The 56,782-nt window shown below is 62.8% G+C and carries 51 protein-coding genes (2 of these 51 cut by a window edge); 34 read left to right on the top strand and 17 right to left on the bottom strand.

All coding sequences use genetic code 11. The features are described from left to right. The 4 genes from GV819_RS21455 to purT all read left to right on the top strand — a co-directional run. Positions 1-37, top strand: the end of a protein-coding gene (locus tag GV819_RS21455) for a gamma carbonic anhydrase family protein (protein WP_161758050.1). It extends 488 nt beyond the left edge of the window; the window shows 37 of its 525 coding nt (coding positions 489-525); its start codon lies off the left edge, out of view; its stop codon occupies positions 35-37. Beyond that, a complete protein-coding gene (locus GV819_RS21450; protein WP_161758049.1) occupies positions 34-249 on the top strand; it encodes a DUF1289 domain-containing protein in 216 nt (71 codons plus the stop codon). Before GV819_RS21455 ends, GV819_RS21450 begins: the two co-directional genes overlap by 4 nt. Before the next feature lie 144 nt (positions 250-393). Beyond that, entirely contained in the window at positions 394-861 is a 468-nt protein-coding gene (locus GV819_RS21445) for a preQ0 transporter (RefSeq protein WP_161758048.1), read from the top strand. A 101-nt stretch (positions 862-962) separates the two neighbouring features. Then, on the top strand, positions 963-2,144 hold the full coding sequence (purT, locus tag GV819_RS21440; RefSeq protein ID WP_161758047.1) for a formate-dependent phosphoribosylglycinamide formyltransferase: 1,182 nt from the start codon (positions 963-965) through the stop codon (positions 2,142-2,144). A gap of 60 nt (positions 2,145-2,204) precedes the next feature. On the opposite strand, the gene GV819_RS21435 is transcribed toward purT, so the two are convergent. From GV819_RS21435 to GV819_RS21425, 3 genes are all read right to left on the bottom strand, one after another. Then, positions 2,205-3,521 (bottom strand): MFS transporter, encoded by a 1,317-nt coding sequence (locus GV819_RS21435; protein ID WP_161758046.1) that lies wholly within the window; start codon positions 3,519-3,521, stop codon positions 2,205-2,207. A gap of 347 nt (positions 3,522-3,868) precedes the next feature. Continuing rightward, entirely contained in the window at positions 3,869-5,098 is a 1,230-nt protein-coding gene (locus GV819_RS21430; protein WP_161758045.1) for an HlyC/CorC family transporter, read from the bottom strand. A gap of 9 nt (positions 5,099-5,107) precedes the next feature. After that, complete coding sequence (locus GV819_RS21425; RefSeq protein WP_161758044.1) at positions 5,108-5,920, bottom strand: cytochrome C assembly family protein; 813 nt, start codon at positions 5,918-5,920, stop codon at positions 5,108-5,110. A gap of 208 nt (positions 5,921-6,128) precedes the next feature. Here GV819_RS21425 and ffh point away from each other — a divergent pair, with 208 nt between their 5' ends. From ffh to GV819_RS21395, 6 genes are all read left to right on the top strand, one after another. Beyond that, entirely contained in the window at positions 6,129-7,505 is a 1,377-nt protein-coding gene (gene ffh, locus GV819_RS21420) for a signal recognition particle protein (RefSeq protein WP_161758043.1), read from the top strand. A 249-nt stretch (positions 7,506-7,754) separates the two neighbouring features. Continuing rightward, positions 7,755-8,006, top strand: coding sequence for a 30S ribosomal protein S16 (rpsP, locus tag GV819_RS21415; RefSeq protein ID WP_161758042.1), 252 nt, complete (start codon positions 7,755-7,757; stop codon positions 8,004-8,006). 5 nt (positions 8,007-8,011) lie between these two features. Beyond that, entirely contained in the window at positions 8,012-8,548 is a 537-nt protein-coding gene (gene rimM, locus GV819_RS21410) for a ribosome maturation factor RimM (RefSeq protein ID WP_161758041.1), read from the top strand. Beyond that, a complete protein-coding gene (trmD, locus tag GV819_RS21405; protein WP_178124942.1) occupies positions 8,530-9,303 on the top strand; it encodes a tRNA (guanosine(37)-N1)-methyltransferase TrmD in 774 nt (257 codons plus the stop codon). The genes rimM and trmD overlap by 19 nt, the downstream gene beginning before the upstream one ends. A 45-nt stretch (positions 9,304-9,348) precedes the next feature. Then, complete coding sequence (rplS, locus tag GV819_RS21400) at positions 9,349-9,699, top strand: 50S ribosomal protein L19 (protein ID WP_009047143.1); 351 nt, start codon at positions 9,349-9,351, stop codon at positions 9,697-9,699. 91 nt (positions 9,700-9,790) lie between these two features. Then, entirely contained in the window at positions 9,791-10,204 is a 414-nt protein-coding gene (locus GV819_RS21395) for an acyl-CoA thioesterase (protein WP_161758040.1), read from the top strand. A 73-nt stretch (positions 10,205-10,277) separates the two neighbouring features. Here the strand turns inward: GV819_RS21395 and GV819_RS21390 are convergent, their stop codons facing one another. Next, positions 10,278-12,080, bottom strand: a complete 1,803-nt coding sequence (locus GV819_RS21390; protein ID WP_161758039.1) for a cation:proton antiporter — start codon at positions 12,078-12,080, stop codon at positions 10,278-10,280. A gap of 107 nt (positions 12,081-12,187) precedes the next feature. Here GV819_RS21390 and xerD point away from each other — a divergent pair, with 107 nt between their 5' ends. From xerD to GV819_RS21360, 6 genes are all read left to right on the top strand, one after another. Continuing rightward, positions 12,188-13,084 carry a site-specific tyrosine recombinase XerD gene (gene xerD, locus GV819_RS21385; protein WP_161758038.1) on the top strand — a complete coding sequence of 299 codons (897 nt, stop codon included), beginning with the start codon at positions 12,188-12,190 and terminating at the stop codon, positions 13,082-13,084. 149 nt (positions 13,085-13,233) lie between these two features. Next, positions 13,234-13,965 carry a thioredoxin fold domain-containing protein gene (locus GV819_RS21380; RefSeq protein WP_161758037.1) on the top strand — a complete coding sequence of 244 codons (732 nt, stop codon included), beginning with the start codon at positions 13,234-13,236 and terminating at the stop codon, positions 13,963-13,965. A gap of 135 nt (positions 13,966-14,100) precedes the next feature. Beyond that, positions 14,101-15,405, top strand: a complete 1,305-nt coding sequence (locus GV819_RS21375; RefSeq protein WP_161758036.1) for a homoserine dehydrogenase — start codon at positions 14,101-14,103, stop codon at positions 15,403-15,405. Between the two features lie 108 nt (positions 15,406-15,513). Continuing rightward, positions 15,514-16,923, top strand: a complete 1,410-nt coding sequence (gene thrC / locus GV819_RS21370; RefSeq protein WP_161758035.1) for a threonine synthase — start codon at positions 15,514-15,516, stop codon at positions 16,921-16,923. A gap of 92 nt (positions 16,924-17,015) precedes the next feature. Then, positions 17,016-20,630 carry an ATP-binding protein gene (locus GV819_RS21365; protein ID WP_161758034.1) on the top strand — a complete coding sequence of 1,205 codons (3,615 nt, stop codon included), beginning with the start codon at positions 17,016-17,018 and terminating at the stop codon, positions 20,628-20,630. A 91-nt stretch (positions 20,631-20,721) separates the two neighbouring features. Continuing rightward, positions 20,722-21,987, top strand: coding sequence for an EAL domain-containing response regulator (locus GV819_RS21360; protein ID WP_161758033.1), 1,266 nt, complete (start codon positions 20,722-20,724; stop codon positions 21,985-21,987). On the opposite strand, the gene GV819_RS21355 is transcribed toward GV819_RS21360, so the two are convergent. Continuing rightward, the gene (locus GV819_RS21355) at positions 21,984-22,637 is read right to left on the bottom strand and encodes a response regulator transcription factor (RefSeq protein ID WP_178124944.1); all 654 of its coding nucleotides are present in this window, start codon (positions 22,635-22,637) and stop codon (positions 21,984-21,986) included. The two genes, GV819_RS21360 and GV819_RS21355, sit on opposite strands and share 4 nt — an antisense overlap. A 218-nt stretch (positions 22,638-22,855) precedes the next feature. Here GV819_RS21355 and GV819_RS21350 point away from each other — a divergent pair, with 218 nt between their 5' ends. After that, positions 22,856-23,143, top strand: a complete 288-nt coding sequence (locus tag GV819_RS21350) for a DUF3509 domain-containing protein (RefSeq protein ID WP_161758031.1) — start codon at positions 22,856-22,858, stop codon at positions 23,141-23,143. A 167-nt stretch (positions 23,144-23,310) separates the two neighbouring features. Here GV819_RS21350 and GV819_RS21345 read toward each other — a convergent pair whose 3' ends face one another. Together GV819_RS21345 and GV819_RS21340 are read right to left on the bottom strand one after the other, a co-directional pair. After that, on the bottom strand, positions 23,311-24,162 hold the full coding sequence (locus GV819_RS21345; protein WP_161758030.1) for a TIGR02285 family protein: 852 nt from the start codon (positions 24,160-24,162) through the stop codon (positions 23,311-23,313). Positions 24,163-24,238: 76 nt separating this feature from the next. Then, positions 24,239-25,438: a CaiB/BaiF CoA transferase family protein gene (locus GV819_RS21340; protein ID WP_161758029.1), complete on the bottom strand. Its 1,200-nt coding sequence runs from the start codon at positions 25,436-25,438 to the stop codon at positions 24,239-24,241. 317 nt (positions 25,439-25,755) lie between these two features. Between GV819_RS21340 and bacA the strand changes: the two genes are divergently transcribed. From bacA to GV819_RS21310, 6 genes are all read left to right on the top strand, one after another. Beyond that, the gene (bacA, locus tag GV819_RS21335; protein ID WP_161758028.1) at positions 25,756-26,376 is read left to right on the top strand and encodes a biofilm formation regulator BacA; all 621 of its coding nucleotides are present in this window, start codon (positions 25,756-25,758) and stop codon (positions 26,374-26,376) included. Positions 26,377-26,391: 15 nt separating this feature from the next. Further along, positions 26,392-27,087 carry a PspA/IM30 family protein gene (locus GV819_RS21330; protein ID WP_161758027.1) on the top strand — a complete coding sequence of 232 codons (696 nt, stop codon included), beginning with the start codon at positions 26,392-26,394 and terminating at the stop codon, positions 27,085-27,087. 66 nt (positions 27,088-27,153) lie between these two features. Next, a complete protein-coding gene (locus tag GV819_RS21325; RefSeq protein ID WP_161758026.1) occupies positions 27,154-27,795 on the top strand; it encodes an OB-fold-containig protein in 642 nt (213 codons plus the stop codon). 36 nt (positions 27,796-27,831) lie between these two features. Then, positions 27,832-29,907 (top strand): flotillin family protein, encoded by a 2,076-nt coding sequence (locus GV819_RS21320; RefSeq protein ID WP_161758025.1) that lies wholly within the window; start codon positions 27,832-27,834, stop codon positions 29,905-29,907. 162 nt (positions 29,908-30,069) lie between these two features. Continuing rightward, a complete protein-coding gene (locus GV819_RS21315; RefSeq protein WP_161758024.1) occupies positions 30,070-35,319 on the top strand; it encodes a DNA repair ATPase in 5,250 nt (1,749 codons plus the stop codon). 36 nt (positions 35,320-35,355) lie between these two features. Further along, on the top strand, positions 35,356-36,045 hold the full coding sequence (locus GV819_RS21310; protein WP_161758023.1) for a phospholipase D-like domain-containing protein: 690 nt from the start codon (positions 35,356-35,358) through the stop codon (positions 36,043-36,045). A gap of 44 nt (positions 36,046-36,089) precedes the next feature. On the opposite strand, the gene GV819_RS21305 is transcribed toward GV819_RS21310, so the two are convergent. The 3 genes from GV819_RS21305 to GV819_RS21295 form a co-directional block, all read right to left on the bottom strand. Next, positions 36,090-37,196 carry a hypothetical protein gene (locus tag GV819_RS21305; RefSeq protein ID WP_161758022.1) on the bottom strand — a complete coding sequence of 369 codons (1,107 nt, stop codon included), beginning with the start codon at positions 37,194-37,196 and terminating at the stop codon, positions 36,090-36,092. After that, positions 37,186-37,827 carry a hypothetical protein gene (locus GV819_RS21300; RefSeq protein ID WP_161758021.1) on the bottom strand — a complete coding sequence of 214 codons (642 nt, stop codon included), beginning with the start codon at positions 37,825-37,827 and terminating at the stop codon, positions 37,186-37,188. Before GV819_RS21300 ends, GV819_RS21305 begins: the two co-directional genes overlap by 11 nt. Before the next feature lie 146 nt (positions 37,828-37,973). Then, entirely contained in the window at positions 37,974-39,707 is a 1,734-nt protein-coding gene (locus GV819_RS21295) for a hypothetical protein (protein WP_161758020.1), read from the bottom strand. 219 nt (positions 39,708-39,926) lie between these two features. Between GV819_RS21295 and GV819_RS21290 the strand changes: the two genes are divergently transcribed. The 4 genes from GV819_RS21290 to GV819_RS21275 all read left to right on the top strand — a co-directional run bounded on the left by GV819_RS21290 (position 39,927) and on the right by GV819_RS21275 (position 44,423). Continuing rightward, positions 39,927-40,469, top strand: coding sequence for a YaeQ family protein (locus GV819_RS21290; RefSeq protein ID WP_161758019.1), 543 nt, complete (start codon positions 39,927-39,929; stop codon positions 40,467-40,469). A gap of 57 nt (positions 40,470-40,526) precedes the next feature. After that, the gene (gene recJ, locus GV819_RS21285) at positions 40,527-42,236 is read left to right on the top strand and encodes a single-stranded-DNA-specific exonuclease RecJ (protein ID WP_161758018.1); all 1,710 of its coding nucleotides are present in this window, start codon (positions 40,527-40,529) and stop codon (positions 42,234-42,236) included. A gap of 463 nt (positions 42,237-42,699) precedes the next feature. Beyond that, on the top strand, positions 42,700-43,083 hold the full coding sequence (locus tag GV819_RS21280) for a DUF6124 family protein (protein WP_161758017.1): 384 nt from the start codon (positions 42,700-42,702) through the stop codon (positions 43,081-43,083). Positions 43,084-43,316: 233 nt separating this feature from the next. Continuing rightward, positions 43,317-44,423: an NADH:flavin oxidoreductase/NADH oxidase gene (locus GV819_RS21275; protein ID WP_161758016.1), complete on the top strand. Its 1,107-nt coding sequence runs from the start codon at positions 43,317-43,319 to the stop codon at positions 44,421-44,423. Positions 44,424-44,839: 416 nt separating this feature from the next. Here the strand turns inward: GV819_RS21275 and GV819_RS21270 are convergent, their stop codons facing one another. Next, positions 44,840-46,459, bottom strand: coding sequence for a glucan biosynthesis protein D (locus tag GV819_RS21270; protein ID WP_161758015.1), 1,620 nt, complete (start codon positions 46,457-46,459; stop codon positions 44,840-44,842). Between the two features lie 198 nt (positions 46,460-46,657). On the opposite strand from GV819_RS21270, the gene GV819_RS21265 reads away from it, so the two are divergent. Continuing rightward, positions 46,658-47,191: a GNAT family N-acetyltransferase gene (locus GV819_RS21265; RefSeq protein WP_161758014.1), complete on the top strand. Its 534-nt coding sequence runs from the start codon at positions 46,658-46,660 to the stop codon at positions 47,189-47,191. On the opposite strand, the gene GV819_RS21260 is transcribed toward GV819_RS21265, so the two are convergent. From GV819_RS21260 to GV819_RS21235, 6 genes are all read right to left on the bottom strand, one after another. Further along, complete coding sequence (locus tag GV819_RS21260) at positions 47,188-48,381, bottom strand: DUF418 domain-containing protein (RefSeq protein WP_161758013.1); 1,194 nt, start codon at positions 48,379-48,381, stop codon at positions 47,188-47,190. The two genes, GV819_RS21265 and GV819_RS21260, sit on opposite strands and share 4 nt — an antisense overlap. Further along, the gene (locus tag GV819_RS21255; protein ID WP_161758012.1) at positions 48,378-48,980 is read right to left on the bottom strand and encodes a TetR/AcrR family transcriptional regulator; all 603 of its coding nucleotides are present in this window, start codon (positions 48,978-48,980) and stop codon (positions 48,378-48,380) included. The genes GV819_RS21260 and GV819_RS21255 overlap by 4 nt, the downstream gene beginning before the upstream one ends. Before the next feature lie 134 nt (positions 48,981-49,114). Then, positions 49,115-50,137, bottom strand: a complete 1,023-nt coding sequence (locus GV819_RS21250) for a hypothetical protein (protein ID WP_256667556.1) — start codon at positions 50,135-50,137, stop codon at positions 49,115-49,117. Between the two features lie 50 nt (positions 50,138-50,187). Further along, positions 50,188-50,628: a hypothetical protein gene (locus GV819_RS21245; RefSeq protein WP_161758010.1), complete on the bottom strand. Its 441-nt coding sequence runs from the start codon at positions 50,626-50,628 to the stop codon at positions 50,188-50,190. Next, positions 50,618-51,028, bottom strand: a complete 411-nt coding sequence (locus tag GV819_RS21240; protein WP_161758009.1) for a hypothetical protein — start codon at positions 51,026-51,028, stop codon at positions 50,618-50,620. The genes GV819_RS21245 and GV819_RS21240 overlap by 11 nt, the downstream gene beginning before the upstream one ends. Further along, entirely contained in the window at positions 51,025-51,177 is a 153-nt protein-coding gene (locus GV819_RS21235) for a hypothetical protein (RefSeq protein ID WP_161758008.1), read from the bottom strand. Before GV819_RS21235 ends, GV819_RS21240 begins: the two co-directional genes overlap by 4 nt. Before the next feature lie 154 nt (positions 51,178-51,331). On the opposite strand from GV819_RS21235, the gene GV819_RS21230 reads away from it, so the two are divergent. From GV819_RS21230 to GV819_RS21205, 6 genes are all read left to right on the top strand, one after another. Then, positions 51,332-52,057, top strand: a complete 726-nt coding sequence (locus GV819_RS21230) for a tellurite resistance TerB family protein (protein WP_161758007.1) — start codon at positions 51,332-51,334, stop codon at positions 52,055-52,057. Positions 52,058-52,274: 217 nt separating this feature from the next. Continuing rightward, positions 52,275-53,897: a methyl-accepting chemotaxis protein gene (locus GV819_RS21225; protein ID WP_161758006.1), complete on the top strand. Its 1,623-nt coding sequence runs from the start codon at positions 52,275-52,277 to the stop codon at positions 53,895-53,897. Next, the gene (locus tag GV819_RS21220; protein WP_161758005.1) at positions 53,897-54,430 is read left to right on the top strand and encodes a chemotaxis protein CheW; all 534 of its coding nucleotides are present in this window, start codon (positions 53,897-53,899) and stop codon (positions 54,428-54,430) included. Before GV819_RS21225 ends, GV819_RS21220 begins: the two co-directional genes overlap by 1 nt. Then, positions 54,427-55,704 carry a CheR family methyltransferase gene (locus tag GV819_RS21215; RefSeq protein ID WP_161758004.1) on the top strand — a complete coding sequence of 426 codons (1,278 nt, stop codon included), beginning with the start codon at positions 54,427-54,429 and terminating at the stop codon, positions 55,702-55,704. The genes GV819_RS21220 and GV819_RS21215 overlap by 4 nt, the downstream gene beginning before the upstream one ends. Next, complete coding sequence (locus tag GV819_RS21210) at positions 55,701-56,387, top strand: chemotaxis protein CheW (RefSeq protein ID WP_161758003.1); 687 nt, start codon at positions 55,701-55,703, stop codon at positions 56,385-56,387. The genes GV819_RS21215 and GV819_RS21210 overlap by 4 nt, the downstream gene beginning before the upstream one ends. After that, positions 56,384-56,782 carry the start of a hybrid sensor histidine kinase/response regulator gene (locus GV819_RS21205; protein WP_161758002.1) on the top strand. Its footprint extends 1,908 nt past the window's final position, so 399 of the gene's 2,307 nt are visible here — the first part of the coding sequence; it begins with the start codon at positions 56,384-56,386; its stop codon lies beyond the right edge, outside the window. The genes GV819_RS21210 and GV819_RS21205 overlap by 4 nt, the downstream gene beginning before the upstream one ends.

The raw sequence follows: 56,782 nt of genomic DNA, 5'->3' as shown, positions 1-56,782 counted from the left end.
GCGTTATGCCCAAGACCTGGTTGAGCAAGAGCCATGATTACCCCTGAAAGACCCGTCGCCTCGCCCTGTGTGAACATCTGTGCCCTGGACGAGCAGGACATCTGCACCGGCTGCCAACGCACGGTGGATGAAATCACCCGTTGGAGTCGGATGGACAATAGTGAGCGGCGCACGGTCTTGGCCTTGTGCCATGAGCGCGCCAAGTCCAGCGGGTTGTTATGGATGATCGGGTCCAGCTCGGCTGGTTGATCCGGTCTTCTCGCTGGCCGGGCTGCTCCTGCAAGGCGTTTGTGCGGCGCTGGCTTGCCAGCGCAACGCACCTCAGGACTTTCTTGGTCCAACCCCCGCGCCTGAAGTAACCTGTGCGCCTTCCTGACAGGTACTTTCCAGCCCATGCTCTTCCTGATCGCCTATATCAGCAGTGTCGTGCTGACCAACTATGCCTTTTCCACAGCGCCGCACCTGGACATCATCTGGTCGGCCTGGGGCGGGTTGGTGTTTGTCTTGCGCGACATGGTGCAGACCCGTTTCGGACATGGCGCCATTGTCGCCATGCTGGCCGCCCTGGTGCTGTCCTACGTGACCTCTGACCCAGCTATTGCCCTGGCCAGTGCCAGCGCTTTCGCCGTTTCGGAATGCATTGACTGGCTGGTTTTCAGCATCACCAAGCGGCCCCTGCATGACCGCCTGTGGATCAGTTCTGCCCTGAGCATTCCCCTGGATACCTTTATCTTCTTTGGCATGATCGATGCGCTGACTCCAGGGGTGGTTCTCACCGCCCTGGGTTCGAAGTTCGCCGGGGTCACCGTCGTCTGGCTGGCCATGGCCTGGCGTTTGCGCAAAGCCGCGTGCGCTAGCTGAGCCAAGGCCTGCGGTTCATGTAAAATGCCGCGCTCTTTCTCCCCATGGGTCGCCCGCCTGGCGCTCGGCCCTCGATGATCCGCTCCTTTGAGGACCTTCAGATGACTCGTATCGGAACTCCATTGTCGCCAACCGCGACCCGCGTCTTGCTTTGTGGCTGTGGTGAGTTGGGCAAGGAAGTGGTGATCGAGCTGCAACGCCTGGGTGTTGAAGTGATTGCCGTGGACCGCTACGCCAACGCTCCGGCGATGCAAGTGGCCCATCGTAGCCACGTGATCAATATGCTCGACGGTGCAGCCCTGCGGGCGGTGATCGAAGCCGAGAAGCCGCACTTTATCGTGCCGGAAATCGAAGCCATCGCCACCGCGACCCTGGTGGAGCTAGAAGCCGAAGGCTTCACCGTGATCCCGACCGCACGGGCGACCTCGCTGACCATGAACCGCGAAGGCATTCGTCGCCTGGCCGCTGAAGAGCTGGATCTGCCGACCTCGCCGTATCACTTCGCCGACACCGTCGAAGACTATCGCAAGGCCGTGGAAGACCTGGGCTTCCCTTGCGTGGTCAAGCCAGTGATGAGCTCCTCGGGCAAAGGCCAAAGTCTGCTGCGCAGCGTCGACGACGTGCAGAAAGCCTGGGACTACGCCCAGGAAGGCGGGCGTGCTGGCAAGGGCCGGGTGATCATCGAAGGTTTTATCGACTTCGATTACGAAATCACCCTGCTGACTGTGCGTCATGTCGGTGGCACCACTTTCTGTGCTCCGGTCGGTCATCGTCAGGAGAAGGGTGATTATCAAGAGTCCTGGCAGCCCCAGGCCATGAGCCCAAAAGCCCTGGCTGAGTCCGAGCGTGTGGCCAAGGCAGTGACAGAGGCCTTGGGCGGCCGCGGTCTGTTTGGTGTGGAGTTGTTCATCAAGGGCGATCAGGTGTGGTTCAGCGAAGTCTCGCCGCGCCCGCATGACACCGGCCTGGTGACCCTGATTTCCCAGGACCTGTCGCAGTTCGCCCTGCATGCGCGGGCCATTCTCGGCCTGCCGATTCCATTGATCCGCCAGTTCGGGCCTTCGGCTTCGGCGGTGATCCTGGTGGAAGGCCAGTCGACCCAGACCGCGTTCGCCAATCTCGGCGCCGCCTTGAGCGAGCCGGACACTGCGCTGCGCCTGTTTGGCAAACCGGAAGTCAACGGTCAGCGGCGCATGGGCGTGGCCCTGGCGCGTGACGAGTCGATCGAGGCTGCCCGGGCCAAGGCAACACGCGCTTCCCAGGCGGTGGTGGTCGAGCTGTAAAGCCATTCGCCGGCCGGCTTCTACACACCATCTGTAGGCGCTGGCCGGCGAATACTCTTCCTAACCGACCCGATTGAGGTCGTTGTTGCGCGTCTCCTTCAGGCACAGCACCGCGATCAAACTCAGGATCGCCGCCCCCGAAACATAGCCGCCGACCCAGCTCAAGCCCCCCATCGCCACCAGTTTCTGGGCGAAGAAGGGTGCCGCCGAGGCACCGACAATGCCCCCCAGGTTGTAAGCCGCCGAAGCACCGGTATAGCGCACATGAGTCGGGAACAGTTCCGGCAGCAGGGCGCCCATCGGCGCGAAGGTCACGCCCATCAGGAACAACTCAATGCACAGGAACAGCGCCACGCCTGCGGTGGAACCCTGGGTGAGCAATGGCTCCATGGTGAAGCCGGACAGGATGGCCAGCACTCCGCCGACAATCAGTACTGGCTTACGGCCGAAGCGGTCGCTGGCCCAGGCCGATAGCGGCGTGGCTGCTGCCATGAACAACACCGCGAAGCACAGTAGGCCGAGGAAGGTTTCCCGGCTGTAACCCAGAGTGGAGACGCCGTAGCTCAGGGAAAACACCGTGGAAATATAGAACAGCGCGTAGCACACCACCATCGATGAGGCGCCCAGCAACACCGGCAGCCAGTATTGGCTGAAGAGTTCGACCAGCGGCATTTTCACCCGTTCCTGGCGTGCTACGGCGTTGGCGAAGACCGGGGTTTCATGCAGCTTCAGGCGCACATACAGGCCTACCATTACCAGGGCCGCGCTGAGCAGGAATGGAATGCGCCAGCCCCAGGAGCGGAACTGTTCGTCGTCCAGGCCCAGGGCCAGCGCCAGGAACAAGCCGTTGGCGGCGAGAAAGCCGATGGATGGGCCCAGTTGTGGAAACATGCCGAACCAGGCGCGTTTGCCTTCCGGGGCGTTTTCCGTGGCCAGCAGGGCGGCTCCGCCCCATTCACCGCCGAGCCCCAAGCCTTGGCCGAAACGCAGTATGCACAACAGGATCGGCGCCCAGGCACCGATGCTGGCGTATCCCGGCAGCACGCCGATCAGGGTGGTACACACGCCCATCAGCAGCAGAGAAGCGACCAGGGTCGACTTGCGTCCGACGCGGTCCCCGAAGTGCCCGAACAATGCCGAGCCCAGGGGGCGGGCGAGAAAGGCGATGCCGAAGGTCAAGAAGGCCGAGAGCATCTGTGCGGTGCCGGAGGTCTGGGGGAAGAACACTGGACCGATCACCAGCGCGGCAGCAGTGGCGTAGACGTAGAAGTCGTAGAACTCAATGGCGGTGCCGATGAAGCTGGCGGTGGCCACGCGGGTTGCGGAGTTGGTCGGTTGAGCAGGCGCGGAGGCGCTGTAGGCGGTGCTGGTCGTCATGCGAAGATCCCTGACAGTCAGTGCTCCAGTGGAGCGAATTATTATGGTCGAGCACCCAGGGATGTGGGTTTGGCGCGGTCGTCTCTCGGGGTGGGAGAAACGTCGAACGGTAGCGGCTATGGCGTGCAGGATCGCGCTGAGTGCGGGTAGCACGCGGGACTGCGGGGCTTGGATAAGCCGTCCGATTATAGAAAGGCCCCTAACGATCCAACAAGGGCTAAAACGGGGGGCTGAAACGGTAGCCGCTGTCGCAGGCTGCGATAAGGTCGGGAAGGCGCTTCCTGGCGAACGGAGTAGCGCCCGCCCAATGGCAGGTTATGAGCGGCTGCAAGGGATGCCGGTGAGTCTCAGGTGATGGCGGGAACGCTGCTGGTGTGCCAGATCAGCACGCGGCTGACGCGGTTTTCCTCGGTTTCGAGAATCTCCAGGCGGTAGCGGCCGATCTTCAGGCACACGGCACTGTCGGGAATGGTTTCCAGGGCTTCGGTGACCAGGCCGTTGAGGGTCTTGGGGCCATCGCTGGGCAGGTGCCAGCCGAGGCTCTTGTTCAGCTCGCGGATCGATGCCGCACCTTCCACCACGTAGCGCCCATCGGCTTGAGGGTGGATGTGCGGATTATCCAGGCTGTGCTCGCTTTCGAACTCGCCGACGATTTCTTCGAGGATGTCTTCCAGGGTGACGATGCCCAGCACTTCGCCGTATTCGTCCACCACCATGCCCAGGCGTCGCTGCTGCTTGTGGAAATTGAGCAGCTGCAACTGCAGTGGGGTGCTTTCCGGAACGAAATAGGGCTCGTGGCAGGCCGCCAGCAGCGCATCCTTGGTCAGGCTGGCGTCGGGCAGCAGGTGGCGGATCTGCCGGGTGTTGAGCACCGCTTCGACCTGGTTGATGTCGCTGTGGAACACCGGCAGGCGCGTGCGTTTGTTCAGGCGCAGTTGGGCGATGATCTCTTCGATCGGGTCGTCCAGGTTGATGCCGTCCACTTCGCTGCGGGGCACCAGGATGTCATTGACGGTGATGTTGTCCAGGGCATGGATGCCGGACAGGGCATGGTGCTCCTGAGGGGCGGGTTCGTCGTCCTGCAGTGCTGGGTCGTCGTCGCTGTGCTTGACGGCGCTGGCTTTGGCGGCAAAGGGCCGCAACAGCAGCTGGCTGATGGCGTTGAGCAGCCATGCCAGGGGATAGATGATCTTCATCGGAATGGCCAACAGGCTGTTGCCGAAGCTCAAGGTGCCTTCCGGGTACCGCGCGGCGAGGGTCCGGGGCAGGTATTCGGCCAATACCAGCAGGCCACAGGTGCTGATCAGGCACGCCAGCCAGGGGCCGTTTTCCGCCCAGTAGAACAGTGCCAGCAAGGTGCTGATGATCACCGCCAGGACTCGGCACAAGGTATTGCACAGAATCAGACTTTCCTTGGGGAAGGCCAGCCTTGCAGACGGCTTGTCACCCGAGCGCGAATGGCTGCGCAGGGTCAGCAGATGCAATTGTGCAGCATCGATGGCCGTGAACAGGCCTGACCAGACAATGAGCAGGGCGATTACCGCGAGCATGGGCCCGGAGGGCAGAGAGTCGGTCATGGCCGGTCGTCAAATATGCAGGATGTATTCACGAACCAGCTTGCTGCCGAAGTAGGCGAGCATCAGCAGGCAGAAGCCCGCGAGGGTCCAGCGAATCGCCTTGTGTCCGCGCCAGCCGAGGCGATTGCGGCCCCACAGCAGCACGCTGAATACCACCCAGGCCAGGCAGGCCAGCAGGGTCTTGTGCACCAGGTGCTGGGCAAACAGGTTCTCGACAAACAGCCAGCCGGAGATCAGCGACAGCGAGAGCAGGGTCCAGCCGGCCCAGAGGAAGCCAAACAGCAGGCTTTCCATGGTCTGCAGTGGGGGAAAGTTCCTGATCAGCCCGGACGGGTGCTTGTTCTTCAGTTGGTGATCCTGCACCAGCAGCAGCAAGGCCTGGAACACCGCGATGGTGAACATGCCGTAGGCCAGGATCGACAGCAGGATATGGGCGAGAATCCCAGGTTCTTCATCAATCACCGGTACGGTCCCGGTGGGCACGAACTGCGCCAGCAGGGCAGTCAGGGCGCCGAGTGGGAACAACAGCACCAGCAGGTTTTCCACGGGAATGCGCGAGCAGGCCAGCAGGGTCAGGGCGATGACGGCGGCGGCGATCAGGCTGGCGGCGCTGAAGAAGTCCAGGCCCAGGCCGACCGGGGTCATCAGGTGGGTCAGCAGGCTGGCGCTATGGGCGAGCAGGGCCAGGACGCCGAGCGTAACCAGCAGGCGCTTGTTCGCCTTGGCGCCTGTGGCCAGGCGGGAGCCTTGATAGAAGGTCGCAGCGGCATAAAGGACGGCGGCGGCGAGGGTGGGTAGCAAGCTGGGTGACAAGGGGAGCATAAATCCTGTTAGGCAGGCCCGAAAGTCGCTGAGTTTGGCATAGAACCCACAGCCCTGAAAGACCACGCAAGCAGACGGCGAGGTGTCCGCCACGCACAGTCTTCGCTATAATCCGCGCCCTGCCCACGCCGCAGGCTCATCGAGCACTTGTTTATTACGCTCTGGGCCGCCATTACCCCGGTCTACCTTGGGCCTGAAAGGATCGAGCATGTTTGAAAACCTAACCGACCGTCTCTCGCAGACGCTGCGCCATGTCACCGGCAAGGCCAAGCTGACCGAAGACAACATCAAAGACACCCTGCGCGAAGTGCGCATGGCGTTGCTCGAAGCCGACGTCGCCCTGCCAGTGGTCAAGGACTTCGTCAATTCGGTCAAGGAACGTGCAGTCGGCACCGAAGTGTCCCGCAGCCTGACCCCGGGCCAGGCCTTCGTGAAGATTGTCCAGGCCGAGCTGGAAAGCCTGATGGGTGCGGCCAACGAGGACTTGAACCTCAGTGCGGTGCCACCCGCTGTAGTGTTGATGGCCGGCCTGCAAGGTGCCGGTAAGACCACTACCGCCGGCAAGCTCGCGCGCTTCCTTAAAGAGCGCAAGAAAAAGAGCGTGATGGTGGTGTCGGCGGACGTCTACCGTCCGGCGGCGATCAAGCAGCTGGAAACGCTCGCCAATGACATCGGCGTGACCTTCTTTCCATCGGACCTGAGCCAGAAGCCGGTAGCCATCGCCGAAGCGGCTATTAAAGAAGCCCGGCTCAAGTTCATCGATGTGGTGATCGTCGACACCGCCGGTCGCCTGCACATCGACGAAGAGATGATGGGCGAGATCAAGGCCTTGCACGCCGCGATCAAGCCGGTGGAAACCCTGTTCGTGGTCGACGCCATGACCGGCCAGGACGCCGCCAACACCGCCAAGGCCTTTGGCGATGCGCTGCCACTGACTGGGGTGATCCTGACCAAGGTCGACGGTGATGCCCGTGGTGGTGCAGCACTGTCGGTACGGGCCATTACTGGCAAGCCGATCAAATTCATCGGTATGGGCGAGAAGACCGAGGCGCTTGAGCCGTTCCATCCTGAGCGTATCGCTTCGCGCATCCTTGGCATGGGCGACGTGCTCAGTCTGATCGAGCAGGCCGAACAGACCCTCGATAAAGAAAAAGCCGACAAGCTTGCTAAAAAACTGAAGAAGGGCAAGGGCTTCGACCTCGAAGACTTCCGCGACCAGCTGCAACAGATGAAGAACATGGGCGGCCTCGGCGGCCTGATGGACAAGCTGCCGAACATCGGCGGCGTGAACCTGGCGCAGATGGGCAATGCCCAGGGTGCGGCAGAGAAGCAGTTCAAGCAGATGGAAGCCATCATCAATTCCATGACTCCGGCCGAGCGCCGCGACCCTGAGCTGATCAGCGGTTCGCGCAAGCGTCGGATCGCCATGGGCTCCGGTACCCAGGTGCAGGACATCGGTCGCTTGATCAAGCAGCACAAGCAGATGCAGAAGATGATGAAGAAGTTCTCCGCCAAGGGCGGGATGGCCAAGATGATGCGCGGCATGGGCGGTATGTTGCCCGGCGGCGGCATGCCGAAAATGTAAAGAATCTGCGCCGGCAGTCATGTCGGCGCTTTTCCACGGGGACGTGGAATCTCCAGCAAACCTCTACTTGAGGCGCGCTGACCCGCTGTTGCTTGCAACGGCTCCATAGCAAATCTGAGTGGCAGCCGATAGGCGCCGGAAAAAGACATTTGCAAAAGTCCGGATATTCCTTAGAATATGCGGCCTTTCGGGCACCCATGCCCGCTGTGCATTTAGATTTGCAGCACCGACTACAGGAACGATGTTCACATGCTAACAATCCGTCTTGCCCTTGGCGGCTCCAAAAAGCGCCCGTTTTACCACTTGACCGTGACCGACAGCCGTAACCCACGTGACGGTTCGCACAAAGAACAAGTTGGTTTCTTCAACCCGATCGCTCGTGGTCAAGAAATCCGCCTGTCCGTGAACCAAGAGCGCGTAGCCTACTGGCTGAGCGTTGGTGCACAGCCTTCTGAGCGTGTTGCTCAGTTGCTGAAGGAATCGGCTAAGGCTGCAGCCTGAACCCTATGAACGCGACGCCTGCTCCTGCTGATGATTTGATCGTTATCGGCAAAATCTATTCTGTTCACGGCGTTCGCGGCGAAGTGAAGGTTTACTCCTTTACTGATCCAATTAAAAACCTGTTGGACTACAAAACCTGGACGCTCAAGCGCGAAGGTAGCGTGAAACAGGTTGAGCTGGTCAGCGGACGCGGGAATGACAAATTCCTGGTCGCAAAGCTCAAGGGTCTTGATGATCGTGAAGAAGCTCGTCTTCTGGCCGGTTACGAGATCTGCGTGCCGCGCAACCTGTTCCCTGAACTGACCGACGGCGAGTACTACTGGTACCAGCTGGAAGGTCTGAAGGTTATTGACCAACTCGGGCAATTGCTCGGGAAGATCGATCATCTTCTGGAAACCGGCGCCAATGATGTAATGGTGGTCAAGCCTTGCGCTGGCAGCCTGGATGATCGCGAACGCCTGTTGCCCTATACCGAGCAATGCGTGTTGGCCATCGACCTGGCCGCGGGCGAGATGAAGGTGGAATGGGACGCGGACTTCTAAGCGTGGCTAATTTGCGCGTAGAAGTGATCAGTTTGTTTCCCGAGATGTTTTCCGCCATCAGCGAGTACGGCATAACCAGCCGCGCGGTGAAACAGGGGCTGTTGCAGCTCACCTGTTGGAATCCGCGAGACTACACCACGGATCGACATCACACTGTAGACGATCGCCCGTTTGGCGGTGGTCCAGGCATGGTGATGAAGATCAAGCCCCTGGAGGATGCGCTGGTTCAGGCCAGAAATGCAGCCGGGGAGGGTGCGAAGGTGATTTACCTGTCGCCCCAGGGCCGTCAACTGAATCAGTCGGCGGTACGCGAGTTGGCGAATGAGGATGCATTGATCCTGATTGCCGGTCGCTATGAAGGCATTGACGAGCGTTTTATTGAGGCTCATGTCGATGAAGAGTGGTCGATTGGCGACTATGTACTCTCCGGTGGCGAGCTGCCGGCGATGGTCCTGATTGATGCGGTTACGCGACTGCTGCCCGGAGCTTTAGGGCATGTGGATTCCGCGGAGGAAGATTCCTTCACGGACGGTCTGCTGGATTGCCCGCACTACACCCGACCGGAGGTGTATGCGGATCAGCGTGTTCCCGACGTGTTGCTAAGTGGCAACCACGCACACATCCGGCGTTGGCGTTTACAGCAGTCCCTTGGTCGGACCTATGAACGACGCGCCGATCTTCTGGAAAGCCGCTCGCTTTCTGGAGAAGAGAAGAAGCTGCTCGAGGAATATCTCCGCGAGCGGGACGATAGTTAACAACGTATCGATGGTAGATCCGACGATTTACCTTAGGAGCACAGCATGACCAACAAAATCATCCTTGCACTCGAAGCAGAGCAGATGACCAAAGAGATCCCAGCCTTTGCCCCGGGCGACACCATTGTCGTTCAGGTGAAAGTGAAGGAAGGCGATCGTTCCCGTCTGCAGGCATTCGAAGGCGTTGTAATCGCCAAGCGTAACCGCGGCGTGAACAGTGCATTCACCGTTCGTAAAATCTCCAACGGTGTTGGCGTAGAGCGTACTTTCCAGACTTACAGCCCGCAAATCGACAGCATGGCTGTCAAGCGTCGCGGTGACGTACGTAAAGCCAAGCTGTACTACCTGCGTGACCTGTCGGGTAAAGCAGCTCGCATCAAGGAAAAACTGGCTTAAGTCCAGCTTCCGATGCAGAAAAAAGCAGCCTACGGGCTGCTTTTTTGTTGCCCGTCATTTATCCCTTCTTAGTGTTTCAGGCAGTCGATCCATGTCCCTTCGCGAGCAAGAAATCACCCGCCGCACCGAGCTCTCGGTGACCCGTGTGACCAAGGCGGTATTCCCGTCCACCACCAACCACCACAACACCCTGTTCGGCGGCACCGCCCTGGCCTGGATGGACGAAGTGTCGTTTATCGCGGCCACGCGTTTCTGTCGGCTGCCACTGGTGACAGTGTCCACTGACCGGATCGATTTCAATCATCCGATCGCCGCTGGTTCGATTGTCGAGTTGGTGGGGCGAGTGGTGAAAGTGGGCAACACCAGCCTCAAGGTCGAGGTCGAGGTGTTTGTCGAAAGCATGAGCTGTGATGGTCGGGAGAAGGCCATCCATGGCTTGTTCAGCTTTGTCGCCATCGACGACGACAAGCGCCCGGTGCCGGTGCTTCCAGGGTTCGCGGCGTAGGAGCCGGCTTGCCGGCGAATGGGGGGGCTCGGGCCTCTTCGCTGGCAAGCCAGCTCCTACGAGGGGGTTGTGGTTAGAGGGACTCGGGTTGGATCAGGGCCAGCAGGGTCCAGCCTGCCGCCGGCTTGAGGCTGCTTTCTGGGGTGAAAACATGCACCCAGCCGTTGCCATCGCGGGCGAACAGCAGGGTCGCGCGTTCGCCGTGCAACGTCTGGTAGGCGTCCCAGTCAAAGGCTTCGGTCAGGTTTGTGCTGTACAGCTCCGCGCCCTGGCCCAGCAGGCTGGCCAGCTTGGTATAGGTCAGGGCCTCGCTGCCCAGGAGCTGGCCGCGGTGTTCATGGCTGGCCCGGTGCTTATCGGTGCGCCGGCTTTCCTGGCTGTTGGCCAGCGCGAACAGGCGCTGATGGCCGAAGTCGTGACGAAAGCGCATAGCCGCCAGGGTGTTGAGTTCGCCTGAAGGTGAGAGCGCCAGCAGATGCCCCAATCCCACCAGATCCAGGTGCGCGTCGGCGTGCTGCGAGGCCGGATTGCCGAAATAGGTGGGCAGGCCTTCCATGCGCGCGGCGCGGATGTTCTCCCAGCTGGAGTCGGTCAGCAGCACTCGGCTGCCCAACTGCTGCAAGGCCTTGCCAATGGTGCGTGCCGGGCCGTTGGCGCCGACGATCAGGAAGCCGCTGGGGGCGGGTTCCGCGACTTTCAGCAGGCGCGCCAACGGACGAGCGGTGGCGCTTTGCAGGACCACCGTGCCGATGATCACGGCGAAGGTCAGTGGCACCAATAGCAGTGCACCCTGATGCCCGGCCTCATCCAGGCGTATGGCGAAAATCGCCGAAACCGCCGCCGCCACAATCCCCCTCGGTGCGATCCAGGCCAGCAAGGCACGCTCGCGCCAGTTGAGACTCGATCCTGCAGTGGACAGCAAAACATTCAGTGGTCGGGCGATGAACTGGATCACCAGCAGCAGAATCAGCACCAGCGGGCCCAGGGCAATCAGCGCCTTGAGGTCCAGGCGCGCCGCCAACAGGATGAACAGCCCGGAAATCAGCAGCACGCTGAGGTTTTCCTTGAAGTGCAGGATATGTCGCACGTCCACGCCCTTCATGTTGGCCATCCACATGCCCATCAGCGTCACCGCCAGCAGTCCGGATTCATGCATCACCTGGTTGGAGGCAATGAAGATCCCCAGCACCGCCGCCAGGGTCGCCAGGTTGTGCAGGTATTCCGGCAACCATTGGCGCCGCATGATGCTGCCCAGGACCCAGCCACCGACGATGCCGAACAGCCCGCCACAAAGGATCACCCCAGCAAAGGTCAGCAGGCTGTGGCTCAGGCCCTCGCCGGCGGCGCTGGCAATAATGAAGCTGTAGACCACCACCGCCAGCAGCGCACCGATCGGGTCGATGACGATGCCCTCCCAGCGCAGGATGTTGGCAATCGAGGCTTTGGGGCGCACGACCCGCAACATGGGCACGATCACTGTCGGCCCGGTGACCAGGGTCAAGGTCCCGAACAGCAGGGCCAGCATCCAGTCGAAGCCCAGTAGCCAGTGAGTGGCGAGGGTGATCACAGCCCAGGTGGACAGGGCGCCGATCGTCACCAGGCGGTGCACTACGTTGCCAATCTCTCGCCATTCCGAGAGGTGCAGGGTCAGGCTGCCTTCGAACAGGATCAGCGCCACAGCCAGGGAGACCAGGGGCATCAGTAACGGGCCGAACATCTCCTGGGGATCGAGCCAGCCCAGTATCGGGCCGGCGAGAATGCCGCTGAGCAGCAGGAACAGAATGGCCGGCAGTTTCAGTCTCCAGGCCAACCATTGGCAGCCCAGCGCGGCGACGCCAATGCCGCCGAAGGCCAGCAAAATCTGTTGTTCGCTCATCAATGCACCCTGTTCCTTGAAATGGCTGGCTATGAAAGACTAGCGACCCTCTGCACAGTTCACTATTTTTTTGCGCGTGGCCCCTGGATCGCGCCTTTCGAGTGTTTATGCCCGCCATCGACCACCCCTTGATCGACCGATTTCTCGATGCCCTGTGGCTGGAGAAAGGCCTGTCCGACAACACCCGTGATGCCTATCGCAGTGACCTGGCATTGTTCAATGGTTGGTTGCAGGAGCAGGGGCTGGAGTTGCCGCGGGCCGGGCGCGAGTTGATCCTTGATCACCTGGCCTGGCGTGTTGAGCAGGCTTACAAGCCCCGCTCGACGGCGCGATTTCTCTCAGGGTTGCGTGGGTTCTATCGTTACTTGCTGCGAGAAAAGCTGATCGAGGTCGACCCGACCCTGCAGATCGATATGCCGCAGTTGGGGCGTCCACTGCCCAAGTCACTGTCGGAGGCGGATGTCGAGGCGCTGCTGGCGGCGCCGGACCTCGGCGAAGCCATCGGCCAGCGTGATCGCGCCATGCTCGAAGTGCTATATGCCTGTGGCTTGCGGGTCACCGAGTTGATCAGCCTGACCCTGGAGCAGGTAAACCTGCGTCAGGGCGTGTTGCGCGTGATGGGCAAGGGCAGCAAGGAGCGCCTGGTGCCCATGGGCGAGGAAGCGATTGTCTGGGTCGAGCGTTACATGCGTGACGCCCGGGGCGAGTTGCTGGGAGGGCGGCCCAGCGATGTGCTGTTTCCCAGTCTGCGTGGCGAGCAGATGACCCGGCAAACCTTCTGGCATCGGATCAAGCACCAGGCCAAGGTGGCCGGCATTGGCAAGTCGCTGTCGCCCCATACTCTGCGCCATGCCTTTGCCACGCATCTGCTCAATCACGGCGCCGATCTGCGGGTGGTGCAGATGTTGTTGGGGCACAGTGACCTGTCCACCACTCAGATCTATACCCACGTGGCCCGTGCCCGTCTGCAGGATTTGCACGCCAAGCATCACCCGCGGGGCTGATTTGGCTTTCGGAAGGCGCTTTGCGTCGCCCGTAGTCGGTGCCGGCAAACAGATGTGATAGGCTTTGCCGGTTTGCAAAACGGCTGTTTGCGAGCGATTGCCATGGCGATCGCTCCAGGTTGCCCATTTGCCCGCCTTCAGGAGTTCCCATGCGTTTGACCCAGATTTTTGCCGCCGCCTCCCTGGCGCTGCTCAGCACCTTCGCCATGGCCGATGACAGTGCCGATAAAGCCATTCGCAAAAGCCTCGAGACTCTGCAGCTCGATACGCCGGTGGAGAGCATCACCGCCAGTCCCCTGGCCGGCCTGTATGAGGTCAAGCTCAAGGGCAGTCGAGTGCTGTATGCCAGCGCCGACGGCCAGTTCGTGGTCCAGGGCTATCTGTTCCAGCTCAAGGACGGTAAGCCGGTCAACCTGACGGAAAAAACCGAGCGTCTGGGCATTTCCAAGTTGATCAACGGCATCCCGGTCGCGGAAACTGTGGTCTATCCGGCCATCGGCGAGACCAAGACCCACATCACCGTGTTCACCGACACCACTTGCCCGTACTGCCACAAGCTGCACGCTGAAGTGCCCGAGCTGAACAAGCTGGGCGTTGAAGTGCGCTACGTTGCGTTCCCGCGCCAGGGCCTGGGCTCGCCGGGTGACGAACAGCTGCAAGCAGTCTGGTGCTCGGCGGACAAGAAAGCCGCCATGGACAAGATGGTCGACGGCAAGGAAATCAAGGCGGCCAAGTGCGCCAACCCGGTTTCCAAGCAGTTCGCCCTGGGGCAGTCGATCGGCGTCAACGGTACGCCGGCCATCGTCCTGGCCGACGGCCAAGTGATTCCGGGCTACCAGCCAGCACCACAGATCGCCAAACTGGCGCTGGGTGCGAAATAATCCTGCATCGTCACGCTAGCCTTTGACGATCATGGCCCGGCGGTTGCGACCGACGGGCCATTAATAGAGAGCCGCGCTGTTTGCGGCTGTTTTCCACGGCCGACCTTGAGTCGGCCGTTTTATGGGGAGTTCAGAGTGAATCCGGTCAAAGTAGGCATCTGTGGGCTGGGTACTGTCGGTGGCGGTACCTTAAACGTACTTCAGCGCAACGCCGAGGAGATTGCTCGGCGTGCCGGGCGTGGAATCGAAGTAGCGCAGATTGCTACCCGTACGCCAAAGCCCCAGTTCCAGACGACCGGTATTGCGATTACCAACGATGTCTTCGCCGTGGCCACCAACCCTGAAATCGATATCGTCATCGAGCTGGTAGGCGGCTATACCTTGGCTCGCGAACTGGTGCTCAAGGCCATCGAGAATGGCAAGCATGTGGTCACCGCGAACAAGGCGCTGATTGCCGTCCACGGCAACGAAATCTTTGCCAAGGCCCAGGAGAAGGGCGTGATCGTGGCCTTCGAGGCCGCAGTGGCCGGTGGCATCCCGGTGATCAAGGCGATCCGTGAAGGTCTTTCGGCCAACCGTATCAACTGGCTGGCGGGGATCATCAACGGCACCGGCAACTTCATCCTTTCGGAAATGCGCGAGAAAGGCCGTACCTTCGAAGACGTACTGGCCGAAGCCCAGGCCCTGGGTTACGCCGAAGCCGACCCGACGTTCGACGTGGAAGGCATCGATGCTGCGCACAAGCTGACCATCCTGGCGTCCATCGCCTTTGGTATCCCGCTGCAGTTCGACAAGGCCTACACCGAAGGCATCACCAAGCTGACCACCGCTGACGTGAACTACGCCGAAGCCCTGGGCTATCGCATCAAGCACCTGGGTGTGGCACGCCGCACCGAAGCCGGTATCGAGTTGCGGGTGCACCCGACCTTGATCCCTGCCGATCGCCTGATCGCCAACGTCAATGGCGTGATGAACGCGGTGATGGTCAACGGCGATGCTGCGGGTTCGACCCTGTTCTACGGCGCTGGCGCCGGCATGGAACCGACCGCCTCCTCGGTAGTGGCCGACCTGGTGGACGTGGTTCGCGCCATGACCAGCGACCCGGAAAACCGCGTGCCGCACCTGGCCTTCCAGCCGGACTCGCTGTCGGACCACCCGATCCTGCCGATCGAGTCCTGCGAAAGCGCCTACTACCTGCGCATCCAGGCCAAGGATCACCCGGGCGTACTGGCCCAGGTCGCGAGCATCCTCTCGGAGCGCGGGATCAATATCGAATCGATCATGCAGAAGGAAGTGGAAGAGCAGGACGGCCTGGTACCGATGATCCTGCTGACCCACCGTGTTCTGGAGCAGCACATCAACGATGCGATCACCGCCCTGGAAGCCCTGCAGGGTGTTGTCGGTCCAGTGGTCCGTATCCGCGTCGAACATTTGAATTAATCGAAGCAGCTACAAGCTGCAAGCCTCAGGTGGCAAGTCACGGCAGATCCGGCGTTGACTTGCAGCTTGCAGCTTGCAGCTTGAGGCTCAAACCGAAGGTTTGTCCCCATGCGCTATATCAGTACTCGTGGCCAGGCACCGGCCCTGAATTTCGAAGATGTGTTGCTGGCAGGTCTGGCCAGCGATGGCGGTCTCTATGTGCCAGAGAACCTGCCGCGTTTCACCCAGGAGGAAATCGCTTCCTGGGCCGGCCTGCCGTATCACGAGCTGGCGTTCCGGGTCATGCGCCCGTTCGTCACCGGCAGCATTCCGGACGCCGACTTCAAGAAGATCCTGGAAGAAACCTACGGCGCCTTCTCCCACAGTTCCATCGCGCCGCTGCGTCAGCTGAATGGCAATGAGTGGGTGCTCGAGCTGTTCCACGGCCCGACCCTGGCGTTCAAGGATTTCGCCCTGCAACTGCTGGGTCGTCTGCTGGACTACGTGCTGGAGAAGCGTGGCGAGCGCGTGGTGATCATCGGCGCCACCTCCGGTGACACCGGTTCGGCGGCGATCGAAGGCTGCAAGCGTTGTGACAACGTCGACATCTTCATCCTGCACCCGCACAACCGCGTCTCGGAAGTGCAGCGCCGGCAGATGACCACCATCTTCGGCGAGAACATCCACAACATCGCCATCGAAGGCAACTTCGACGACTGCCAGGAAATGGTCAAGGCCAGCTTCGCTGATCAAGGCTTCCTCAAGGGCACTCGCCTGGTGGCGGTGAACTCGATCAACTGGGCGCGGATCATGGCCCAGATCGTCTACTACTTCCACGCGGCCCTGCAACTGGGCGGCCCGGCGCGTTCCATCGCGTTCTCGGTGCCCACCGGCAACTTCGGCGACATCTTCGCCGGCTACCTGGCGCGCAACATGGGCCTGCCGATCAGCCAGCTGATCGTCGCCACCAACCGCAACGACATCCTGCACCGCTTCATGAGCGGCAATCAGTACGTCAAGGAAACCCTGCACGCGACCCTGTCGCCGTCCATGGACATCATGGTCTCGTCGAACTTCGAGCGCCTGTTGTTCGACCTGCACGGTCGCAACGGCGCGGCCCTGGCCGGCCTGATGGACAGCTTCAAGCAGGGCGGCGGCTTCAGTGTCGACGAAGATCGCTGGACCGAAGCGCGCAAGCTGTTCGATTCCCTGGCGGTGAACGACGAGCAGACCTGCGAAACCATTGCCGAGGTGTTCGAGCAGACCGGCGAGATCCTGGACCCGCACACCGCGATCGGGGTCAAGGCGGCTCGCGAGTGCCGTCGCAGCCTGGATACGCCGATGGTGATTCTGGGCACCGCGCACCCGGTCAAGTTCCCGGAAGCTGTGGAGAAGGCCGGTATCGGCAAGTCCCTGGAGCTGCCAGCGCATTTGTCCGACCTGTTCCAGCGTGAAGAGCGCTGCACAGTACTGGCCAATGACCTGAAAGCGGTGCAGGCTTTTGTCAGCCAGCACGGCAATCGTGGCAAGCCCCTCTGATCCCTTGGTCTTGTCGTCCCACGAAGCCCGTCTCCTGACGGGCTTTGTTTTTTCATGCACAAGCTTGGCCCGCCAGGGGCAGGGAGGCCCGGATGATGCTTCGTCAAACTTACAGGGTGCGGCGCGCCTTGGGCCTGCTATTGCTGGGCCTGCTGGCCTGGGCCCTGCTCTGGGGTATGGCGCTGGCCGGTACGGCGAAGAATCTGCCCTTCAAACTGGTGCCGGCGTTCGTCGAGCTGGACCCTCTGACCCTGGCGCCCGCCGAGCGCCAATGGCTGGCGACGCATCCACGCCTGAGGGTGGGGATTGCCATTGATGACTACCAGCCCATTGACATCACCCGGGACCGCAATCGCTATCAGGGCATCAGCGCCGATTACCTCAGCCTGGTGGGCGAGCGATTGGGCGTGGCCATGGAAGTCCTGGGTTTTTCCGAGCGTGAGCAGGCGGTCGAAGCGCTGCGCAACGGCACCATCGATGTTCTGACCAGCGCCAATGGCTATGAGCGGGGCCTCTCTGGGCTGCGCTTCACCAGTGACTACATGCCCGACAGGGCCGTGGTGGTGGTGCGCCGTGACGGGTCGAGCCCCAGTGATGATCTGGCCGGAAAGAAGCTGGTGTTACTGGACGGGTATGCCAACGCCGAACAGGTTCATGCGGCGTATCCGAACAGTCAGATCATGCTCTCGCCCAACCTCTACAGCGGCCTTGAGGCATTGAACCAGGGCGACGCCGACGCCTTTATCGGCAATGAGATCATCGTGCGTGCCTACAAGGCCCTGCGCCCTTATCTGGCTGTGCATATCCAGGATGAAAGCCGCTTGCCGTCGACCGGCTTCGCCTTTGCCACCCGTGACGACAACGCGTTGCTGGCAGGCATGCTGGAGCAGGCACTGCAGAGCATCGACGAATCCCTGCAGCGGGAAATACAGGCCCGCTGGACCACCGGCCTGGGGGCGAACATCTCCGGTGAGCGCATCGAACTGAGCGCCGAGGAGCAGGCCTGGATTCTCCAGCATCCCCATGTGATGGTGGCGTCCCAGCAGTACCCGCCCAACGTGTTCAAGGACAAGGAGGGGCGCTGGGCTGGACTGAACATCGATCTGCTCAACCGTATCGCGCGCATGACCGGCCTGCATTTTGTGCACAAGGAGAGCCTTTCCACAGCACAGACCCTGGAGTGGCTGGAGAGTGGGCAGGCGCAGATGAACTCGACCCTCACGGCCAGTGAAGACCGGCGGTTGTTCCTGAATTTCTCCCATGCCTTTGGTGGTGCTGCCTGGGTCTTTGTCGTGCGCCCCGAGGATCGCCGCCTGAGCAGCCTGGAGCAGATGGCCGGTGAGGTACTGGCGTTGCCGGCGCGGCATACCCTTGAGAGTTACATCCGGCGCAACTATCCCGACATCCGACTGCGCAGCGTTGCCAGCTATGAGGAAGCTCGGGCCCTGGTCAGCAGTGGTGAAGCCCTGGCCACCATTCAGAACGAGGTCCAGGTCCAGGCGCTTGGGTTGGGGCCGGCTGACGATGGGCTCCGGGTGGGGCGCAGCGTTGAAGGCACTTGGTCCGCCGACGAGTTTTCCGTGCGCAAGGATCAGCCCGAGCTGCTGAGTATTCTCAACAAGTCGTTGGAGGCGCTGCCGGTGGCGGAGCTCAGCGCCATCCGTCTCAAATGGCTGGGGGCCACCCCGGTGCCGATGCCGGTCTGGCAGCGGGTGCCGACCTGGGTGTACTGGGCCATTTCCACCGCATTGCTGTTCGGTCTGATTTCCCTGGCCTGGAGCAGTCGGCTCAAGCTGCAGATTCAGCAGCGATTGCAGGCCGAGCAGCGGCTCAATGATCAGTTGGTGTTCATGCGGGCCCTGCTTGACGGCATTCCCAACCCGATCTTTGTCCGTGATCTGGAGGGGCGCCTGATCACCTGCAACAAGAGTTATGAACAGCAGTTGGGGACGAGCCTGGCGTTGATTCAGGGGCGACAACTGCCAGAGCTGGATCTGTTGCCTGCGGCCACCGCTCGCCAGCTGCATGGCGAGATCATGCAGTTGCTGGCGTCCGAGGAATCGGTGTTCGCCGACCGCCAGGTGGAGACGCGCAACGGGTCGATCCATGCCTATCAATGGACGGTTCCGTTCTACAGCGCCGAGGGCCGCCTGCAGGGCTTGCTGGGTGGCTGGATCGATATCACCGAGCGCAAGCGTCTGGAGAACCAGTTGGTGGAGGCGCGTCAGTCTGCCGATCAGGCCAATGCCGCGAAAAGCGCTTTTCTCTCCACCATGAGTCATGAGATCCGCACGCCGATGACCGCGATCATTGGCTTGCTGGAACTGGAGAAGGAGCAGGCCGGGATGCGGGGTGCGCCCTTCTCCGAGGCCCTGCGGGTGGCCTATCAGTCTGCCCAGGAGTTGATCAGTCTGATGGGGGACAGCCTTGATCTGGCCAAGATCGAGGCTGGTCATATGCAGTTGGTGCCGCAGGTCACCGCCCTCAAGCCGTTTTTCGAGAGTGTTCGGCAGCTCTTTGAGGTGACCGCACGCAACCAGGGAGTGCATTTGCAACTGGTGTTCAATGAGGAGGCCCGGGGGCGTTATCTCTTTGATCCCTTGCGCCTGCGCCAGGTCCTGCACAACCTGTTGAGCAACGCCTTGAAGTTCACCGCTGAAGGTGAGGTGCGGGTGACGGTTGAGCGCCAGCTCGATGAGTCTGGCATCCCGTGTCTGCGGATCAGCGTCGCGGACACCGGCCCGGGGATCAGTGCCGAGCAGCAAGCGAAGATATTCACGCCCTTTGTCCAGGCGGATGCCATGACCTCTTCGACCTACGGTGGTACCGGATTGGGTCTGAGCATCTGCCGGCAGTTGACCGAGTTGATGGGCGGGCGCATTCAACTGCTGAGTGAGCCGGGGGCCGGAACCGTTGTAGTGATCGAGCTGTATCTGGAGCGGGTCAGCGAGGATCTCGATCCGCCAGCCTCGCCGCCTGCCGAGCGCCCGCCGAGCCGCAGTATCGACGTGCTGGTGGTGGATGACTTGAGCGCCAATCGCATGGTCCTGAGCCAGCAATTGATGTTTCTCGGGCATCGGGTCGTGGCCTGCGGCAACGCCCGTGAGGCGCTGCAGCAATGGCGCTCCGGGACCTTTGATGTGCTGATGACCGATTGCAATATGCCGGGCATGAGTGGCTACGCCCTGACCGAGGCCATCCGCGAGATCGAGGCGCAGGAAGGGCGTGCGCCCTGTCCGGTGATCGGCTGCACGGCCAATGCCTTCGAAGACGAGCGAGAGCGTTGCGAGCGTGCGGGGATGGATCAGTTGCTGGTCAAGCCGGTGACCCTGGATCAGTTGGCCCAGTCGCTCGCCCGATTCCTGCCGTCGCCATCATTCAACATCCAGACCTTGCGCGGCATGACCCAGGCCGACGAGCACGTGCTGCAGCGCATGTTGCAGGAGTTGTTGCGCAACCTTGGCGAAGAGCAGCAGGCGCTGGAAGAGGCCTTGGTCGTGCAGGATTGGGGGCGCCTGGGAGGCACTTTGCATCGGCTCAAGGGGGTGTGTTGCCTGATCGACGCCTTGCCCCTGGCCAAGGCCTGTATCGAGCTGGAGGTGCTGGTCAAGGAGCGGCAGGGGCAGGCGCTGGGCAGGCAATGGCCGCAGTTGCTCGAGGTCATTGGGATGTTGCGCAGCGACATCCAGACAGCTCTGGACGAATAAGACTTGTCCTATGGGTGATTGGGATTCGTCTGATTATCGTATCGGCCTGTAGTGGACTGTTCCCACCTACGCCGTATCGGAGGTTGCCCCCATGCATTCGCTTAAAGTGCTGATTCTCGAAGACAACTCGTTCCAATTGATGGCCTTGCACCAGATGCTCAACGCCAATGGCGTGTTCAACGTGCTGACCGCCGAGAACCCGGAGTCCGCACGGCGTTCGCTGGACAGCAAGGGGCCGGTGGATATCGCTATCTGCGATCTGTACCTGGAGCAGACCGATGGGCTGGAGCTGATCCGCGAACTGGCCCTTGAGCAGCAGGCCAAGGCTCTGATCATTCTCAGCGACGCCGAGCCGGATGTACTTGAGGGCACGGCCGGCATGGCTCGCGAGCTGGGGTTGAAAGTGCTCGCGTGCCTGCCCAAGCCGGCTTCGGCCGCGGTGATCGGCGACCTGCTCTGTGCCTATCAGCAGCACTCCCGGGCAGGCGGCCCCGAGCTGAACCAGACCTTGCTCCGGGACTTGCTCGGCCTTGAGCCCTTTGTCCTTGAGGCGGTGACCCAGGATGAGGGGCTGGCGGCGGTATTGGCGTGTGGTGTCGCGCACTTTCAGCCGGTCATCCACCAGCACGGCGGGCTGCAAGGCGTCGAGGCGCTGGCGCGCTGGCAGCACCCCGAGCGGGGCTTGCTGATGCCTGGCGAGTTTTTGCCCCTGATCGAGTTCGCCGGCCTGCAGGAGGTCTTCACCTGGCACATGCTGGAGCAGGCGCTTGAGCTGGTGGCCGGAGTCAAGCTGGTGCTGGGCCACTGGCTGCCGATTGCCGTAAACATTCCCATCGGCATCCTTGAGCGGCCATTGTTCCCGCGTCAGTTGGAGGCGTTGCTGAGGCGCTTCGAAGTGCCGGCGCGGATGTTGACCCTGGAAGTGATCGACACCACGCAGCTGCAGACCGATACCGCCCATGTCGAGGCGCTGCTGCGCTTGCGGATGATCGGCTGCAAGTTGTCCATCGGCGATTTCGGTACCGGTGGAACCAGCCTGCAACGCTTGCTGGAGCTGCCTTTCACCGAGCTGAAGATTCCTCCGGTGTTTGTCGCAGGCATGGCCGACGATGAGCGCAAGCGGGCGCTGGTCGGCGGTGCGATGAGCATGGCGCGACGCATGTCCCTGGGGGTGGTGGTGACGGGGATCGAGACCGAGTCCGACTGTATGGCTGCCAAGGGCTTGGGAGCGGCTCACCTGCAGGGTTGTTTTATTGCCCCGCCGCTGAGCGCCGCCGAGACGCGCCAATGGCTGGCCGAGACCCACGGGCTGGGGTGCAACGGCCTTGGCCAGCAGGCGGCCGGTTTGTGTGCTTAGGACAGCCCGTGTTCCTGAACATAGATGTACAGCGCGGCCTCGCTGGAAAGGCCGAGTTTGCGCATGGCGCTGACTTTCTGCGCGCTGACGGTCTGTTTGCTACGGTTGAGCTGGGCGGCGATGGTTCCCACCGCGTGGCCGGCGGCCAGCAGGCGGATCACTTCCAGTTCCCGGGGCGACAACTGATCCTTGGAGACCAGCCGGTCTGGCCCCACTTCGCCGGCGAGGCTCAATGCCCGCTTGATGGCCTGGGCCACATAGGGTTTGTGCTGTCGCGCATGGGCAATGGCTGACGGCAGTTCATCGGCCAGGCTGGCCTTGCTCAGCAACCCCGTCACGCCCAGGTCGAGGATCGAGCGAAACAGTCCGGCGTGGTTGAGCATGGTCACCACCACGATGGGCAGGTCGGGATGATGCCGGCGCAATTGCTCGATCAGTCGCAGCCCGTCGTTCTGCTGCTCCTCGGGCATCATGAAATCCGTGACCAGCACATCGCATTCGACCTCCTGCATCAGTTGGGTCAGGGCGGAAGGCGAACGGGCTTCGCCGACGATAGCCAGGCTGTTGTCCTGTTCCAGCACCGCACGCAAACCGATCAGGAAGATCGGGTGGTCGTCGGCAAGGATGATGCGCAATTTGTTGTTCGACATTGCTTTCAAAGCTTGGGCTCCAATGCAACGGCGGCGTGGTTTGCGCCTGGTCGGCCGTTTTATATCTGTCATGTTACCCGTGCATGCTCGAATGACTCAGGTCGGCAGCAGTAGGTGTGGCGAACTTTCTTCTCTGGGCGATGGTCACTTGAATGTCAGAAAGCTACCGGCATTTTTGTTTTCGAACCTTTTATTCGAGCTATTGAGTGGTGATCTAGATGGAAAGTATCAGTCTTTTATTGAGCGAGGCACTGAGTCCCTACCTGGTCACCCTAACGCCTGGCGGCGCCCACGGTGAATGCCTGCTGAGCTTGAAGAATGCTTCAGGTGCCATCGTTGTGGAACGTGAAGTCAATCAGGCCCAGCTCACCGACAAGCGTTTACTCACTGATGTTGTCGATGGCTTGCACCGTGACGTGCTGATCGCCGAAGGGCGGTTGGAGCCCTGCGTGATTGCCGCGCTGCGCCATGTCGCCGAAGGCAAGGTTTTCGATCGGCGCAACTGACAAATTTTTTATGGAACCTTCCAGCCATCCTGTCAGTCAGACTCAGTATCAGCAGGATCAGGCATTGTGCTCCGGTGCTTGTAGCCTGCTGGTACGGGTCGTCAAAGACCACGTTTAACCCCGAGTCGTCTCCCCACTTCTCGGGGTTTCTTTTTGCCCGGCGTTTGTCAGTGGTCCTTTAGATCCTGGAAATAGCTTCGGGCGTCGGCGCGGTATTCGTCGCGCATCCCGGGTTCCAGCCAGGCTGCATACAACTCCACCAGACGTTCCTCGCGCAGTTTGAGCAGGGTCTGGTTGATGCGGGTGATGGCTAGCCGGCCCTGGGGAGTATCGGAGCAGCCGACATGGACTTCCTGGTACTTGCTGATGCCTTCGATCGGGTAGAACTCCAGGTCCTGGGGGTCGATGCCTTGCTGTACGGCCTGATAGCGGATTTCCGCCCGGTAGCCCAGGAGCAATTGCAGGCGCCCCAGGCGTTGCATCTGCAGCAGGCTGCCCAGGGCGTCGTTGCCATAGTGGGCATGAATGGCACTGGGCGGGACTTGCTGCAGCAGGTTGTCGAGTTGTTGCCCATAGCTGCGCTCGGCCACCACCCCGAGCAACTCCTTGCCGCTGTCCAGCAGGCCGTGCAGGTCGACCTTGCCGTCATGGATAAACTGCGTCAGTTGCTCGCGGTCGGCGCGACGAATCGCCAGGCCATTGCTCAGCACGCGAAAGCTGGTGATCGAGAAGGCCACCCATTGCGCGCGCTCCTTGCTCCAGATCAGCGAAGGATCGCAGGTGAAGCTCGGCTCGCGCAGCATCTGCATGCCACGGGCGCGATTGACCCGAACCAGCTCGTGTTGGTATTCCGGCAGGTTGGCGATCAGTTGCGGCATCAGCAGATCGATGACGCCGTGGCCCTTTTGCTCCCCCTCGAAGATGCTCAAGGGCGGAAAGTCGCGCAGCAGCCAGGTGATGATTTCTCCGGCGTGGCTGGGGGCGCTGGGCAGCCACAGCAATAGCGCCGCAAGCGGCATTGCGAGCCGGACGAGGCACTGCTTCGCGCGCTGGATTGCCCGTTGCAGGGCGTCTGTGTGAGACCGGTGTTTCAGCTTAGATTGCCCCAGTATTGCGCAGGTGTTGGATCTGCTCGCTGTTGTAGCCCAGGCTCGCAAGGATTTCTGTTGAGTGCTCGCCGAGTTCCGGACCGACCCACTCCGCGGAGCCGGGAGTCTCAGAGAGTTTCGGCACGATGCCGGGCATCTTGAAGGCCTTGCCGTCGGGCAGCTTGGCCTGGAGGAACATTTCCCGGGCAAGGAATTGCGGGTCGTGGAACATGTCCTCGGCGCTGAAGATCCGGCTGGCCGGGACTTCGGCCTGGTTCAGTTGCTCCAGCACCCGGTCCAGGGGCAGCGAGGCCACCCAGCGATCAATCACCCCGTAGAGTTCGTCGCGGCGGCTATCGCGCCCGTCGTTGCTGGCCAGGCCCGGGTCATTGGCCAGGTCCTCGCGGCCGATGATCAACATGAAGCGCTTGAAGATGGCATCACCGTTGGCGCCGATCTGCACGTGCTTGCCGTCGGCACTGGTGTGGATCGACGAAGGCGTGATGCCGGGCATGATGTTGCCGCTGCGCTCACGGATGAAGCCGAACACATCGAACTCCGGAACCATGCTTTCCATCATGGCGAAGATCGCCTCGTACAACGCCACGTCCACCACTTGCCCCTGGCCGCCGTTGACCTCGCGGTGCCGCAGGGCCATCAGCGCGCCGATCACCCCCCACAGTGCGGCGATGGAGTCGCCGATGGAGATCCCGGTACGCACCGGCGGCCGATCCTCGAAACCGGTGATGTAACGCAGGCCGCCCATGGATTCACCTACCGCGCCGAAGCCCGGTTGGTCCTTCATTGGCCCGGTCTGGCCGAAGCCCGACAGGCGCACCATCACCAGTTTCGGGTTGAGGGCGTGCAGCACGTCCCAGCCCAGGCCGAGCTTCTCCAGCACGCCGGGACGGAAATTCTCGATCAGGATGTCCGCTTCGCCCAGCAACTGCTTGAGCACCGCCAAGCCTTCCGGATGCTTGAGGTTCAGGGTCAGGGACTTCTTGTTGCGTGCCTGGACGAACCACCACAGCGAGGTGCCCTCATACAGCTTGCGCCACTTGCGCAATGGGTCGCCGCCATCCGGAGACTCGACCTTGATCACTTCGGCACCGAACTCGGCGCAGATACGCGAGGCGAAGGGGCCGGCGATCAGGGTGCCGAGTTCAATCACTTTCAATCCGGCGAGGGGCTTGCTGAGGCTATTCATGAGGCATCCGCTGGGCAGGAAAATCCGCTTAGCCTAGACCATTGGTCGCCATTAAGGCAGCGCCGGCTACCTGCCATTATTGATTATTTGCGGGTTGGGCCTGGGACAATTGTGCTTCTCATTCGCTTTGTTGGCGGGTTTAATGACGCCGCTTGAAAAAGTAGCAGTTGCGAAAGATGAAAAAGGGTCTATGCGGCCGTTGCCGGTTTCGCGGTTTGCCCTGCGACCCGTCTGATATTTTTTGTTACAAACATCACCTGTAAATTTTACATGTGATGAATTGAAAACCTTACATGTGATGTTTTAGTCTCTGCGTCATGGAAAACAAATCCTCAGCTCATTACCAACGTTTATTCCGCCAGCGCCTGCGTGATCAGGGCTTGGTGAAAAAGGAAGTCTGGATACTGCCGGAGAACGCCCAGGCGTTGCTGGCGGTTGAACGCAAACTGCGTCAGCCCTTAGAAGGGCTGGCTCCTGTGGAAAAGGATGGAGAAGTGAGCATGCCGCAGATCTGGAATGCCCGATCGCTGTGCCAGGCCCTGGTGGCCACCGAGTTGTTCAACAGCGGCGAAGCCAGCGTTGAACTGCTTGAAGGGGCCGAGCCGAGCTTGCACGTGACCATGCGCGAATACGGCGACTTGCCGCTGTTCGTCGCCTTGTCCGGCGAGCAGATCCTGGTGGAGGCGCTGCTCTGGCCGCAAAGCGAAGTGACCGACGTGGCTGCGTTCAACGAGGAAGTGCTGCTGAGCCGCCAGTTGTTCCCGCTGTCGAGCATCGGCCTGGAAGCCCGCTTCGACGGCGAGCGCCACTACATGATGTTCGGCGCCCTGAGTGCCACTTCGATTCTCTCCAACGTGCTCTACGAGATCGAAACCCTGGCCAGTAACGTGATCAGGGCAACCGAGGCCTACGAAGGCTACCTGAAGGCTCAGGCCTGACCTGGAGGAATGCACATGAACGTATGGAGCAAGCTGCTCACCGCGCTGCGCGGTGGTGCCAATGAGGCGGGCGAGGCCCTGGTGGACAGCCAGGCGCTGAGGATTCTCGATCAGGAGATCCGTGACGCCGATCAGGAACTGCGCAAGTCCAAGGAAGCCCTGGCCGAGATCATGGCGCGGCAGAAACTCGCCGCCGAGCGCGCCGACCGCAGCGCGGCCAAGGTCGCCGAGTATGAAAGCTACGCCCTCAAGGCCCTGGAAGCGGGTAATGAAACCCTGGCCCAGGAAGTGGCGCAGAAGATCGCCAATCTGGAAAACGACCTGGCCGTGGAACGCGAGCAGGCCGACGGTTTTGCCGCCAGCGTGGCGCAGTTGCGCAAGGCCGTGACCCAGGCCGAAGGCAATATCAAACATTTGAAACAGCAGGTGGATACCGTCAAGGCCACCGAGAGCGTGCAGAAGGCCCAGCAGGCTGTGGCCCAGCGCTACGGCGGCTCGCAGAGCAAGCTGCACACTGCCGTGGAGTCCCTGGAGCGGATCAAGCAGAAGCAGGCTGAGCGCGCGGCAAAGATGGACGCCGCTGCCGAGCTGGCCAACACCAGCAACCCGGACGATGCCCTGGACGCCAAGTTGCGTGAAGCCGGGATCGTCGCTGGCAGCACCAGCGCCGACAGCGTGCTGGCGCGCCTCAAGGACCGCAACAAGTCCTGATTCACCGTTGTGTTGTAGGGGCAGGGCCGTCGGGCCTTGCCTGGCTTTTTCAGGGATAGGAAAGCAATGGAAATCTTCCTGCAGACAGTGTTGTCGTTCCCCACAGTGCTGTTCAGCTTCATGCTCTGTCTGGCAGTGATCTACTGGGCCGTGGTTGCCATGGGCATGCTTGATGTCGACCTGCTGGACTTCGAGGCCGACTCGCTGCTCGACAGCGCTCACGCCACCGAAGGCCTGGCCGGGCTGCTGATCAAGTTCAAGCTCAACGGGGTGCCGGTCACCCTGGTGCTGACCCTGCTGACGTTCTTCAGCTGGTTCCTGACCTATTTCGCCGAACTCTACATTCTCAGTCACCTGCCGCTGGGCTGGCTGCGCTATCCCCTGGGTCTGTTGCTGGCGATGGTCGCGCTGTTTCTGGCCGCGCCCATCAGCGCCGCAATCTGTAGCCCGCTACGTCCGCTGTTTCACAAGATGGAAGCTACCAGCAGCCAATCGGTGCTGGGGCAGACCGCTGTGGTACGCAGCGGCCGGGTCACCCTGGAGCACGGCGAAGCTGTGCTCGAGAACGGCGGCGCGGGCCTGATCCTGCGTGTGCGTGCCGATGAAACACAAGCTTTCAAACGCGGCGATCGCGTCGTGTTACTGGAGTATCTGCAGGCGCAACACGCCTATAGGGTCATTACCGAGGACGAGTTTCGCGGCCTCTGAGCCCGGACTTCCTCAGAATCAAAGGAGATTGATTGCATGAATTTACCGTCGCTGCTGCCCATCCTGCTCGGGATTGGCCTCGTCGTCCTGGTGGTCTTCGGCCTGTTGGCCTTGTTCAAGGCCTTTTACATCAAGGTCCCCCAAGGCACGGCGCTGATTGTCAACGACATGTCCTCGACCCCCAAGGTGCACTTCACCGGCGCCCTGGTGTACCCGGTCATCCACCTCAAGGAGTTCATGCGCATTTCGCTGATCACCCTGGAAGTTGATCGTCGGGCCAAGGACGGGCTGATCTGCCGCGACAACATGCGCGCCGACATCACCGTGGCCTTCTACCTGCGGGTCAATGAAACCCAGGAAGACGTGCTCAAGGTGGCCAAGGCCATTGGTGTCGACCGCGCCTCTGATCGCGCGGCAGTCAACGAGCTGTTCAACGCCAAGTTCTCCGAAGCGCTGAAAACCGTGGGCAAGCAGTTCGACTTCGTCCAACTGTTCGAAAATCGCCAGGATTTCCGCGACCGGATCATCGAGATCATCGGCAACGACCTCAACGGTTACGTGCTGGAAGACGTGGCCATCGACTACCTGGAACAGACGGCCAAGCACTCCCTGGATCCGAGCAACATTCTCGACGCCGAGGGTATCCGCAAGATCACCGAGCTGACCGCGACACAGAACGTCATCACCAACGAACTGGAATGCAACCAGGCGCTGGCGATCCAGAAGAAAAACGTTGAGACCCGCGAAGCCTCGCTGTCCCTGGAACGCCAGCAGGCCGACGCTGAAGCGCGGCAGAAGCGCGAGATTGAAACCATCCGTGCCCGCGAAGAAGCCGAAACCGCCAAGGTCAAGGAAGAAGAGCGCCTGAAGGCCGAACAAGCACGCATTCAGTCCCAGCAGGAAATCGACGTGCGCACCGAGAACCATCAGCGCGAAGTCGAAGTGGCCCAGCAGAACCGCCAGCGTGCCGTGGTCATCGAGGTGGAAAAAGTCACCCGTGCCAAGGACCTGGAAGTGGTGGCTCGCGAGCGTGAAGTCGAGCTGCAGCGCATCGAGAAAGAAAAGGCCCTGGAAGAGCAGCGCAAGAACATCGCCACGGTGATTCGTGAGCGGGTAGCGGTAGAGAAAACCGTGGCCCAGGAAGAAGAACGGATCAAGGAAGTGCGCGAGATTTCCGAAGCCGAACGCGCCAAGCAAGTGGTGGTGATCCAGGCCCAGGCCGAAGCCGAGCAGGACCTGGTGCGCCAGGTCAAACAGGCCGAGGCCGACGAGACCCGCTCCAAACACAAGGCGGTGGAAATCAACAACCTGGCCCAGGCCGAACTGGAAGCCGCGGCCAAACAGGCCGAAGCCAAGAAACGCCTGGCCGAAGGCCTGGAAGCCGAGCGCGCCGCGCCTGGCCTGGCGGATGCCCGAGTGCTGGAAATCACTGCTGCGGCCCAGGAAAAAGAAGGCCTGGCTCAAGCCCGCGTACGCACCGAGCAGTTGATTGCCGAAGCCCGTGGCGAACAGGAAAAAGGCCTGGCCGACGCACGCATCATGGAAGCCCAGGCGGCTGCCAAAGAGAAAGACGGCCTGGCGGAAGCCAAGGTCATGGAAGAAAAACTCGGGGCTCAGGCCCGTGGCGAAGAGCAACTGGGCGCGGCCAAGGCCAAGGCCACCAAGGACCTGGGTTCGGCCGAAGCCGAGGTGCTGCTGCAGCGCCTGAACGCCGAGGCCGAAGGTCTGGGCAAGAAGTTCAGTGCTCTGGATTCCCTCAGCGACAGCGCGCGCCAGCACGAAGAATTCCGCATGCAACTGGAGAAGAACTTCGAGGAAGCGATGGCCGCCATCGCCGCCAACAAGGAAATCGCCAAGGACCAGGCCGAAGTACTGTCTGCTGCCCTCAGCAAGGCCAAGATCGAGATCGTCGGTGGCGAAGGCGACTTCTTCAACTCCTTTGCCAAGTCGCTGTCGGTGGGCAAGGCCATCGAGGGCGTGGTGGGCAAGAGCCCGGTGGTCCAGGACGTCCTGGCGCGCCTGCTCAACGGCAAGAGCGCCCCGGCCGTAGCGGCCGAGCTGGCTGCCGCTGCCGTTACGCGCAAGGTTGAGGCGCCCTCTGCCGAAGCCTGAAATGCCTGACCCCACCTGATTCACCCGCGCTCCCCGGCCCCGCAGCCGTCGTCTGTATCGACGGCTCCAGGGCGGGTGCCGCTGCGGGCGTTTCAGGTACTGGGCTCCAGGTTTCAGGAGCCCGCTTTTTTTGCACACCGCCGTAGATCCAGGAAGGCCACGATGTCGGACGCTCAAGTCGCAACTCCCCCGCAGGACGTATTGGACAAGGCCGTCGCCGAAGGCGGCGCCTATGAGGTGCTGCAAAAGCGCCTGCTGGACCAGGGCCAGCGCCTGCGGGCCACCACCGACAGCCTCAACCAGAGGCGTCTCGACGAGTTCGGCAACAGCCGCATGGAAGTGGTCGGGCGGGTGCGCATCCGTACCGAGAACAACTGCATCGCCCGGGACATCGTCCAGGTCGGCGACTGCCTGCTGTTTGGCTACAACGTGTTTATCGGCCTGAAGAAGGAAACCAGCGTCGCCGACGTGTTTTCCCTCTACCGGCTGGTGGAAGAGGGCGAAGGCTATGAAGCCGAGCCCGTGCCCCTGGAAGGCAGCTTCCTGGCTGCCCAGGGCTTCCTCAATGATTTCAATGAGCTCTACACCTATTACAAGAACACCCGCCTGCTGCAACTGGCGATCCGTGACGGCAAGCTGCTGGCGAGTTTCCAGATCGGCGAGCGCGTCACCGATGTGCGGGTGTTCCGCTGGTCGATCTCGGTGGACGGCCGGGACGTGCGTTACATCGACAACCGCGGCGAGCGCGATATCGCCCTGCCGGCGCCCTTCGATTTCGAATGGAAGAAAGCCACCCGCGAGATGGTGGTGGAAGGGCGCTTTCCGCACCTGAACATCCTCGACACGGTGTTCGTCGAAACCATCGGCGGCGACCTGACCATCAAGGTCGAAAACAATACCGAATCGGGCCTGGGCATCTACCGCGAAGAGGTGCTGGACAAGACCCAGTCCCTGGACGACTCGCAGATCGAATTCGCCCGCCTGGGCAGCCTGATCCTGCTCAAGGTCCTGCCGTACCGCGAAGAGCAGTGGCGCTACCTGGTGTTCAACAGCCTGACCCGCCAGGTCGAACGCATCGACGCCATCGGCCTGGCCTGCGTGCAACTGCCGGAAGACCACGGGATCATCTTCCCCGGCGGTTATTACCTGCAGAGCGGCGAGTACAAGACCTTCGAGCAGTCCATGGAAGGCATGCGCTACAAGCGCTCGGTGCGCTCGCCCAACGGTGAAGATGTGCAGTACATCTTCTACCACCCCGAGCAGGGCCGCTCGGTGCTGCTGACCTACAACATGATCAACCGCCAGTTGCAGAACCCGCTGTTCGGCCACGGCTACGCGCGCCTGGAAGACGGGCGCATGGTGATCTTCGCTGCCGAAGGCGATGAGCCGACCCGAGTCCATCCGATGCAGGTCTGGCAGACGCCGTTCTTCACCGAGGAGTTTGCCGCGCGGCAACCGACCCGCAGCGGTTTCCTTGGGCGCATCGGCAACGCCGAACTGGTGCGCAGCGTGTCCGATCTCTACGACCTGTGCCGCGAGATCGACACCCCGGCGGTGTCGGTGCAGCGTTATTCGCTGCTGTGCCAGAACACCCGGCGCCTGTTCGACGTCTACCACTGGCTGGGCAGTGCCGAGCTCGACGGCCTGGCCCCGCTGCTGCGGGAAGTGGCCTCCACCTCGGAACTGGTGCTGGACGAATACGAGAAAGTCGAGAGCATCCGCCGTCAGTCGGACCAGGCCATGGTGGCCGCCGAGGCCAAGCAGAAAGCCCTGCTGGACAGCCTGCTGGTGGACAGCTGGGACCAGGTGCAGAGCTTCGTCGATGCACTGAACGGCATCACCGCCCAGCGCGGCCTGTTGCTGACCATTCGCGACTACCGCTACATCGACGTGGCGCGCATCGACGCCATGGAAGCCGAGCTGCTCAAGGCCCAGGAGCGCACCGCCGCCGGCACCGCGACCTTCCTCGCCAGCGAGCAGGCCCTGCTGCCCTTCGTCACCCAGCTCGAAACCCTGGACGCCCAGGCGCAGAAAGCCGAGACCGTGGCCCAGCTCAGCGAGCCCCTGGGGGCCCTGCAAGCCATGGCCGGCGACCTGGACATGCTGTCCGGCCTGATGGCCTCGTTGCAGATCGACGACGCCACCCAGCGCACCCGGATCATCGAATCCATCTCGCAGATCTACGCCCGCCTGAACCAGGCCAAGGCCCGCGCCGAACAACGGCGCAAGGGCCTGGGCTCGACCGAGACCGTGGCGCAGTTCGGCGCCCAGTTCAAACTCTTCAGCCAGGGCATCACCAATGCCCTGGCCCAGGCCCAGGACCCCGAGCGCTGCGACGAACAACTGTCGCGGTTGCTGGTGCAGCTTGAAGAACTGGAGAGTCGCTTTGGCGATCACGAACAGTTCCTCGGCGACATCCTCGGCAAGCGCGAGGAATTGCTGGAAACCTTCGAGGCCCACAAGCAATCGCTGCTCGACGAGCGCCAGCGCAAGGCCCAGGGCCTGCTGGACGCGGCGCGGCGGATTCTCGACAGCCTCGGCCGGCGCACCGCCAAGTTCACCCAGGCCGAAGAGCTCAACGCGTTCTTCGCCGCCGACCCGCTGATCCTCAAATTGCGCGAGTTGGCCGAGCGTCTGCGCGAGCTCAAGGACAGCGTCAAGGCCGACGATGTCGAGTCGCGCCTCAAGGGCGCCCGGGACCAGGCCGTGCGCGCCCTGCGCGACAAGACCGAGCTGTTCGAAGAGGGTGGCAACGTCATCAAGCTCGGCCCGCGCCACCGCTTCAGCGTCAACACCCAGGAACTGGACCTGACCCTGATGCCCCGGGGTGATGAGCTGCACCTGCACCTCACCGGCACCGATTTCCTCGAACCGTTGCGCGACCCCGAGCTGGAGGCCCTGCGGGACTTCTGGCAGGTGGCCCTGGAGTCGGAGTCGGCCCAGCTGTACCGCGCCGAATACCTCGCCGGGCAAGTGCTGGACGCTGCCGACCGAGGCGCGGAAGGCCTGAGCCTGGAAAGCCTGAAACCCTTGCTGGCGCACCCCGAAGAACTGGCGCGGGTGATCCGCGACTTCGCCGCGCCGCGCTACAAGGAAGGCTACGAGAAGGGCATCCACGACCACGACGCCGCCGCGATCCTCCTGCACCTGTTGCCCCTGCGCGACAGCGCCGGTCTGCTGCGTTTCGGCGCGGCGGCGCGAGCCTTCGCCGCACTCTTCTGGGCCCGCCAGCAGCACCAGCCGCAGCCCCGGCAATGGGCTGAGCGGGCTCGCACCAGTCGGCATATCCAGCAACTGTTCGGCCGCCGTGAAGGCTTGCTGCAGTTGCAGGAAGAAATCCTCCTGGCGCTGCAGGACTGGCGCCAGCAGCAGGCCTTCAGCCTGCCGGCGGAGCTGTTGCCGGAGGCTGCTGAGTACCTGGTGCAGGAACTGGCGGCGGACCGGATCGAGTTCACCTTCAGCAAGTACGCCAAGCAGTTGCAGGAAGCCCTGACCCTGCGCCTGCAAGGCGCACGCATGTGGGACGACTACCAGCAGGCCCTGGCCCAGCTGGCAGAGCGCCCGGCCGCGCAATGGGCGCTGGCCGGCAACTGGCTGTCGGCGCTGTGCGCCGAAGGCGAGTTCGCCGAATGGAGCGACTACGTGCCCGAGGCCGTGGCCCTGTCGCTGCTGGGCGAGGATTTTGCCAAGCGCATCACCGAAGTCGACCTGCGGTTCAAGGTCGACAACCTGATGGGCGAACACCCGCGCATCCAGGAACGCAGCCTGTCCCTCACCGTGGACGGTTTCTTCGCCCGCCTGCGAGCTCACCGCGAACAGTTCCTGCCCGGCCTGCAGCGCTACCAGGCCCTGCGCCAGGGCATCATCAGCCGCGAGCGCTCGGCCCTGCGCCTCAGCGAATTCAAGCCGCGGCCGTTGAGCTCCTTCGTGCGCAACAAGCTGATCAACGACGTGTACCTGGGCTTTATCGGCGACAACCTGGCCAAGCAGATGGGCACCGTGGGCGAGAACAAGCGCACCGACCTGATGGGCCTGCTGATGCTGATTTCGCCACCGGGCTACGGCAAGACCACCCTGATGGAATACGTGGCGCACCGCCTGGGCCTGATCTTCATGAAGATCAACGGCCCGGCCCTGGGCCACCAGGTGCGCTCCCTGGACCCGGCCCAGGCGCCGGACGCCACTTCGCGCCAGGAGCTGGAGAAGCTCAACCTGGCCCTGGAGATGGGCAACAACGTGATGCTCTATGTCGACGACATCCAGCACACCCACCCGGAATTCCTGCAGAAGTTCATCTCGCTGTGTGACGGCACTCGACGTATCGAGGGCGTGTGGAAAGACCGCACCAAGACCTACGACATGCGCGGCAAGAAATTCTGCGTGGTGATGTCGGGCAACCCGTACACCGAGTCCGGCGAGGTGTTCAAGATCCCCGACATGCTGGCCAACCGGGCGGACATCTATAACCTCGGCGACACCCTGGGGGGCATGCAGGACGCCTTCGCCCTGAGTTACATCGAGAACGGCCTGACCTCCAACTCGGTGCTGGCGCCATTGGCCACCCGCGACATGGCCGACGTCTACCGCTTCGTCGCCAAGGCCGAGGGCAAGGCCTTCTCCAGCAATGAGCTGAGCCACAGCTACAGCGGCGCCGAGATCAACGAGATCACCACCACCCTGCAACGCCTGATGCAGATCCGCGACGTGGTGCTGCGGGTCAACCAGCAGTACATCGCCAGTGCGGCCCAGGCCGATCAGTACCGCAGCGAACCAGCGTTCAGGCTGCAGGGCAGCTACCGCAACATGAACAAGATGGCCGAGAAAATCTCGGCGGTGATGAACGATGCCGAGCTCCTGCAACTGCTGGCCGACCACTACCAGGGCGAGTCCCAGCTGCTGACCACCGGCGCTGAGGAAAACCTGCTCAAGCTCGCCGAGCTGCGCGGTAACCAGACCCCGGAACAGAGCGAACGCTGGACCCAGATCAAGCGCGACTTCGTGCGCAACCGTTCCATGGGCGGCAGCGACAGCGATGTCGGCACCCGGGTGGTGGCTCAGCTCAACGATCTGGTCGAGGGCGTACGTGGCCTGGCCCGGCCGCCAGTGGACGAGGCCGAGGCGGCCAAGCCCTGGCGTGAACTGCTGGCCGGCCTGGAGCGACTGGGGCAGCAAACGCCGCATATCGAAGTTGAGCTGCAAACGCCGGAACAGCCAGGCATGCGTGAAGTGCTGGAAGGCCTGGTCGAGCAGCTGGAAAACAGCTTCCTGCCGCTGATCAAGGTGATGCACAAGAAGATCGACGTCGACCTGCACGGTCATCACCGCATCAGCGACATTGCCAACCGTCTCGACGAACTGAGCCGCATGCTCAGCAACGGCGAGGTTCCGACCCTCAAGGACCCCCAACCGTAGAGGCCGGCTTGCCGGCGCCTACCCAAGGATCACGACATGGATTTTGCCCACCTGGACCAGCAACTGCGCGACAGCCTGCAGGACCTGAAACTGAGCAATGAAGAGCGCGACGAACTGCGCCAACTGGGCAGTGAGCTGGGCACCGACCAGGTGCGCTACCTGCGCAATCGGGCCTTCGATCTGGTGCGCGAGTTGAGCCTGGCCGACAGCGCTAATGTGCTGCCGGCGCTGAAATGGCTGGAGCAGGTGATCAAGACCCTGGATACCCACAGCGCCCCGGTGCGGGACATGGCCAGTGCCCACTTCAGCCCCGGCGAGGACTGCCGGCGCAAGATCCGCGACCTGTGCCGCCAGGCCCGGATCTCGGTGGACATCTGCGTGTTCACCATTTCCGACGATCAGCTGAGCGACGAGATCCGTGCCTGCCATAAGCGCGGCGTGGTGGTGCGGGTGATCAGCGACAGTGAAAAGCAGTTCGATGTCGGCAGCGATATCGCGGCGCTACGGGAGGCCGGGGTGCCGGTGCGGATCGACGACACGCCGTTCCACATGCACCACAAGTTCGCCGTGTTCGATGGCCGTACCCTGCTCAACGGCAGCTTCAACTGGACCCGCAGCGCCACCACCGGCAATGAAGAGAACCTGCTGGTGATCGATCATCCGCAACTGGTGGCCAGTTATCTCAAGGAGTTCAACGAGCTCTGGAGCCGCTACGCGCCGCGTTGATCGGCTGTGCGCCGCCAAGGAGGGCGGCGCTGTGGGTTATCCGCTTAGTTGAACTGCGGCAGTTCCTTCCAGAACGGATCGCTATCGAGCTTGTCCAGCAAGCGTTTTTTCAGTTCGACGATGCGCTCGGGGGCGCCGCTGTGCAGGCTGTCGAGGGCCTCGTGCAGCCGCGGCAGAGGGTTGCTCTGGGTGCACATGTTATCCAGGGTGAGCATCTCGACCGCCTCTTCGAGGCGTGCCTGCTCGATGTGGCTGTTCAGCAGGTCGCGCTCCAGAGGCTCTCTAGCGAACGCATTGCTACCCAACAGCGCGTACAGCGCCTCGGCCTTTTCCGAGTTGCCGAGGCTCAAGTAGCTGCACGCGATGAACGCCCGATGGTAGCTGTGGAGGTCTTCGCCGATCTCGGGGTCGTCCAGTTCTTCCAGCAGTTTCAGGGCCTTGTCCAACAGTTGTTCGGCTTGCGCCGTGTGTCCCAGTTCATGCAACAGGCGGGCCTGGACGCGGTATTTATCCAGGCGGTCCGAGGTGTCGATCTGCTCGCTGAGCCGGGTCAGTTCTTCCAGGCTGTTGCTGACCAGCCAGCTGTCCCGTTGCAGCGATGGCAAGCCGGCCTGGACCTGCAACTGGATTTCCAGTGCGCTCATCCGGCACCAGGACCAGGCATCCTGGCCACGCAGCTTTTCCAACTCGGCCATGGCCTGCTCGAAGAGCGATGTACGCCACGCGGCCTGGGCATCGATATTCGCCCACAGATTGAGCAGCAGATTGAAGCGCTGCTCGGGGGCCTGCTGCTGGCTGTCGAGCAGGGCCTGCGCTTGCGCGCTTGAACCTTGCGCGGCATGCCACAGCAGCAGGCTCAGCAGCAGGTGGTCGCTGATCTCGGAGGGCGCGCAGGCGAGCAGGCGCAGGGCGATGTCGCTGTGGTTTTTCTGCAGGAGCGAATCCATCAGCCTGGCGTAATCCTGGTTCGTGGCACTAGCGCCAGCCTGTGTCAGCCAAGCGAAGGCTGGCTCGGGGTATCCGGCTTCAAGCAGGACCGCCCCGGCGGTTGCCAGCCCGGCGGGTTGCAGCTGCGAGCCGAGCCCGGGAATCTCCTGAATCCGGCCCTGAGCCAGGTACTCAAGCAGAACCGCCCGCAGTTCATCGGGCAAGGGCTGGTAATGAACCACCCATGCCCAGGCATATTGCAGGCTGATGGCGGCAGCCGCTTCCAGCCCTGAAGCATATTGCAGGCTGGCCAGCAGTCGGTTGTCGGGGGCCGCTCAAGGTCTGGCTGCGCGATTCTTCCGACAGGGCACTGAGTTCCATGATCAGGCGTTGGGTTTGTGTCGAATCGCCGCGGGCCTGGGCTACCTGCACTGCCAGGATCAAGGGCAGCGCCTCGTGCTGGGCGTTGTGCTTGAGCAGGTCCAGGGCAGCTTGCGGCTGTTTTTGGGCGAACAGTGTGCTGAGCATGTCGCCCAGCGCAACGTCCCTGTGAGGGGGGCTGAGCTCGTTCAGGATGGTCGTCGCCCTGTCGGTCCGCCCGGCGTTGAACAAGGCGCCGATGACTTGGACGAGGATCAGTGGCTTGGCTGTCGGGCTCAGGCGCTGCGCCAGTTGATAGGCCAGTTCGGGGTCGAAGGCGTTGAGCAGCGCCAGCCGTTCGATCTTCTGGAGTTCTTCTGTTGTGGGCGTCTGTGGAGTGAGGGACGGGGCGGCACTGCTGTCGTCGCGCAGAAATGTCCAGAAGACGACGACCAGTACAACGATGACAAGAACAAGACCAAGACCGATATCCATGGGGATCCTTTGCGCTACCTCGTTTGCGCCGCTTTGCGTCATGCATAGCTCTATGGCGTGCGGGGTTATCAGGGAGCAGTGGGCACGTGGCAAGCCACGGGGCCCGCTACGCGCCCCGTTGAGGGCGTGCAGCGGGGCGCACTCGGTCAGGCGTGCTGGGAAGCGCGCATGGCTTCACCGCTGATCAGCCGGTCCAGCAGTTGTTGCTGGAACTCGGCGGCGCGCTCGGGGGCCCGTTGATGCATCTCCTCCAGGGCTTGATACAGGCGTGACAGGGGTTTCTTGTCACTGAGCAGGGTGCTCAGATTCAGCGCCTCGATGGCCTGGGCAAAGCGCTGGTGCTGGATGTGGTGCAGCAGCAAGTCCTCTTCCAGCATGTGGCTGCCGGCGTCCTGCGCGTGCAGCTGATCCTGCAGGGCCTGGGCCGCTTCTGCCTCGTCGAGGTACAGGTAGGCGCTGGCAATGTCCTCCAGGTAGATGGTTTTCACGTCTTCGTCGATCTCCGGCAACGGAGCGCTGTCCAGCAGTTTCATTGCCTGCTCCAACAGCGTCCTGGCCTGGGCGGTCTGGTCCAGGTCATGCAATAGCCGGGCTTGTTGGCAGAGGTGCAGCAGTTGCTGCTCGGCATCCTGCTGCTCGCGCAGGTTGTGCATTTCCTCAAGGCTGCTACGCACCAGCCAGCTGTCCCGGCGATGGGCAGGCAGGCGGCTCTGGGCTTGCAGTTGGACCTGCAGGGCGTGCAAGCGCATGCCACCCCAGAACTCCGATTCGTGCTTGTAGCCGTCGATCAGTTGCAGGGCCTGGGCCAGTAGCGCGGCAGTCCATTGCGGCTGCGCCTGGTGCTGCTCTTCGCAGAGGCTGAGCATCAGGGTCGGACGCTGGGACGCTTCACTGACCCGCTCTTGCAGCAGGGCCTCGGCTTCAGCGGTGCGGCCCTGTGCCGCCAGATGGTTGAGCAGGTGCAGGAGCAGGCCGTGCTGATGCAGGTCGGGGACAACGTCCAGCAGGCGCAGGGCAAGATCGAGTTGCTGGCGCTTCAGGGCCGAGTCCATCAACGCGCTGTAGGTTGTGTAGTAGAGGGAGCCGTTGTCTGCCATCAGGCTGAAGGCCGGCTCCGTTTGGCCGGCCTCGAACAGGGCGAGGATGGCCTGGACCTGTTCTTCGGCAGCCAGTGCCGGCGTCCGGGCGAGGACCAGTTCAAACCGGCCCTGGGCCGCGCACTCATCGAACAGGCTGCGCCACTCCGTCAGATAGCGCCCCGCGGCGGGGTCCTGGAATTGGGCCCAGGCCCGTTCGAGGCTGAGCAGCGCCTGGTCTTGCATTCCCGCCTTAAATTGCAGGCCGGAGAGGGTCAGGATGTTGCTGATGCTCTGCTCTTCCGGGGCTGCGGGGTTTTGCGGATCGCTCAGCTCGCCCAGCACGGCCAGGGCACGTTCCTGCTCGCCGCGGGCCTGAAGAATGCGTACCTGCAGCAGTGGCCAACTGGGCAGGGGCTGGCCCCACTGGTCCAGCAGTTCCAGGCAGGCCTGGGTATCGTCGGTGTCGAGCAGCGACTCGATCAGCGTATTGAGGACGTATTCCCGAGCATCGGGCGGCAGTTGCCTGCCTATTTCCAGAGCCTTGGCCTTGTGCCCCGCGAGGTAGAGTTCGGCGGCCACCAATTGCAGCGCCAGCTCCCGGAGCTCGCCGCTCAGGCGCTCGGCCAGTTTCAGCGCCAGCAGCGGTTCGGATTTGCTCAGCAGCAGGGTTTGGTTGATTTGCGCGGTAATGTCGCTGGCAGCTGGCAGGGCCTCGTTCTGTTCAGCCATTTTCTGGCGGGAGTACAAAATCAATGCGATGAACACCAGCACGATGACAAGCAGGGTGACAAAGAGGGTCATGGACGTCCTTTTCTATTGAGCGGCGGCATTGGCGCGGTGCGCGCCAGCCGATTCGCGCGGGCGTTATAAAACCCTGGCGGCAGGCTGGCAACTGTCTTTACCGAGGCAATGCATTGCTGCGGATTTCAGCAGAAGGCCCGCCGGCCGGTCAGCGGTCGGGCAGGGCGGCGGGTTTCGGGTTAGACTTGCCGCCTTTTCGCACACTCAAGAAGCCCGCACATGGCCCAGCCGTCCACCACCTACAAATTTGAACTGAACCTGACTGATCTCGACCGCGGGGTCTATGAAAGCGTCAAGCAGACCATTGCCCGTCACCCTTCGGAAACCGAAGAGCGCATGACCGTGCGGCTGCTGGCCTACGCCTTCTGGTACAACGAGCACCTGTCGTTCGGTCGTGGTCTGTCGGACGTGGATGAGCCGGCCCTGTGGGAAAAGAGCCTGGATGACCGCGTGCTGCACTGGATCGAAGTCGGCCAGCCGGATGCCGATCGCCTGACCTGGTGCTCGCGCCGCACCGAGCGCACCAGCCTGCTGGCCTACGGCAGCCTGCGGGTCTGGCAGACCCGGGTGGTGGACGCAGTGAAAAACCTGAAGAACCTCAACATCGCCGGCGTGCCCCAGGACGTGCTGGAAACCCTGGCCAAGGACATGCCACGAGTGATCAAGTGGGACGTGATGATCAGCGAAGGCACGATCTTCGTCACCGATGATCGCGGCCAGCACGAAGTGCAGCTGGAGTGGCTGCTGGGCGACCGCGGCTGATTGCCCGCCCCGCCCCCTGATCGATCTTTCGTATTCAAGAGAAGTTGCTGTTAGCCCATGCGTATCGAACCCCGTGAGTTGCCCGCCGTCCTGCCCTTTCTCGGTGATCTGCCGCCGCTGCTGACCCGCCTCTACGCCGCCCGTGGCGTGCAGTCGGTGGAGGAGCTGGACAAGAGCCTGGCGCGGCTGATTCCGTATCAGCAGCTCAAGGGCATCGATGCCGCGGTGGACCTGCTGGTGACCGCCCTGGACCAGCGCCAGCGCATCCTCATCGTCGGCGACTTCGATGCCGACGGCGCCACCGCCAGCACTGTGGGCCTGCTGGGCCTGCGCCTGCTGGGCGCGGCCCATGTCGATTACCTGGTGCCCAACCGCTTCGAATACGGCTACGGCCTGACCCCGGAAATCGTCGCCGTGGCCCTGCAGCGCGAGCCGCAGCTGCTGATCACCGTGGACAACGGCATCTCCAGCGTCGAAGGCGTGGCGGCGGCCAAGGCGGCCGGCTTGCAAGTGCTGGTCACCGACCACCACTTGCCCGGCCACGAACTGCCGGCGGCGGACGCCATCGTCAACCCCAACCAGCCGGGTTGCGAGTTTCCCAGCAAGGCTCTGGCCGGGGTCGGGGTGATCTTCTATGTGCTGATGGCCCTGCGCGCACGCCTGCGCAGCCTGGGACGCTACGAGACCCAGCCGCAGCCGAACATCGGCGAGCTGCTGGACCTGGTGGCCCTGGGCAGCGTGGCGGACGTGGTGCCCCTGGACGCCAACAACCGCATCCTGGTGCACCAGGGCCTGGAGCGGATTCGCGCCGGTCGCGCACGACCGGGGCTCAAGGCAATCCTCGAAGTGGCCAAGCGTGACCACGCGCGGATTACTTCCACCGACCTGGGTTTCATTCTTGGGCCACGGCTGAACGCCGCCGGGCGCCTGGACGACATGAGCCTGGGCATCGAGTGCCTGCTCAGTGACGATGTGGCGTCTGCTCGGGCCATGGCCGCTCAGCTCGACGAACTGAACCAGGACCGCAAGTCCATCGAGCAAGGCATGCAGCGCGAGGCCCTGGCCCAGCTCAAGGACCTGCCGCTGGAGTCGATGCCATTTGGCCTATGCCTGTTCGATGCCGACTGGCACCAGGGGGTGATCGGGATTCTTGCCTCACGCCTGAAAGAGCGTTACCACCGCCCGACCATCGCCTTTGCCGATGCCGGTGACGGCATGCTCAAGGGCTCCGCACGCTCGGTGCCGGGGTTCCATATCCGTGATGCCCTGGATGCCGTGGCGGCGCGCCAGCCGCAATTGATCAGCAAGTTCGGCGGCCACGCCATGGCCGCCGGCCTGTCGCTGCCGGAGTCGAACTTCCCGGCCTTCGCCCAAGCCTTCGACGAAGAAGTGCGGCGCCAGCTGCAAGAGGAAGACCTGACCGGACGCCTGCTGTCCGATGGCACCCTGGCCGTGGAAGAGTTCCACCTGGAACTGGCCCGTGCCCTGCGCCATGCCGGCCCCTGGGGCCAGCACTTCCCCGAGCCGATGTTCCATGGCGTGTTCGAACTGGTGGAACAGCGCATCGTTGGCGAACGCCACCTGAAAGTGGTGCTGCGCAGCGAATGCGGCTCGCTGAAGCTGGACGGCATCGCCTTCGGCATCGACCGTGAAGTCTGGCCCAACCCGACCATCCGCTGGGTGGAACTGGCCTACAAACTCGACCTCAACGAGTTCCGCGGCCAGGAAACCGTGCAGTTGATGATTGCCCATATCGAACCGCGCTGAGGCGGGTAGTGCCGATCAGCTCAACGCTGGAGCGAGCGAAAACTAACTTGTGGCGAGGGAGCTTGCTCCCTCGCCACAAGTACAGCGCTTGTCCTTAACTGACTGGCAGTAAACGACGCGGGTGGTTTTGCCAGACTTTGGGAAAGCGGGGCGGCGGCACGTCTCTTTCTTTTGTAAGGGGTTTCCGAGACACTCTCGGGCGCTTGCGGCTGGGTATTCGGCTCACTAGGCTCGGATCATCACTGAATTTTCAGTGATCGGGTTTAGCAGCCTGTGACCAAGACACGTGAATGTTGCCGTAAGCCCAGTTGGCTTTCCTGCCTGCTGTGTTCTGTTATGGCGGCTGTGCGTGGGGCGCCCTTGGGTGCGCCGGGTTCCTTGGACCGGTCTGCTAACCCGCGTACAGCTGCCACCCTTACGTTTAGCAGCGTGGGGTGGTGGCTCCATTCCAAGGAGCTGCACCATGAAAAAGATCGTCCCCGATCCGCCGGTTCTCCATCCTTCTTCCCGTCGTAATCCAGACCATGATCTGGCCAATGAAGCCGTGCGCCATGCCCTGGCCAACACTTGCGTAAACGGCTCGTTGATCGCGACTCTGCACCCCACCGTGGCCGGCCCTGCAGGGCCTGACAACCCCTTCGCTGTGCGCCCCGGCATCAGTGCCGAAGAAGCATTGATTCATGTTTCCATGCTGCTCAAGTCTGCCGAGGAGGTGTCCGATGAAATCACCGAGCACGCCAGCGGCATCGAGCGTGGCCTGATCTGGTCGCTGGTGCATTCAGTGGAAATGGCCCGGGGCGTGGTGGAGGCCTTGCTCGATGGCAATCGCCGAGCCCCGCTTGGCTGATAGGGCCCTGGCCGCTGCCGCTGGCAGCGGCCAGGGCAACAAGTTTTTTACCCGGTGCGGTATCAGGAACCCTGCCGGCGACAGTGTTGTCGACTAGTCTCTAAGCACTGTCTGATTGGCCTTGTGACCTTTTGTCATTCTTCTACCCGCGGGGGCGGGCGCTTCACTTCGCAGTCACTCGTCGGCCGTTCAAACAGAACCCTGGAGCCTGACCATTGACCGAGAGGTGCCCCATGAGTCTGCTGCTTGAACCCTATACCCTGCGTCAACTGACCCTCCTCAACCGCATTGCGGTGTCGCCCATGTGCCAGTACTCGTCGCAGGATGGGCTGGCCAACGACTGGCACCTGGTGCACCTGGGCAGCCGCGCCGTCGGCGGTGCCGGGCTGATCTTCACCGAGGCCACGGCGGTCACCGCCGATGGCCGGATCACCGCCCAGGACCTGGGCCTTTGGAACGATGCGCAGATCGAGCCCTTGCAACGCATCACCCGCTTCATCACCGCCCAGGGCGCGGTGGCCGGCATCCAGTTGGCCCATGCCGGGCGCAAGGCCAGCACCCATCGGCCGTGGCTGGGCAAGTCCGGCAGCGTCAAGCCCGAGGACGGTGGCTGGGTGCCGGTGGGGCCTTCGCGGATCGCCTTCGACCCGCAGCACACGCCGCCGACCCAGCTCGACGAGGGGCAGATTGGCGAGATCATCCAGGCCTTCGTTGCGGCCGCCAAACGCGCGCTGGAGGCCGGTTTCAAAGTGGTGGAAGTGCATGCAGCCCATGGCTATCTGCTGCATCAGTTCCTGTCGCCCTTGAGTAATCAGCGCCAGGACCGCTACGGCGGCTCGTTCGAGAATCGCATTCGCCTGGTGTTGCAGGTGACCGAGGCGGTGCGAAAGGTCTGGCCCGAAGAGCTGCCGTTGTTCGTGCGGGTGTCGGCCACCGATTGGGTGGAGGACGGCTGGAACCCGGACGAGACCGTGGAGTTGGCGCGGCGCCTCAAGGACCTGGGGGTGGATTTGATCGATGTGTCGTCCGGAGGCACTGCGGCCAACGCCGAGATTCCTACTGGCCCCGGTTACCAGACGCGCTTTGCCGAGCGGGTGCGCAAGGAGTCGGGGATTGCCACCGGGACTGTGGGCCTGATTACCGAACCGGCCCAGGCGGAGCATATTCTGCGTACCTGTCAGGCGGACATCATCTTTCTCGCTCGGGAGCTGTTGCGTGACCCTTACTGGCCGCTGCATGCCGACGATGATCTGGGCGGGCGCAAGGCGATCTGGCCGGCGCAGTATCAGCGGGCGACCCACAGGGACCAGCCGATTCATGAGTCGGATCTGCGGGATTAAGCTCGTTCAGGCGTAAAAAAACCGGCCCGTGTGGGCCGGTTTTTTTGTGTCTGGCGTCAGGCCGCCTTCGCGGGCAAGCCCGCTCCTACACGGACGCCGCCGATCTGTAGGAGCCGGCTTGCCGGCGAAGAGGCCCTTGGGGCGGGCGCTGTGTGTACCGACGCCTTCGCGGGCAAGCCCGCTCCTACATGTACGCCGCCGATCTGTAGGAGCCGGCTTGCCGGCGAAGAGGCCCGTGGGGCGGGCGCTGTACGTACCGACGCCTTCGCGGGCAAGCCCGCTCCTACACGGACGATGCCGATCTGTAGGAGCTGGCTTGCCGGCGAAGAGGCCCGTGGGGCAGGCGCTGTATGTGCCGACGCCTTCGCGGGCAAGCCCGCTCCTACGGGGAGCAGCGGGTCGGGGCTGTCAGCGGGTCATGGGTATTTGCGCTTGTTCGGCGCCGGCGGGAAGTACTGGTACAGCCAGGTCTCGCTCAGGGTGCGGTCGTTGCTGCGGATGAACAGCCGCAGTTCCACCGGCTCGACGCTGTCGTTGCTGGGGTACCAGTCGAAGAGGATGCGGTAGCCCTTGATCTCGTCCAGCACCAGTACGCTGAAATCCTTGACCTCACCGTTGGACGCGGTGACCACCGGCTCGATCCCGGTGCCCGCCGGCAGGCGGTCGAGGCCGCCGCCGGTGAAGTCCACGGCAAAACGCCGCGCCCAGACTTCCGGGTAATGCTCGCCCGGGGCCCAGCCCTCGACGAAACCGCCCATGCCGGAACGGGTGGCGTGCACTCGGGCCAAGGGTGTGCCCACTGGCGGCAGGGCGCTCCAGTAGAGCTTGTAGCCGTAGTTCAGCGAGTCACCCGCGGCCACCGGTTTTTTCGGGGTCCAGAAGGCCACGATGTTGTCCATGGTTTCGCCGGTGGTAGGGATTTCCAGCAGGTCGACGCTGCCTTCGCCCCAGGCCGTGGTGGGCTCGACCCACAGGCTCGGGCGGCGGCTGTACCAGTCCACGGTGTCCTGGTAGCTGGCGAACTCGTGGTCGGTCTGTACCAGGCCGAAGCCTTTCGGGTCCTTGTCGGCGAATGCGTTGAATTGCAGGGTCGCCGGGTTGTTCAGCGGCCGGCAGATCCATTCGCCGTTGCCGCGCCACATGGCCAGGCGATCGGAGTCGTGGATCTGTGGGTGGATGGTGTCGCACATGCGCCGTTCATGGGTGCCGCAGCTGAACATGCTGGTCATCGGCGCGATGCCCAATTGCTCGATGGCGGTGCGGGCGTTGACGTGGGCGTCGATTTCCATCACCACCCGTTCGGCCTGGCAGTCGATGTCGAAGCGGTAGGCGCCGGTGGCACTCGGCGAATCCAGCAGGGCGTAGACCACGAAGCGGGTGCTGTCCTTGTCCGGGGTCTCGAACCAGAACTGGGTGAAGTCGGGGAATTCCTCACGGCGCTTGGCGTAGGTGTCGATGGCCAGGCCCCGGGCCGAGAGACCGTACTGGCCGGTGGCGTCCACCGCACGCAAGTAGCTGGCGCCAAGGAAGGACACCACGTCGTGCCTGTCCAGCTCCGGGGCCTTGAACAGCTTGAAGCCGGCAAAGCCCAGGTCGCCCTTGAGCTGTGCGGTGTCGACGCTGGTGTTCTGGTAGTTGAACAGGGAAGGGCGGAAGTGCACCTCCCGGGCCAGGCGGGTCTTGGGGTCGACACTGTGCATGCGCACCGGCTGCTTGAAGCCCATGCCGACGTGGAAGAACTGCACGTCCAACTGGCCGTTGAGTTCGTTCCACAGCGAATGCTTGGCATCGTACTGGATGGCGTTGAAGTGCTGCGGAGTCATTTTCGCCAGGGTTGGCGGCAGCACCTGCTTGGTGTCGACGTAGGGCTTGCCGGCCAACTGTCTGGCCTGGGCCTTGAGGCGTTCGAAGTCGAACGCCAGGGCTTCGCCATCAGCGGTGCCGGCCCAGGCCCGCGCGGCCAGCAGACCGCTGGCCGAGAGGCCGGTATAGGCCGCCAGGGCCATGGATGCTTTGAGGAGATGCCTGCGGTGCATGGGTGAACCTTGTGTTGATAAGATCCCGAGCCGTTCCTGGCTGAAGAGAGGATCGCGAATAGAGGTTCGGTCATGCCATCGGCCAAACACAACGGTCTTTAAACATATGCGCAATAGAGTAAACGGTTCGCCCAGGGCAAAAAAATGATTAGCTTGTGTCCATTGGTAACTTCCCGATCACCACCAGGAACTGGCCTCATGCTGCATCCGCGCCCGCTCACCGAAGACGACATTCCACTGCTCAAACTGATTGACCGTGCCGAGGTGATCGATGAGTTCTACTGCCTGCAGGACGGGCAGTTGCGGTGTTATCCACAGCATGAAGTGGTGCCGGGCTGGCCGGAAGGTGAAGCCGAGCATGATGCGCTGATCTTGCAGCAGTGTTACCAGCGGGGAGGTTGGCTGTACGGGATCTTCGATGGGCCGAAGCTGGTGGCGGCAGCGGTGGTGGATTGCTTGCCAATCGACAACGCCGGGCTGGACCTGCGGCAATTGAAGTTCCTGCATGTGAGCCAGGCCTACCGTGGCTTGGGCCTGGGTCGGCAGCTGTTTGCCCTGGCCCGGGAGCAGGCCTTGGCCATGGGCGGCCAGGGCCTGTATGTGTCGGCCACGCCATCGCGGCACACGGTGGATTTCTATACTGGCCTTGGCTGCAAGCTGCTGGCGACCCCGGACCCGACGCTGCTGCGCATCGAGCCCGAGGATATCCACCTGTACCTGCCGCTGGCCTAGGCCTTGCGCCAGTTGGGCCAGGCGCCGATGGTGATGGCCCGCAGCAGCCACTCGCAGGGCCCGTACTGATGGCGCCGCAGCCAGCGGGCACTGAGCTGCATTTGCAGCAGATAGACGGCAATCACCAGCAGCGGTATCCATAGGGGCGCGACGCGATTGACCAGTCCCAGGCCATAGCCGCTGAACAGCAGGTTGAGCAGCAGCGATTGCAGCAGGTAGTTGCTCAGGGACATCCGCCCCAAGGGTGCCAGCCGCCGGCACAGGGCCTGGCCGAGGTTGCTCTGGAACAGGCTGAGCAGCAACAGCCCGTAGCTGACCGAGAGCAGCGGTGCGGTCAACTGGCTGATGCCGTAGCCGATCACCTCCAGCCCAGCGCCCGGAAAATAGGCGGCCCAGTAGGCGTAGAGCATGGCGCCGCCGAGACCGATGGGCAGGCTGATGGCCAGCAATTGCGCAACCCGCTGGGCAAAGCTGAAGGGCGCTATCAGCAGCTCCTTGCGCCCGGCCACATAGCCCAGGAGGAACATCGCCAGGGTGCTGGGCCCCTGGAGTATCCACAGGGCCAGCAGCGTTTCCAGCCAGTGGCTGGCATTGAACTCCAGGGTCTGCAGGGCGCTGCCGCCTAGGGCCGTGGCCTTGAGCAGGGGCTCGTCGCTGGCCGTGCCGGTATAGGCCCCCAGGCTCAGCAGCACGGCCCCCAGGGCGATGATCAGCAGCCCGGCGCAGCTCAGCAGGATCAGGGCCAGGCGGCTGGCGGTCGCCGCCGACAGTCCGCGCAGGCCCAGCAGGAGCAGGCCCAGCAGGGCATAGAGGGAAAGGATCTCGCCGTTGAACAGCAACAGCCCATGCACCAGGCCAATGCCCAGCATCGCCAGCTGGCGGCGCAGCATGCGCGGTACGAAGGGCTCGGCGGCCCGTTCGGCGGAAGCCATTTGCAGGGTGAAGCTGTAGCCGAACAGAAAGGAAAACAGCAGGTAGAACTTGGCTTCGAAGAAGGTCGAGACCAGCCAGCGGATCAGGTGGTCGGTAGCGCTGGCGTAGCCCGGGTTGCTGCTTGCCGAGGCGTAGTAAGGGTCGGCGAAGGCCCAGATATTCACCATCAAGATGCCGAACAGGGCGAAGCCGCGAAGGGCATCGACCTGTTCCAGGCGAGCGGTCCGGGTTGCTGGAGCGGTTGCAAGGGTGTTCATGTCGATTGCCCCTGGAGCAGGTGCAGCACCAACTGCTGCAGAACCTGCACTTGGTTGGCGGGGTGGAACTGTGGGTCGACGGCGACCCGGGTGAACAGGCCGTCGATCAAGGCGGCCAGCCAGCCGGTGATCTGCTCTATCCCCAGGGCACTGTGGACCTGCCCTTGTTGGTTGGCCCGTTGCACCAGGGCGGCGAGGCCCTGGCGCAGCAGCCAGTCGTTGTGGCGCACCTGCTGCGCCACGTGTGGGTCGCGGTGGCTCAGGGCGGCGATCTCCAGGGCCAGGCCGGTGTATTGCGGGTCCTGGGCCAGCTGGCAGACATGTTCGAAGAACGCCAGCAGCGCCGCCAGGGGATCAGTTTCCAGCAGCAGCTGGGCCATGGCCTGCTCGATCTGCTGTCCTTCGCGGTTGATCAGCGCCAGCAGCAGTGCCTGTTTGTTGGGGAAGTAGTGGAACAGGTTGCCGGCGCTCATCTCGGCCTGCAGGCAGATGTCGGCGGTGCGGGTGGCGACAAAACCGTTTTCGGCAAAGCAGCGGGCGGCGGCATCCAACAGCGCCTGGCGTCGGGCTTCGCGTTGTTCAAGGTTGGCAGGACGCATGGCGTGAGCCTTTCAAGTTAATTGAGTGGTTGCTCAATTAACTCGATGGCTTGGCGTCGAAGCAACAAGACTCTTGTTAAAAAGAGTCAATAAGTGCTGGCCCAAGGCCCTGCAGGGTCATCAGATGGCCTGCTTCAGGCCCCGGGTGGAGTCTCGCTGGAGCCCTCCAGGCACTGGGCGCCGCTGGCCGGCATCTCGTTCTTTTTGGTCCACCAGGTCAGGGCCCAGAGGCTGTGCAGGTCACCGCGCTTGAGCGCTTCCTGGTGGCAGGCCAGGGCCCTGGCCTTGTCGGTGACGCCCCACTGGCCATCGGCATAGCCACTGCCCAGGTAGTGGTAGGCGCTGGCTGAATCCAGCTCCCTGGCGGTGCGCAGCACCAGCTCTTCGGACTTGCGCGGCTGCTGGCATTCGGTGACGGAGCCGTCGCCGAGGGGGTCGCAGTAATACATGGACAGCATCAGCGCCGCCTCGGCATCGGTCTTGGCGTAGGGCAGCAGCAGTTCTTCCGGCTCCCCCGGCTTGAGCGCCGGGGCCATGCCCGAATAGCCCAGGCTGACTGCCTGCACCGCCGCCTTGGGCGAACCGTGGCGGGCGGCATCCAGCAAAATTCGTTGCCCGAGCTCGAAGAAGTACGTCGTCAGCAGGTACTGCTCGCGCCCGCCGTAGCCGAGGAACAGGTCGGCTTTGCGCATCTGCCGTTGCAGGGCGCTTTCGCCTGCCGGGGCGCTGCGCGTGAGCAACTCGTCCATCGACCACTGCTCGACGCGCACCAGTTGCCAACAGGCGCCCTGTTCAAAGACGAAGGCCTGCACCACATCGCCCTGGGGGTCATTGACCACCAGGGTCTGGCCTTCCCAGAACGTCTGCAGGCCAGCCTCGGCCTGGGCCTTGGGGTCGAGCCGGGTCAGCAGGTGGCGGATGTCGCCCGTCAGCTTGTAGCGCGCAGTGACTTCTCGGCCGCGGTCGTCAGTGACCGGCCGTTGCTCGACCAGTGGCGAGGCGCTGAATGCCTGCTGCAGTTGCGGGCTGCTGGCAAAGGCCTGGGCAAAGGTTTTCAGGTCGTTGGATGGGCAGGCAGGCGCGGCCGCCGCCTGGGTGCCACCGCCCAGCAGCAGGCTCAGGGCGATCAGGCGCAAACAGTGGCGGGCAGTGGGCATCGGCAGGGGCATCCGGAGGTGGTTCAGAAGAGGCATGTGGGCAATAGGGCTCATTGGCTTTGCGGGTCGCAATACAGCACCGAGCTGCCGGGGTTGTGGCGGTCTTCGATGAGCAGCGGGCGTTCCCGGCCATCACCGAAGAAAGCGCCTCCCAGGTGCTGGCGCACGCTGTCGACACTGTCCTTGAGGTACAGCGCGTGTACCGAGAACGGCCCGCGATAGGGAATCATCACTGCGCTGACTGTCAGGCCGTGGTACTGGTCGTCGACGCAGTAGCGGGCGGCTTCGTCGAGTTCGCAAGGTTGCAGTTGGCGCTCGCTGAAGTACTCGCCCCGGGGCTGATGGTCGCTGGCGTCCAGGTAGATGTTCTCCATGGAGCAGTGGGCGATGCCGGCGAACTGCTGTTCCAGGCTCATGGCCAGGCAGGGTTGGCCAAGCGCCAGCAACATCAGCAGGCAGAGGCGGCCAGTGCGCTGTCTTTCACTGGGCATGCAGCAGCCCCTTGGGTTGCAACAGCCGGCACAGCCATTGCGCCAGCCAGATCGCCAGCAACGACGGCACCGTCATCAGCAAGCAGTAGATGTAGCCGCGTACCGGGTGGTAGGGAAACAGCGCCCAGGCGGTGAACAGCACCAGGGTGCCGATCAGGACCAGCTTGACCTTGAGGTTGGGCACCAGGACCAGCAGGAAACTGACGACGATCAGCAACTGCAGCAGAAGCTCCACCAACATCCCCAGGCCGAAGCCCTTGGCGAGGGCGCCGAAGTGGCTGCGATACACCGGAATGCCCCAGACATGCGCGTAGTAGAACAGCAGCGGCACCAGCGAGTGGGGCACCAGGCCGGTGAGGATTCGTATCACTTGATAGCGGTCGGCGGGGTCCTGGCTCATGGCTGGCACTCGCAGGCGCTGGCGTGGGTATGACGGGGCATGGGCGCATCCTTGCTGCCGGAAGGGATCAACTGGGTCCGGTCTGTGGCGTCGGTGTTTTGCAGGCGGCGGATAGTGCCGCAACTCGGGGTGCTAATCCAGTCTGGCACGGCCTGGCGTGCCGCCCGCGCCTGTCGGCGTCGGCGGCTGCTGGTTCCGGAGAAAGCAACATTCAGAAGCACTATCGTCCCCCTCGACCCGGGCACTTCTCTCTAGGCTTACGGCCTTATGTGTCGACATGACACCTATTTTCCGGAGGCGCAGATGAACACCCGTGGATTGCTCGATCAATTACTCAGGTCCGGCCAGGAGCTCCTGCAGAACAAGGCGGGCGCAGCACCGACGGACAATCCCAAGGCCCGCTCGGGCGGTCTCGGCGGCTTGCTCGGTGGCCAGGCCGGCGGGTTGGGCGGGCTGCTCTCCGGAGCGGGCGGTGGAGCCCTGGCAGCCGGCGCCATGGGCTTGCTGCTGGGCAATAAAAAGGCCCGCAAGTTCGGCGGCAAGGCCCTGACCTACGGCGGCCTGGCGGCCCTCGGGGTGTTGGCCTACAAGGCGTATGGCAATTGGAATGCCCAGCAGGGCCAGGCCCCGCGTCAGGAGCCGCAGACCCTTGATCGCCTGCCGCCGCAGCAGGTAGAGCAGCACAGCCAGGCGATCCTCAAGGCGTTGGTGGCAGCGGCCAAGGCCGATGGGCATGTGGACGAGCGTGAGCGGGCACTGATCGAGGGTGAATTGCGCAGGCTCGACAGCGACCCGCAGTTGCAGCATTGGCTGCACAGCGAACTGAACAAGCCCCTGGACCCGGCGGATGTCGCCCGGGCCGCGACCACGCCGGAAATGGCTGCCGAGATGTACCTGGCCAGTGTGATGCTGGTGGATGAAGAGCACTTCATGGAAAAGGCCTATCTGGAGGAGCTGGCGCGCCAGCTCCATCTGGCGCCAGGCCTCAAGGCCGAGCTGGAAAACCAGGTACGCCAGGCCAACGGCTGAATACAGCGTCGTTCTGCCCCTCGCCAAGGATGGCGGTTCTACCGGGTGGATTTGCCGAAATACCCTCTGTGGAGGTCGTGAAACTCCCGCTCACACGCGATCCAGAGCGGGTGCACAAATTTATCGAAAGTGCCACCTGTGTCGTTAAACCACCCATAAAACCGGCATCGTCCTCGGCTATACTCCTCCCATTTTTGAATGGCCTCGAGGACTGACTGTGAAGAACTGGACGTTGCGCCAACGCATTTTGGCGAGCTTTGCGGTGATTATCGCCATCATGCTGTTGATGGTCGTCGTCTCGTACTCGCGGCTGTTGAAGATCGAGGCCGGCGAGGAGCGAGTGCGCACCGATGCGGTGCCCGGCGTCTATTTCAGCTCGATGATCCGCAGCGCTTGGGTCGACAGTTATATCCAGACCCAGGAGATCATCGGCCTCAAGCAGGACCAGGCCATCAGCGCCGAGGACCGGGCGGATTTCAAGGCCTTTGAGCAGCGCCTGGAAACCCAGATGGGCAACTACAGGCAGACCATCAACAGCCGCGAAGACCAGACTGAGTTCGACGCCTTTGAAAAAGCCCACCAGGAGTTCAATCGGATCCAGGCTGCGGTGCTCGACCTGCATCAGCGCAAGCAGGAAGCCGAGGCGATCCGCCTGTTCAATGAACAGCTGACTCCGGCCTGGACCGCGGGTCGGATGAAACTCAACGACATCATCACCGAGAACAAATCTGTGGCCGACTCCGCCACCACCGCCATTGACGATGCCGTGGCGGCGGCCAAAGTCAGCATGGGCGTGTCGTTGCTGCTGGCGACCCTCGCTGCCGGCCTCTGTGGCCTGCTGCTGATGCGGGCGATCATGGCGCCGATGAACCGCATTGTGAATATTCTCGAAGTCATGCGTACCGGTGACTTGAGCGGCCGTTTGAATCTGGAGCGCAAGGACGAGTTCGGCGCGGTGGAAACCGGCTTCAACGACATGATGACCGAGCTCACTGCCCTGGTGTCCCAGGCCCAGCGTTCCTCTGTGCAAGTCACCACCTCGGTGACCGAGATTGCCGCCACCTCCAAGCAGCAACAGGCTACTGCCACTGAAACCGCCGCCACCACCACGGAAATCGGCGCTACCTCGCGGGAAATCGCGGCCACCTCGCGCGACCTGGTGCGCACCATGACCGAGGTGTCCAGCGCCGCTGACCAGGCCTCGGTACTTGCCGGCTCCGGCCAGCAAGGCCTGGCGCGCATGGAAGACACCATGCACTCGGTGATGGGCGCGGCTGACCTGGTGAATGCCAAGCTGGCGATCCTCAACGAGAAGGCTGGCAACATCAATCAGGTGGTGGTGACCATCGTCAAGGTCGCCGACCAGACCAACCTGCTGTCGCTGAACGCTGCCATCGAAGCGGAAAAGGCCGGAGAGTACGGCCGCGGCTTTGCTGTGGTCGCCACCGAAGTACGGCGTCTGGCGGACCAGACCGCGGTCGCTACCTACGACATCGAGCAGATGGTCCGCGAGATCCAGTCGGCGGTGTCGGCAGGGGTAATGGGCATGGACAAGTTCTCCGAGGAAGTGCGCCGCGGCATGGCCGAAGTGCAGCAAGTGGGCGAGCAACTGTCGCAGATCATCCATCAGGTCCAGGCCTTGGCGCCGCGGGTGCTGATGGTCAATGAAGGCATGCAGGCCCAGGCCACCGGCGCCGAGCAGATCAACCACGCCCTGGTGCAACTGGGGGATGCCAGCAGCCAGACCGTCGAGTCCCTGCGTCAGGCCAGCTTTGCCATCGATGAGCTGAGCCAGGTCGCCGTGGGCCTGCGCAGTGGCGTTTCGCGTTTCAAAGTCTGATGGATGAGCTCGCGCACAAGCGCAGTTCCGTCGGGGCGAAGAGTGCCTTGTTCCTGGTGTTCTGCATCGGCCAGGAGCGTTATGCGTTGCAGGCCGTCGATGTGGTGGAGGTGCTGCCGCGCCTGCAGCTCAAGCCCATCGCCCAGGCGCCGTCCTGGGTAGCGGGAGTCTTTGCCTATCGCGGTGTGGTGGTGCCGGTCATCGACCTGTGCGAGTTGACGTTCGGCCGCCCGGCGCAACTGCGCACCAGTACTCGACTGGTGCTGGTGCACTACCGAGGCGACGTCGAGCAGCCGCCTCGGGTTCTGGGACTGTTGCTGGAACAGGCCAACGACACCCTGCGTTGCGACCCGGCACAGTTCCAGCCTTACGGCCTGGACAACCGCCAGGCGCCGTACCTGGGGCCAGTGCGTGAAGATGCCCAGGGGTTGCTGCAGTGGGTGCGGGTCGATGATCTATTGCTCCCGGCAGTGCGTGATCTGCTGTTTCCTGCCGTGCCCCTGGACCCGGCGTCGCTTGAGGAGCCTCGATGAGCGATGAGCAACGATTTTTCGATTTTCTCAAGGAGCGTATCGGCCTGGATGTCGCCTCCGTAGGGCCGGCGATCATCGAACGCGCGGTGCGCCAGCGCTGCAACGCCTTGTACGCCCACAACAGCGACGAGTACTGGCAGAAGCTGCAAGGCTCGCGAGATGAGCAGCAGGCGCTGATCGAGGCGGTGATCGTCCCGGAAACCTGGTTCTTCCGTTACCCGGAATCCTTCGCCACCCTGGTCAAGCTGGCCAAGGCTCGCCTGGCGCAGATCAAGGGCATGCGGGCCTTGCGCCTGTTGAGCCTGCCGTGTTCCACCGGCGAAGAGCCCTATTCGATTGCCATGGCCCTGCTCGATGGCGGCCTGGCACCTCACCAGTTCAAGGTTGATGGCCTGGACGTCAGCCCGTTGTCAGTGGAACGGGCCAAGGGCGCGACCTATGGCAAGAACTCCTTTCGCGGCCAGCAAACGGAGTTTCGCGAGCGTCACTTCAGCGCCGAGGGTGATCGTTATTCTTTGAGCGAACGGGTTCGCGAACAGGTGCGATTGCAGGCGGGCAATGTTCTGGATCCGAGTTTGCTGGCGGCTGAACCGCCTTTTGACTTTGTCTTCTGTCGCAACCTGCTGATCTATTTCGACCAGCCAACCCAGCACCAGGTGTTCGAAGTCCTCAAGCGCCTGACCCATGAAGAAGGGGTGCTGTTTATTGGCCCTGCCGAAGGCAGTCTGCTGGGGCGCCTGGGCATGCGCTCCATTGGTATCCCCCAGTCCTTTGCATTCAGTCGGCACACCGAACCCGAGCCTGCACCGCTGCCGCTGGCCTTGCCGCAACCGTTGCCCTTGCCGATACCGTCGCGCAATGTGCTGCCCCAGACACCGCGCCCGCGTCCCTTTGCTAGCCGCGTGGCCCCGGCCCCGATGGCCGATGGCATGGCACCGGTGACCGACGCAGCGAGCCTGCTGGCGAACATCGCCGCCCTGGCCAATGAGGGCAAGAGTGCCGAGGCCCGTGCGGCGTGTGAGCGTTATCTGCAACAGCATGAACCGGTGGCCCAGGTGTTCTATTGGCTGGGGCTGCTCAGTGATGTCGCCGGCAACGCCCTGGAGGCCCAGGGTTTCTACCGCAAGGCCCTGTATCTGGCGCCGCAACACCCTGAAGCCCTGGCACACCTGGCGGCGTTACTGGCGTCCCAGGGCGATGTCGCCGGTGCCCAACGATTGCAGGAACGCGCTGCTCGCAGCATGCGCACTGCCGACAGTGAGTTGAAACGATGAGCCATCCCTACTCATTGGACCTGACCCATGACGATGCGCAGGCCATCGATGATTGCTGGAACCGCATCGGCGTTCACGGCGACAAGTCCTGCCCGTTGCTCATCGAGCACATCCATTGCCGCAACTGCGCCGTGTATTCCGCCGCCGCCACACGTTTGCTGGATCGTTATTCGTTGCGTCAGGAAGACCGCGAACACCGGGCGGTGCTGGAGACCGACAGCGATGTGGTCACCCGCTCGCTGCTGATGTTTCGTCTCGGTGAGGAATGGCTGGGCCTGGCGACCCGCTGTCTGCTGGAAGTGGCGCCGCTGCAGGCGATTCACTCCTTGCCTCATCAGCGCTCGCGGGCGTTGATGGGGGTGGCCAATGTGCGTGGAGCGCTGGTGGCCTGCCTGTCATTGGCCGAATTGCTGGGGCTCGATGGCACTCCGGTCGTCGTTGCCGCAGGACGGATCATGCCGCGGATGCTGATCATCGGCGCCGAAGGCGGTCCGGTGGTGGTGCCGGTGGATGAAGTGCACGGCATCCATGCCATCGACGAGCGGATTCTCAACGGCGCTTCGGCCTCTGGCGAACAGGCCAATGCCAAGTACACCCGTGGCGTGTTGCAATGGCAGGGACGCAGCCTGCGTTTGCTGGATGAAGAGCAACTGCTCTCGGCCGTGACCCGGAGCCTGACATGACCCCTGATCAAATGCGCGATGCCTCGTTGCTGGAACTGTTCAGCCTGGAAGCCGAGGCCCAGACCCAGGTGCTCAGCGCCGGCTTGCTGGCCCTGGAGCGGAATCCGACCCAGGCCGACCAGTTGGAAGCCTGCATGCGTGCCGCTCACTCGCTCAAGGGCGCGGCGCGGATTGTCGGGGTCGACGCCGGGGTCAGCGTTGCCCATGTGATGGAAGATTGCCTGGTCAGTGCCCAGGAAGGGCGCCTGTACCTGCAGCCCGAGCACATCGACGCTTTGTTACAGGGCACCGACCTGCTGATGCGCATCGCCACCCCAGGCGGTGCTGAGCTCGTGGCCCCGGATATCCCAGTGTATGTGGCGTTGATGGAGCACCTGCTGACTCAAGGGCCGGTG

Source organism: Pseudomonas sp. Fl5BN2, assembly GCF_009908205.1.
Lineage (GTDB): Bacteria > Pseudomonadota > Gammaproteobacteria > Pseudomonadales > Pseudomonadaceae > Aquipseudomonas.
This window is presented reverse-complemented; position numbering and strand designations above follow the sequence as displayed.

Excerpts from the sequence above, each read along its gene's own strand:
- GV819_RS21450 (WP_161758049.1), top strand. The coding sequence starts at position 34 with ATGATTACCCCTGAAAGACCCGTCGCCTCGCCCTGTGTGAACATCTGT.
- GV819_RS21445 (WP_161758048.1), top strand. The coding sequence starts at position 394 with ATGCTCTTCCTGATCGCCTATATCAGCAGTGTCGTGCTGACCAACTAT.
- purT (WP_161758047.1), top strand. The coding sequence starts at position 963 with ATGACTCGTATCGGAACTCCATTGTCGCCAACCGCGACCCGCGTCTTG.
- GV819_RS21435 (WP_161758046.1), bottom strand. The coding sequence starts at position 3,521 with ATGACGACCAGCACCGCCTACAGCGCCTCCGCGCCTGCTCAACCGACC.
- GV819_RS21430 (WP_161758045.1), bottom strand. The coding sequence starts at position 5,098 with ATGACCGACTCTCTGCCCTCCGGGCCCATGCTCGCGGTAATCGCCCTG.
- GV819_RS21425 (WP_161758044.1), bottom strand. The coding sequence starts at position 5,920 with ATGCTCCCCTTGTCACCCAGCTTGCTACCCACCCTCGCCGCCGCCGTC.
- ffh (WP_161758043.1), top strand. The coding sequence starts at position 6,129 with ATGTTTGAAAACCTAACCGACCGTCTCTCGCAGACGCTGCGCCATGTC.
- rpsP (WP_161758042.1), top strand. The coding sequence starts at position 7,755 with ATGCTAACAATCCGTCTTGCCCTTGGCGGCTCCAAAAAGCGCCCGTTT.
- rimM (WP_161758041.1), top strand. The coding sequence starts at position 8,012 with ATGAACGCGACGCCTGCTCCTGCTGATGATTTGATCGTTATCGGCAAA.
- trmD (WP_178124942.1), top strand. The coding sequence starts at position 8,530 with ATGGGACGCGGACTTCTAAGCGTGGCTAATTTGCGCGTAGAAGTGATC.
- rplS (WP_009047143.1), top strand. The coding sequence starts at position 9,349 with ATGACCAACAAAATCATCCTTGCACTCGAAGCAGAGCAGATGACCAAA.
- GV819_RS21395 (WP_161758040.1), top strand. The coding sequence starts at position 9,791 with ATGTCCCTTCGCGAGCAAGAAATCACCCGCCGCACCGAGCTCTCGGTG.
- GV819_RS21390 (WP_161758039.1), bottom strand. The coding sequence starts at position 12,080 with ATGAGCGAACAACAGATTTTGCTGGCCTTCGGCGGCATTGGCGTCGCC.
- xerD (WP_161758038.1), top strand. The coding sequence starts at position 12,188 with ATGCCCGCCATCGACCACCCCTTGATCGACCGATTTCTCGATGCCCTG.
- GV819_RS21380 (WP_161758037.1), top strand. The coding sequence starts at position 13,234 with ATGCGTTTGACCCAGATTTTTGCCGCCGCCTCCCTGGCGCTGCTCAGC.
- thrC (WP_161758035.1), top strand. The coding sequence starts at position 15,514 with ATGCGCTATATCAGTACTCGTGGCCAGGCACCGGCCCTGAATTTCGAA.
- GV819_RS21365 (WP_161758034.1), top strand. The coding sequence starts at position 17,016 with ATGATGCTTCGTCAAACTTACAGGGTGCGGCGCGCCTTGGGCCTGCTA.
- GV819_RS21360 (WP_161758033.1), top strand. The coding sequence starts at position 20,722 with ATGCATTCGCTTAAAGTGCTGATTCTCGAAGACAACTCGTTCCAATTG.
- GV819_RS21355 (WP_178124944.1), bottom strand. The coding sequence starts at position 22,637 with ATGTCGAACAACAAATTGCGCATCATCCTTGCCGACGACCACCCGATC.
- GV819_RS21350 (WP_161758031.1), top strand. The coding sequence starts at position 22,856 with ATGGAAAGTATCAGTCTTTTATTGAGCGAGGCACTGAGTCCCTACCTG.
- GV819_RS21345 (WP_161758030.1), bottom strand. The coding sequence starts at position 24,162 with ATGCCGCTTGCGGCGCTATTGCTGTGGCTGCCCAGCGCCCCCAGCCAC.
- GV819_RS21340 (WP_161758029.1), bottom strand. The coding sequence starts at position 25,438 with ATGAATAGCCTCAGCAAGCCCCTCGCCGGATTGAAAGTGATTGAACTC.
- bacA (WP_161758028.1), top strand. The coding sequence starts at position 25,756 with ATGGAAAACAAATCCTCAGCTCATTACCAACGTTTATTCCGCCAGCGC.
- GV819_RS21330 (WP_161758027.1), top strand. The coding sequence starts at position 26,392 with ATGAACGTATGGAGCAAGCTGCTCACCGCGCTGCGCGGTGGTGCCAAT.
- GV819_RS21325 (WP_161758026.1), top strand. The coding sequence starts at position 27,154 with ATGGAAATCTTCCTGCAGACAGTGTTGTCGTTCCCCACAGTGCTGTTC.
- GV819_RS21320 (WP_161758025.1), top strand. The coding sequence starts at position 27,832 with ATGAATTTACCGTCGCTGCTGCCCATCCTGCTCGGGATTGGCCTCGTC.
- GV819_RS21315 (WP_161758024.1), top strand. The coding sequence starts at position 30,070 with ATGTCGGACGCTCAAGTCGCAACTCCCCCGCAGGACGTATTGGACAAG.
- GV819_RS21310 (WP_161758023.1), top strand. The coding sequence starts at position 35,356 with ATGGATTTTGCCCACCTGGACCAGCAACTGCGCGACAGCCTGCAGGAC.
- GV819_RS21300 (WP_161758021.1), bottom strand. The coding sequence starts at position 37,827 with ATGGATATCGGTCTTGGTCTTGTTCTTGTCATCGTTGTACTGGTCGTC.
- GV819_RS21295 (WP_161758020.1), bottom strand. The coding sequence starts at position 39,707 with ATGACCCTCTTTGTCACCCTGCTTGTCATCGTGCTGGTGTTCATCGCA.
- GV819_RS21290 (WP_161758019.1), top strand. The coding sequence starts at position 39,927 with ATGGCCCAGCCGTCCACCACCTACAAATTTGAACTGAACCTGACTGAT.
- recJ (WP_161758018.1), top strand. The coding sequence starts at position 40,527 with ATGCGTATCGAACCCCGTGAGTTGCCCGCCGTCCTGCCCTTTCTCGGT.
- GV819_RS21280 (WP_161758017.1), top strand. The coding sequence starts at position 42,700 with ATGAAAAAGATCGTCCCCGATCCGCCGGTTCTCCATCCTTCTTCCCGT.
- GV819_RS21275 (WP_161758016.1), top strand. The coding sequence starts at position 43,317 with ATGAGTCTGCTGCTTGAACCCTATACCCTGCGTCAACTGACCCTCCTC.
- GV819_RS21270 (WP_161758015.1), bottom strand. The coding sequence starts at position 46,459 with ATGCACCGCAGGCATCTCCTCAAAGCATCCATGGCCCTGGCGGCCTAT.
- GV819_RS21265 (WP_161758014.1), top strand. The coding sequence starts at position 46,658 with ATGCTGCATCCGCGCCCGCTCACCGAAGACGACATTCCACTGCTCAAA.
- GV819_RS21260 (WP_161758013.1), bottom strand. The coding sequence starts at position 48,381 with ATGAACACCCTTGCAACCGCTCCAGCAACCCGGACCGCTCGCCTGGAA.
- GV819_RS21255 (WP_161758012.1), bottom strand. The coding sequence starts at position 48,980 with ATGCGTCCTGCCAACCTTGAACAACGCGAAGCCCGACGCCAGGCGCTG.
- GV819_RS21250 (WP_256667556.1), bottom strand. The coding sequence starts at position 50,137 with ATGCCCACTGCCCGCCACTGTTTGCGCCTGATCGCCCTGAGCCTGCTG.
- GV819_RS21245 (WP_161758010.1), bottom strand. The coding sequence starts at position 50,628 with ATGCCCAGTGAAAGACAGCGCACTGGCCGCCTCTGCCTGCTGATGTTG.
- GV819_RS21240 (WP_161758009.1), bottom strand. The coding sequence starts at position 51,028 with ATGAGCCAGGACCCCGCCGACCGCTATCAAGTGATACGAATCCTCACC.
- GV819_RS21230 (WP_161758007.1), top strand. The coding sequence starts at position 51,332 with ATGAACACCCGTGGATTGCTCGATCAATTACTCAGGTCCGGCCAGGAG.
- GV819_RS21220 (WP_161758005.1), top strand. The coding sequence starts at position 53,897 with ATGGATGAGCTCGCGCACAAGCGCAGTTCCGTCGGGGCGAAGAGTGCC.
- GV819_RS21215 (WP_161758004.1), top strand. The coding sequence starts at position 54,427 with ATGAGCGATGAGCAACGATTTTTCGATTTTCTCAAGGAGCGTATCGGC.
- GV819_RS21210 (WP_161758003.1), top strand. The coding sequence starts at position 55,701 with ATGAGCCATCCCTACTCATTGGACCTGACCCATGACGATGCGCAGGCC.